At 72.6% G+C, this 48561-nt stretch carries 49 protein-coding genes (1 of these 49 running past the window's edge); 26 read left to right on the top strand and 23 right to left on the bottom strand.

Translation table 11 applies throughout. The annotated features are described in order from the left end of the window. Positions 1 to 89: 89 nt before the first annotated feature. From AB0958_RS15765 to AB0958_RS15745, 5 genes are all read right to left on the bottom strand, one after another. Positions 90 to 713, bottom strand: coding sequence for a flavin reductase family protein (locus tag AB0958_RS15765; protein ID WP_366890985.1), 624 nt, complete (start codon positions 711 to 713; stop codon positions 90 to 92). A 61-nt stretch (positions 714 to 774) separates the two neighbouring features. Continuing rightward, the gene (locus AB0958_RS15760; RefSeq protein ID WP_366890984.1) at positions 775 to 1557 is read right to left on the bottom strand and encodes an enoyl-CoA hydratase-related protein; all 783 of its coding nucleotides are present in this window, start codon (positions 1555 to 1557) and stop codon (positions 775 to 777) included. After that, positions 1557 to 3785 carry an acetate--CoA ligase family protein gene (locus AB0958_RS15755; protein WP_366890983.1) on the bottom strand — a complete coding sequence of 743 codons (2229 nt, stop codon included), beginning with the start codon at positions 3783 to 3785 and terminating at the stop codon, positions 1557 to 1559. The genes AB0958_RS15760 and AB0958_RS15755 overlap by 1 nt, the downstream gene beginning before the upstream one ends. A 117-nt stretch (positions 3786 to 3902) precedes the next feature. After that, on the bottom strand, positions 3903 to 5390 hold the full coding sequence (locus AB0958_RS15750; protein ID WP_366890982.1) for an FAD-dependent oxidoreductase: 1488 nt from the start codon (positions 5388 to 5390) through the stop codon (positions 3903 to 3905). 193 nt (positions 5391 to 5583) lie between these two features. Beyond that, entirely contained in the window at positions 5584 to 6741 is a 1158-nt protein-coding gene (locus AB0958_RS15745) for an NAD(P)/FAD-dependent oxidoreductase (protein WP_366890981.1), read from the bottom strand. A 211-nt stretch (positions 6742 to 6952) separates the two neighbouring features. On the opposite strand from AB0958_RS15745, the gene AB0958_RS15740 reads away from it, so the two are divergent. Genes AB0958_RS15740 through AB0958_RS15730 form a run of 3 tightly spaced genes read left to right on the top strand, consistent with a single transcriptional unit; the run spans position 6953 to position 8895 of the window. Then, the gene (locus AB0958_RS15740; RefSeq protein WP_366890980.1) at positions 6953 to 7330 is read left to right on the top strand and encodes a Zn-ribbon domain-containing OB-fold protein; all 378 of its coding nucleotides are present in this window, start codon (positions 6953 to 6955) and stop codon (positions 7328 to 7330) included. Between the two features lie 43 nt (positions 7331 to 7373). Beyond that, positions 7374 to 7979, top strand: coding sequence for a GNAT family N-acetyltransferase (locus AB0958_RS15735; protein ID WP_366890979.1), 606 nt, complete (start codon positions 7374 to 7376; stop codon positions 7977 to 7979). Between the two features lie 40 nt (positions 7980 to 8019). Further along, complete coding sequence (locus AB0958_RS15730; RefSeq protein WP_366890978.1) at positions 8020 to 8895, top strand: GNAT family N-acetyltransferase; 876 nt, start codon at positions 8020 to 8022, stop codon at positions 8893 to 8895. A gap of 18 nt (positions 8896 to 8913) precedes the next feature. Here AB0958_RS15730 and AB0958_RS15725 read toward each other — a convergent pair whose 3' ends face one another. Then, positions 8914 to 9585 carry a pyridoxal 5'-phosphate synthase gene (locus AB0958_RS15725; RefSeq protein ID WP_366890977.1) on the bottom strand — a complete coding sequence of 224 codons (672 nt, stop codon included), beginning with the start codon at positions 9583 to 9585 and terminating at the stop codon, positions 8914 to 8916. Positions 9586 to 9727: 142 nt separating this feature from the next. On the opposite strand from AB0958_RS15725, the gene AB0958_RS15720 reads away from it, so the two are divergent. Beyond that, entirely contained in the window at positions 9728 to 10192 is a 465-nt protein-coding gene (locus tag AB0958_RS15720; protein ID WP_366890976.1) for a hypothetical protein, read from the top strand. A 195-nt stretch (positions 10193 to 10387) separates the two neighbouring features. Here the strand turns inward: AB0958_RS15720 and AB0958_RS15715 are convergent, their stop codons facing one another. Both AB0958_RS15715 and AB0958_RS15710 read right to left on the bottom strand, forming a co-directional pair. Beyond that, positions 10388 to 11401 (bottom strand): expansin EXLX1 family cellulose-binding protein, encoded by a 1014-nt coding sequence (locus tag AB0958_RS15715; RefSeq protein ID WP_366890975.1) that lies wholly within the window; start codon positions 11399 to 11401, stop codon positions 10388 to 10390. 130 nt (positions 11402 to 11531) lie between these two features. Then, the gene (locus AB0958_RS15710) at positions 11532 to 12701 is read right to left on the bottom strand and encodes an acetyl-CoA acetyltransferase (protein ID WP_366890974.1); all 1170 of its coding nucleotides are present in this window, start codon (positions 12699 to 12701) and stop codon (positions 11532 to 11534) included. A 98-nt stretch (positions 12702 to 12799) separates the two neighbouring features. On the opposite strand from AB0958_RS15710, the gene AB0958_RS15705 reads away from it, so the two are divergent. Beyond that, positions 12800 to 13978 carry an acyl-CoA dehydrogenase family protein gene (locus tag AB0958_RS15705; RefSeq protein WP_366890973.1) on the top strand — a complete coding sequence of 393 codons (1179 nt, stop codon included), beginning with the start codon at positions 12800 to 12802 and terminating at the stop codon, positions 13976 to 13978. After that, a complete protein-coding gene (locus tag AB0958_RS15700) occupies positions 13975 to 14445 on the top strand; it encodes a nitroreductase family deazaflavin-dependent oxidoreductase (RefSeq protein ID WP_358974082.1) in 471 nt (156 codons plus the stop codon). Before AB0958_RS15705 ends, AB0958_RS15700 begins: the two co-directional genes overlap by 4 nt. A gap of 119 nt (positions 14446 to 14564) precedes the next feature. On the opposite strand, the gene AB0958_RS15695 is transcribed toward AB0958_RS15700, so the two are convergent. Then, complete coding sequence (locus AB0958_RS15695) at positions 14565 to 15185, bottom strand: LysE family translocator (RefSeq protein WP_366890972.1); 621 nt, start codon at positions 15183 to 15185, stop codon at positions 14565 to 14567. An 82-nt stretch (positions 15186 to 15267) separates the two neighbouring features. Here AB0958_RS15695 and AB0958_RS15690 point away from each other — a divergent pair, with 82 nt between their 5' ends. Continuing rightward, positions 15268 to 15720 (top strand): Lrp/AsnC family transcriptional regulator, encoded by a 453-nt coding sequence (locus AB0958_RS15690; RefSeq protein WP_366890971.1) that lies wholly within the window; start codon positions 15268 to 15270, stop codon positions 15718 to 15720. A 66-nt stretch (positions 15721 to 15786) separates the two neighbouring features. Here AB0958_RS15690 and AB0958_RS15685 read toward each other — a convergent pair whose 3' ends face one another. Continuing rightward, positions 15787 to 16434 carry a TetR family transcriptional regulator gene (locus AB0958_RS15685; protein WP_366890970.1) on the bottom strand — a complete coding sequence of 216 codons (648 nt, stop codon included), beginning with the start codon at positions 16432 to 16434 and terminating at the stop codon, positions 15787 to 15789. A gap of 167 nt (positions 16435 to 16601) precedes the next feature. Here AB0958_RS15685 and AB0958_RS15680 point away from each other — a divergent pair, with 167 nt between their 5' ends. Both AB0958_RS15680 and AB0958_RS15675 read left to right on the top strand, forming a co-directional pair. Next, on the top strand, positions 16602 to 17324 hold the full coding sequence (locus AB0958_RS15680; protein ID WP_366890969.1) for a VOC family protein: 723 nt from the start codon (positions 16602 to 16604) through the stop codon (positions 17322 to 17324). Between the two features lie 198 nt (positions 17325 to 17522). Beyond that, positions 17523 to 19865 carry a serine/threonine-protein kinase gene (locus tag AB0958_RS15675; protein WP_366890968.1) on the top strand — a complete coding sequence of 781 codons (2343 nt, stop codon included), beginning with the start codon at positions 17523 to 17525 and terminating at the stop codon, positions 19863 to 19865. A gap of 187 nt (positions 19866 to 20052) precedes the next feature. Here the strand turns inward: AB0958_RS15675 and AB0958_RS15670 are convergent, their stop codons facing one another. From AB0958_RS15670 to AB0958_RS15660, 3 genes are read right to left on the bottom strand one after another with little or no spacing between them, the layout of a single operon-like run. Next, positions 20053 to 20826, bottom strand: coding sequence for an enoyl-CoA hydratase/isomerase family protein (locus AB0958_RS15670; protein WP_366890967.1), 774 nt, complete (start codon positions 20824 to 20826; stop codon positions 20053 to 20055). Continuing rightward, entirely contained in the window at positions 20823 to 21236 is a 414-nt protein-coding gene (locus AB0958_RS15665) for an OB-fold domain-containing protein (RefSeq protein WP_366890966.1), read from the bottom strand. The genes AB0958_RS15670 and AB0958_RS15665 overlap by 4 nt, the downstream gene beginning before the upstream one ends. Before the next feature lies 1 nt (position 21237). Next, complete coding sequence (locus AB0958_RS15660) at positions 21238 to 22401, bottom strand: lipid-transfer protein (RefSeq protein ID WP_366890965.1); 1164 nt, start codon at positions 22399 to 22401, stop codon at positions 21238 to 21240. A gap of 75 nt (positions 22402 to 22476) precedes the next feature. Here AB0958_RS15660 and AB0958_RS15655 point away from each other — a divergent pair, with 75 nt between their 5' ends. The 3 genes from AB0958_RS15655 to AB0958_RS15645 all read left to right on the top strand — a co-directional run bounded on the left by AB0958_RS15655 (position 22477) and on the right by AB0958_RS15645 (position 24790). Continuing rightward, positions 22477 to 24084 carry a FadD3 family acyl-CoA ligase gene (locus AB0958_RS15655; protein ID WP_366890964.1) on the top strand — a complete coding sequence of 536 codons (1608 nt, stop codon included), beginning with the start codon at positions 22477 to 22479 and terminating at the stop codon, positions 24082 to 24084. A gap of 89 nt (positions 24085 to 24173) precedes the next feature. Then, positions 24174 to 24416: a type II toxin-antitoxin system prevent-host-death family antitoxin gene (locus AB0958_RS15650; protein WP_366890963.1), complete on the top strand. Its 243-nt coding sequence runs from the start codon at positions 24174 to 24176 to the stop codon at positions 24414 to 24416. Then, entirely contained in the window at positions 24416 to 24790 is a 375-nt protein-coding gene (locus tag AB0958_RS15645; protein ID WP_366890962.1) for a type II toxin-antitoxin system VapC family toxin, read from the top strand. The genes AB0958_RS15650 and AB0958_RS15645 overlap by 1 nt, the downstream gene beginning before the upstream one ends. 82 nt (positions 24791 to 24872) lie before the next feature. Here AB0958_RS15645 and AB0958_RS15640 read toward each other — a convergent pair whose 3' ends face one another. Together AB0958_RS15640 and AB0958_RS15635 are read right to left on the bottom strand one after the other, a co-directional pair. After that, positions 24873 to 25091 carry a hypothetical protein gene (locus AB0958_RS15640; RefSeq protein WP_366890961.1) on the bottom strand — a complete coding sequence of 73 codons (219 nt, stop codon included), beginning with the start codon at positions 25089 to 25091 and terminating at the stop codon, positions 24873 to 24875. Between the two features lie 194 nt (positions 25092 to 25285). Beyond that, a complete protein-coding gene (locus AB0958_RS15635) occupies positions 25286 to 28237 on the bottom strand; it encodes a BTAD domain-containing putative transcriptional regulator (protein WP_366890960.1) in 2952 nt (983 codons plus the stop codon). A gap of 254 nt (positions 28238 to 28491) precedes the next feature. Between AB0958_RS15635 and AB0958_RS15630 the strand changes: the two genes are divergently transcribed. The 7 genes from AB0958_RS15630 to AB0958_RS15600 all read left to right on the top strand — a co-directional run bounded on the left by AB0958_RS15630 (position 28492) and on the right by AB0958_RS15600 (position 36668). Further along, positions 28492 to 29736, top strand: a complete 1245-nt coding sequence (locus AB0958_RS15630) for an amidohydrolase family protein (protein ID WP_366890959.1) — start codon at positions 28492 to 28494, stop codon at positions 29734 to 29736. Then, a complete protein-coding gene (locus AB0958_RS15625; protein WP_366890958.1) occupies positions 29733 to 30653 on the top strand; it encodes an LLM class F420-dependent oxidoreductase in 921 nt (306 codons plus the stop codon). Before AB0958_RS15630 ends, AB0958_RS15625 begins: the two co-directional genes overlap by 4 nt. Positions 30654 to 30665: 12 nt before the next feature. Further along, complete coding sequence (locus AB0958_RS15620) at positions 30666 to 31436, top strand: SDR family oxidoreductase (protein WP_366890957.1); 771 nt, start codon at positions 30666 to 30668, stop codon at positions 31434 to 31436. 88 nt (positions 31437 to 31524) lie between these two features. Next, positions 31525 to 32643 carry an LLM class flavin-dependent oxidoreductase gene (locus AB0958_RS15615; protein WP_366890956.1) on the top strand — a complete coding sequence of 373 codons (1119 nt, stop codon included), beginning with the start codon at positions 31525 to 31527 and terminating at the stop codon, positions 32641 to 32643. An 86-nt stretch (positions 32644 to 32729) separates the two neighbouring features. Next, positions 32730 to 34460 (top strand): D-aminoacylase, encoded by a 1731-nt coding sequence (locus AB0958_RS15610; RefSeq protein ID WP_366890955.1) that lies wholly within the window; start codon positions 32730 to 32732, stop codon positions 34458 to 34460. Further along, positions 34457 to 35917: an aldehyde dehydrogenase family protein gene (locus tag AB0958_RS15605; RefSeq protein WP_366890954.1), complete on the top strand. Its 1461-nt coding sequence runs from the start codon at positions 34457 to 34459 to the stop codon at positions 35915 to 35917. Before AB0958_RS15610 ends, AB0958_RS15605 begins: the two co-directional genes overlap by 4 nt. Before the next feature lie 196 nt (positions 35918 to 36113). After that, complete coding sequence (locus AB0958_RS15600) at positions 36114 to 36668, top strand: DUF3455 domain-containing protein (protein WP_366890953.1); 555 nt, start codon at positions 36114 to 36116, stop codon at positions 36666 to 36668. 29 nt (positions 36669 to 36697) lie between these two features. Here the strand turns inward: AB0958_RS15600 and AB0958_RS15595 are convergent, their stop codons facing one another. After that, complete coding sequence (locus AB0958_RS15595) at positions 36698 to 37084, bottom strand: nitroreductase/quinone reductase family protein (protein ID WP_366890951.1); 387 nt, start codon at positions 37082 to 37084, stop codon at positions 36698 to 36700. A gap of 170 nt (positions 37085 to 37254) precedes the next feature. On the opposite strand from AB0958_RS15595, the gene AB0958_RS15590 reads away from it, so the two are divergent. Next, a complete protein-coding gene (locus tag AB0958_RS15590; RefSeq protein WP_366890950.1) occupies positions 37255 to 38904 on the top strand; it encodes an alkaline phosphatase family protein in 1650 nt (549 codons plus the stop codon). A gap of 148 nt (positions 38905 to 39052) precedes the next feature. Here AB0958_RS15590 and AB0958_RS15585 read toward each other — a convergent pair whose 3' ends face one another. The 3 genes from AB0958_RS15585 to AB0958_RS15575 form a co-directional block, all read right to left on the bottom strand. Further along, positions 39053 to 39907, bottom strand: a complete 855-nt coding sequence (locus AB0958_RS15585) for a serine hydrolase domain-containing protein (protein ID WP_366890949.1) — start codon at positions 39905 to 39907, stop codon at positions 39053 to 39055. 112 nt (positions 39908 to 40019) lie between these two features. Further along, positions 40020 to 40202 carry a DUF397 domain-containing protein gene (locus tag AB0958_RS15580; RefSeq protein ID WP_366890948.1) on the bottom strand — a complete coding sequence of 61 codons (183 nt, stop codon included), beginning with the start codon at positions 40200 to 40202 and terminating at the stop codon, positions 40020 to 40022. Between the two features lie 10 nt (positions 40203 to 40212). Continuing rightward, the gene (locus tag AB0958_RS15575; protein WP_366890947.1) at positions 40213 to 41064 is read right to left on the bottom strand and encodes a helix-turn-helix transcriptional regulator; all 852 of its coding nucleotides are present in this window, start codon (positions 41062 to 41064) and stop codon (positions 40213 to 40215) included. Between the two features lie 200 nt (positions 41065 to 41264). Between AB0958_RS15575 and AB0958_RS15570 the strand changes: the two genes are divergently transcribed. From AB0958_RS15570 to AB0958_RS15555, 4 genes are all read left to right on the top strand, one after another. Next, the gene (locus AB0958_RS15570; protein ID WP_366890946.1) at positions 41265 to 41705 is read left to right on the top strand and encodes an ATP-binding protein; all 441 of its coding nucleotides are present in this window, start codon (positions 41265 to 41267) and stop codon (positions 41703 to 41705) included. Between the two features lie 26 nt (positions 41706 to 41731). Then, positions 41732 to 42031: a hypothetical protein gene (locus AB0958_RS15565; RefSeq protein ID WP_366890944.1), complete on the top strand. Its 300-nt coding sequence runs from the start codon at positions 41732 to 41734 to the stop codon at positions 42029 to 42031. A 426-nt stretch (positions 42032 to 42457) separates the two neighbouring features. Continuing rightward, positions 42458 to 43291 (top strand): helix-turn-helix transcriptional regulator, encoded by an 834-nt coding sequence (locus AB0958_RS15560; RefSeq protein WP_366890943.1) that lies wholly within the window; start codon positions 42458 to 42460, stop codon positions 43289 to 43291. A gap of 151 nt (positions 43292 to 43442) precedes the next feature. After that, complete coding sequence (locus AB0958_RS15555; protein WP_366890942.1) at positions 43443 to 44135, top strand: SDR family NAD(P)-dependent oxidoreductase; 693 nt, start codon at positions 43443 to 43445, stop codon at positions 44133 to 44135. Between the two features lie 113 nt (positions 44136 to 44248). On the opposite strand, the gene AB0958_RS15550 is transcribed toward AB0958_RS15555, so the two are convergent. Next, positions 44249 to 44833, bottom strand: coding sequence for a 3'-5' exonuclease (locus tag AB0958_RS15550; RefSeq protein WP_366890941.1), 585 nt, complete (start codon positions 44831 to 44833; stop codon positions 44249 to 44251). A gap of 281 nt (positions 44834 to 45114) precedes the next feature. Between AB0958_RS15550 and thrS the strand changes: the two genes are divergently transcribed. Both thrS and AB0958_RS15540 read left to right on the top strand, forming a co-directional pair. Then, positions 45115 to 46341 carry a threonine--tRNA ligase gene (thrS, locus tag AB0958_RS15545; protein WP_366890988.1) on the top strand — a complete coding sequence of 409 codons (1227 nt, stop codon included), beginning with the start codon at positions 45115 to 45117 and terminating at the stop codon, positions 46339 to 46341. Positions 46342 to 46384: 43 nt separating this feature from the next. Next, entirely contained in the window at positions 46385 to 46987 is a 603-nt protein-coding gene (locus tag AB0958_RS15540) for a hypothetical protein (protein ID WP_366890940.1), read from the top strand. Positions 46988 to 47063: 76 nt separating this feature from the next. Here AB0958_RS15540 and AB0958_RS15535 read toward each other — a convergent pair whose 3' ends face one another. The 3 genes from AB0958_RS15535 to AB0958_RS15525 form a co-directional block, all read right to left on the bottom strand. Beyond that, entirely contained in the window at positions 47064 to 47720 is a 657-nt protein-coding gene (locus AB0958_RS15535; RefSeq protein WP_366890939.1) for a class I SAM-dependent methyltransferase, read from the bottom strand. Positions 47721 to 47793: 73 nt separating this feature from the next. Then, complete coding sequence (locus AB0958_RS15530; RefSeq protein ID WP_366890938.1) at positions 47794 to 48294, bottom strand: hypothetical protein; 501 nt, start codon at positions 48292 to 48294, stop codon at positions 47794 to 47796. Positions 48295 to 48418: 124 nt separating this feature from the next. Further along, positions 48419 to 48561, bottom strand: the 3' portion of a protein-coding gene (locus AB0958_RS15525) for a hypothetical protein (RefSeq protein ID WP_366890990.1). The gene runs 91 nt beyond the window's last position; only the last 143 of its 234 coding nucleotides appear in the window; its start codon lies off the right edge, out of view; it ends in the stop codon at positions 48419 to 48421.

Genomic DNA, 48561 nt, shown 5'->3' with positions numbered 1-48561 from the left:
GTGGCTCCGCCACATGACCCGCCACCCCGCACGCCGATCGCACGCACCGAACGCCGCTCCTTCTCCCACGGAGATCCATCAGAAGGGCCCTAGCCCTCCGGCTCCAGCCTGCCGAACCGCCCCCGGTGGAACAGCAGCGGCGCCTGGTCCGGGACGCTGCCGTCGGCCGTGCCCAGGGCCCGCACCCGGCCGACCACGATCAGGTGGTCGCCGCCCGTGTGGACGGCGTGGATCGCGCAGTCGATCCACGCCGTGGCGCCGGCCAGGCGGGGTGCGCCCGAGAACGGGGCCGCGTCGTACACCACGCCCGCGAACTTGTCCGTGCCGCTCCTCGCGAAGGCGCGGCACTGCTCGCCCTGGCCCGCGCCGAGCACGTTGACGCAGAAGACGCCCGCGCGGGCGATGCGCGGCCAGGTGGCCGAGGTGCGGGCGACCATGAAGCAGACCAGGGGCGGGTCGAGGGAGAGGGAGGAGAAGGACTGGCAGGCGAATCCGGCGGGGGAGGGCTCGCCTTCGGCGGCCGGTGCGGTGACGACGGTCACCCCGGTCGCGAAGTTCCCGAGCACCCGCCGGAACTCCACCGGGTCGACCGGCGCCCGCTCGTCCGCCCGCACACACCGCAACTCCGGGCGCGGCAACGCCTCCACGGGCCCCGGCGCGGGAACCGACCTGAGATAACGAACGGCAGCCGCGGCCGCCCCAGCGTGTCCCATCACCCTTCCATTGAAAGTGACGGATCGTCAGATGGGAAGGGATGTGGCCGCCCTGTCACCGTCACCGGCCCCGGAACTCGGGGCTTCTGCGCTCCGTGAAGGCGCGTAGGCCCTCCTGGGCGTCGTGGGTCGTCATGTTGAGCTCCTGGGCGGCGGCCTCGGCGGCGAAGGCGGACGTCCGGTCGCCGTCCAGGGACGCGTTGAGCAGCTGTTTTGTCAGGGCGAGCGTGCGGGTGGGCCCGGTGGCCAGGCGCTGTGCCCACTCCCGGGCCGTCTTCGCCAGCTCCTCGTCCGGTACGACCCGGTTGACCAGACCGAGACGCTCGGCCTCCGGCGCCGTGACCGCGTCGCCGAAGAACATCAGCTCCTTGGCGCGCTGCGGGCCGACCAGCCGGGGCAGCAGGTAGGCGCCGCCGCCGTCGGGGACCAGGGCGCGGCGGACGAACACCTCGATGAAACGGGCCGACTCGGCGGCCAGGACCAGGTCGCAGGCGAGCGCGAGGTGGGCGCCGAGGCCGGCGGCGGTGCCGTTGACGGCCGCGATCACCGGTTTCTCGCAGTCGAGGACGGCGGCGACCAGACGCTGGGCGCCGCGCCGGATGGTGCGGGCCACGTCACCGGGGAGCGGCGCGGCGGACCCGGCACCGCGCAGGTCGGCGCCCGCGCAGAAGCCCCGGCCGGTGCCGGTGAGCACCACCGCCCCCAGCTCCGGATCGGCGGAGGCGTCCGACAGCAGCCGGATGACCTCCTCCCGCTCGGCTGGGGTCACGGCGTTGAGGGTCTCGGGACGGTTGAGGGTGACGTACGCGACCCGCTCCGCCCGCGCGTACCGGACGGTGTCCATCAGCGGCACACCGCCAGCGCGTCCAGCGCCACCGCGCCCTGGCCCTGTTCCAGCACCATCAGCGGGTTGATGTCGAGCTCGGCGAGCCGGTCGCCCAGTTCCAGGGCCATGCGCTGGACGCGCAGGATCACCTCGACGAGCGCGTCGAGGTCGGCCGGGGGCCGCCCCCTGACCCCGTCCAGCAGGGGCCGCCCGCGCAGTTCGGCCAGCATGTCCCGGGCCTGGTCCTCGCCGAACGGCGGCACGCGCACGGCCGCGTCGTGCAGCACCTCCACCAGCACCCCGCCGAGCCCCACGGTCACGGTCGGCCCGAAGAGGTCGTCGTGGGTGACCCCGACGACCATCTCCACCCCCCGCTGCACCATCTGGCAGACCAGCACCCCGTCGAGGGCGACCCCCTCGTAGCGGGCGATGTCGGTCAGCTCCCGGTAGGCGTCCCGGACCTGGCTCGCCGAGGTCAGCCCGATCTTCACCAGGCCCAGCTCGGTCTTGTGCGCGAGCTGCCCGCCGGACGCCTTCATCACCACCGGGTAGCCGACCAGCCCGGCCGCGCGCACGGCCGCCGCCGCGCTGGTCACCAGCTGCTCGCGCGGCACCCGGATGCCGTACGCGCGCAGCAGCTGCTTCGCCGCGTGCTCGCTCAGCTGCTGTCCCGGCCGCATCAGCGCGAGCGCCTTGCGGTAGGAGGGCGACGGGGTGCGCGGGGCCTCGTCGAAGGGGGAGCGGTAGTCGCTCACGAAGCGGTGGTGGTCGAGGTGGGCGCGGACGGCGGTCAGGCAGTTGCCGACCGTGCGGAAGGTGGCCACCCGGGAGGAGCCGAGGAGGACGTCGCGGTAGGCGGCCTCGGTGCCGACCGGCGAGCCCCACACCACGCAGACCAGCTTGTCGGTCGCCTCCGCCGCGTCCACCAGGTCCTGGACCAGCTTGTCGCTGAGCGGCGGGAAGGGGCCGGTGATCGGGCAGATCAGCACCCCGACCTCGGGGTCGGCGAGGATCGAGTCGATGATCTTGCGGCCGCGCCAGTCGCCCACCGGATGGCCGCCGTTGTCCACCGGGTTGGCCACGCTCAGGTACTCCGGTATCCACTGGTGCAGCTCGGCCTGCCGGGCCTCGGACAGCTCCGGGAGCTTCAGCCCCAGCCCGGCGGCCAGGTCGGCGACGTGCGCGCCGGTGCCGCCGGAGATCGAGTAGACCACCACCCCGTCCGCGCGCGGCGCCCGCGCCCGCGCCAGCAGGGCCGCGGTGTCCTGGAGTTCGTCGAGACCGTCGACGCGGATCACGCCGTACTGTCGCAGCGCCGCGTCGACCACGTCGTCCGCGCCGGTCAGCTTGCCGGTGTGGGAGGCGGCGGTGCGGGCGCCGGCCTCGGTGCGGCCGACCTTCACCGCCACCACCGGCACCCGGCGGCGGGCCGCGCGGTCGGCGGCCAGCAGGAAGGCGCGGCCGTCCTTGAGGCCCTCGACGTAGCAGGCGATGGCGCCGACCTCGGGGCGCTCGGCGAAGTAGGAGATGAAGTCGGCGGTCTCCAGGTCGGCCTCGTTGCCGGTGGGCGCCCAGTGGGAGAGGCGGATGCCCAGCTCCTGCGCGGCGAAGACCGGTCGGCCCTGGTGGCCGGACTGGGTGATGAGGGCGATCGCGGGGCCCTCCAGGTCCTCGCGGAAGCGCTCGAAGGCGTTCAGGTTCGTGTTCGGGCCGAGCAGCCGCAGCCCGGACCGCCGTACGGCCGCCGCGAGGCGGGTCTGGGCGGCCGCGCCCGCCGCGCCGGTCTCCGCGAACCCGGAGGCGAAGGCGACCGCGAACCTGACCTTGGCCGCGGCCAGTTCCTCGATCACCGGGAGCGGGTCGGCGACCAGCAGGACGGCGAGATCGACCTGCTCGGGCAGGTCGGCGACGGACGGGACGCAGCCGATGCCGAAGACGGCCGGCCGGGTGGGGTGCACCGGGTGCACCCGGGCCCCGACCCGCCCGGCCCAGTCGAGGAGCTGCCGGGTGATACCGGTGTTGGGCCGGCCCTCGGTGTCCGAGGCGCCGATCACGGCGACCGACTCGGGCCGGAAGAACCGGTCGAGATCCGGTACGTCCGCGTACAGGGGCCGGCCGCTGACGTCCAGGTCGTCCTCGTCGGCGGTCCGGCCGTGGACGGCGGGCCCGGGACGCTGCTCACCGCATGCGATGGCCCGGGCCCGGCGGGAGTCGGTGGTGAGGGTGCCGTGGGTTGATCCAAGCATCGGTCCGCCCGCCTCTGTGTGACAGCACGATAAACTGACGCAGTGTCAGATTACTGAACTGACACTGCGTCAGGAACTGCTCTGCACGCAAAGTTGAGGCCGAAAACGCCCGCCCGGTCAGCCGAGGGCGGCCAGTACCTCCTTCGCCGCCCGCTCGCCCGACCGCACCGCTCCGTCCATGAAGCCCGTCCAGAACGTGGAGGTCTCCGTCCCGGCCCAGTGGATCCCGCCCACCGGCTCGCGCAGCGCGGCCCCGTACTCGGTCAGCACCCCTGGCGGTGCGTAGGCCACCGGGCCACCCCGGGAGAAGCCCTCATTGTCCCAGCGTTGGAGCACGAAGGAGGCGGGGTTTCCGGCCTTGTCGCCGAAGTAGTTGGCGTAGTCCGTCAGGACGGCGGCCTTGATCTCGGCCTCGCCCGCCGCGTCGTACGCCCGCATCTCATCGGCCTCGATGAAGCCCATCAGTGCACCGTAGGAGCCGTCCGGCGGGGAGTTGTCGAAGGTCGAGCGGACCACGCCGGAGTCGCTGACGGCCTGCCCGTTGAGGCCGTCCGCCCGCCAGAAGGGGGTGTCGTACACGGCGATGGCCTTGCCGATCGAGCCCATCGGCATCCGCTGGGTGAGCTGGTCGCGGGCGGCCGGCAGCAGCGGGTCGTAGGTGATGCGGGCGGCCAGCGGGGGCGGCAGGGCCACGACGACACGGGTCGCGGTGACCGTGATGCCGTCCGCCGTGACCACGTACGAGCCGCCCGACCTGGTGATCGAGCGGACCGGGGCGCTCAGCACCACCCGGTCGCCGAGGGCCGCCGCCAGCTTGATCGGGACCTGCTGGGAACCGCCGACGAAACGCGACTCCTGGGCGCCGCCCGCGGTGTCGGTGAGGCGCTCCAGGGTGCCGGCCGTGGACTCGTTGCCGGCGGCGGCGATGTAGTACAGGACGTAGAGGAGGGAGAGTTCGCGGGGCTGGGCCGAGAAGATCGACGTGCAGGCCAGGTCCAGCAGGAACTTGGCCGAGGGGATGACCGCCTTCGCGTTCAGCCAGCTCTCGAAGGTCTGCTTGTCCCACTCGGCGGCCTTGGGCGCGGTCCAGGGTGCGGCCACCGGCACCTGCGCGGCCATGCTGTCCAGTTCGGACTGCACGATGGCCGCGTTGGCGAGCCCGGCCGCGTCCACCGGCGGGACCGAACCGAGCAGTCCGCCGGTGTCGTACGGGGTGCGCTTGCCGTTCTTGTAGAGGAGGTTGGCGCCCGTGTTGTAGGTGGGGAAGGTCGCCACCCCCAGGGAGTCCGCGAGGGCCTTGATGCGGTCCTGGGTGGGGCCGATGAACTCGCCGCCGCCCTCGGTGTAACCGCCGTTGGCCAGCTTCAGGTTCACCACCCGGCCGCCGACCCGGTCCCGGGCCTCCAGGACGGCTGCCGTCCGGCCGCCGGCCACCAGGTCGCGGGCCGCGGTGAGTCCGGCGATGCCCCCGCCGACGATCGCGACGTCGACGGTCCGGGAGGCCGCCGCGGCGGCCGGGCCCGCGGAGAGCGCGGTGAGGCCGACCGCCCCGGCGGCGGCACCGCCGAGAAGGGAGCGGCGGGAGAGCTGTCTTTCGCGTGCCACGTGCGTCCTCCGTACGGAGCGAGAGGGGTGGAGCCGGAAAGTTGAGCAGGGCTCACATTCTGGTCTCGGGCACGGGCCTGGTGCTACCGCCGGTAACAAACAGCTCTCGTCGCCTGCGTCACATCGGTAACTCGGTCTGTACGTAAGGGGGTTGCGGCGTAAGGGGCTTGCGGCGTAAGGAGGGTGTGGCTCCCTACGCCGTGCGCAGGCGCTTGGCGAGCGCCTTCGCGATCTTCTCCGCGTCGATGGCCATCTCGCGGAACATGCCGCTGATCGGGTTGGTGTAGCCGGTGAAGTAGAGGCCGGGGGCGTTTTCGGGGGTGCGGGAGCCGTGGACGACCGGGCGGCCGCGGCCGTCGAGGACGTCGAGATGGCCGACCAGGCTCTCCAGGCCCCGGACGTACCCGGTCGCGGCGATCACCGCGTCGGGGGAGGTGCGGGTGCCGTCGGCGAGGACGACCTTCCCCTCCTCGAAACCGTCGACGGCGGCCACGATCTCGACCTGGCCCCGCCGCACCGCGTCGATGAGCCCGACGTCCAGAACCGGGATGGAGCCCTGCTTGACCCGGCTGTAGAGGCCGGTGTCGGGGCGGGGCAGGCCGTGGGCGGCCAGGTCGGGCACGCTCACCTTGGCCATGGTGCGGGCGAGCCGGTCGACGAGGCGGGTGGGCAGCCGCCGTACCAGGATCGAGTTGTACTGGGCGGCCCAGCCGGCCGTGGAGCGGCGCACGATGTGCGGGACCGTGCGGACGGCCAGCCGTACCCGGGCCGCGCCGCCCTCCACCAGGTCGACGGCGATCTCGGCGCCGGTGTTGCCGATGCCGACGACCAGCACGTCCTGACCGGCGAACGGCCCGGCGTCGCGGTACTCCCCGGCGTGCAGGAACCGCCCCTGGTAGCCGTCCAGGCCGGGCCAGTCGGGGATGCGCGGGGTGTGGTTGAAGCCGGTGGCGACCACCACCGCGGAGCCGGTCAGCTCCCGGCCGCCGGACGCGTGCAGCAGCCAGCCGTCCCCGGCGGGCGAGCGCTCCACACGGGAGACCTCGACACCGGTGACGATCTCCAGTTCGTGGTGCTCGGCGTACTTCTCCAGATAGCGCACCACGTCGTCGCGGGAGACCCAGCGGCCGAAGCGGCGCGGCATGGGCAGCCCCGGCAGGGCGGACAGCCGGCGGGTGGTGTGCAGGTGGAGCCGGTCGTAGTGGCGGCGCCAGGACGCGCCGACGCTGTCGGACTTCTCCAGGACGACGGCACGGATGCCCCGGGCCCGCAGCGCGTACGCGACGGCGAGACCTCCGGGGCCGGCGCCGATGACGTAGACGGGCGAAACTGTGGGGGGAAACACGGCCATGAGCGGGAGCGTAATCACGCTTCACGTTGATGGGTCTCGGTCAAGACCGGAATTGGTTGCGGATTGATCACACCCGTGGAGAAGCAGGGGGGATGTGTGGCGTAGCCCACTTGGTCCGAGCGGAAACGGATGAGATCGGCGCTCAAGGGGGCGCGGGCCGTTTCGCCCCCGGCTCTCGGCTTTCCGGGCGATCTGACGTACCGTCAGGTGCATGGACACCCCCGAGCCGGACGCCTTCACCCGCCCCTACTGGCAGGCGGCGGCCGAGGGCAGGCTCCTGCTGCGCCGCTGCCGTTCCTGCGGCCGGGCCCACCACTACCCCCGGGAGTTCTGCCCGCACTGCTGGAGCGAGGACGGCACCTGGGAGCCGGCCACGGGCCGCGCGACCCTCTACACCTGGTCCGTCGTCCACCGCAACGACCTCCCGCCCTTCGGTGACCGCGTCCCGTACGTGGCGGCCGTGGTCGACCTGGCGGAAGGGCCGCGCATGATGACCGAACTGGTCGACACCTCCGAGCCGCGCCCCGGTCTCCCCCTGGAGGTCGCCTTCCGGGACGGGGTACCGGTGTTCCGCCCGGCGGCGAGCTGAAACCGGCTGGGCCGCCACCTGCCCCACGGGTTTCAATGAGCGTATGGCCCTGATCGAGGAACAGCCCGCCGCCCGACGTCCCGGCCCCGCACCGCACGGTCACGGCCTGCGGCTCGACCGCTGGGACCCGGACGCCGACGCCCATGTGGAGAGCTGGCTGCGTGGCCGCACCGACCCGGACTTCCGGCGCTGGAACACCCCGCTCACGACGGAGAGCGACCTCGCCGGCGCCCGGGCCGCCATGGTCAGACAGCAGGCCCAGGCGGACGACGGGATCTGCGCGCCGTTCCGCGTCGCGGACGAGGCGAGCGGTGCGACCCTCGGCCACATCGGCATCAACCTGATCGACCGGGTGTTCCGGTCGGCCCGGGTCGGTTACTGGGTGCTCCCCGAGGCGCGCGGCCGCCGGGTCGCCACCCACGCCCTGTCCCTGGCCGCCCGCTGGGCCTTCACCGAACTGGACCTGCACCGGCTGGAACTGGGGCACGCCCTCGGTCATGAGGCGTCCTGCCGGATAGCGCGGACCTGCGGTTTCCGGCACGAGGGGACGCTGCGCGGCGCGATGTTCGAGTCGGGCAGGCAGGACGCCTTCCGGGACGTCCACCTGCACGCCCGCCTCGCGACGGACCCCGAAGCCGTCGGCATCTAATTCGGATGCCCCGCACGGCGGTCGGGCGGGATCATCGACCATGGAAGCCGAAACGCACGCACCCGCCTGGCACTTCACCTCCGACGTCGACGAATTCCTGCTCCACGCGCAGGACTTCCTCCACTCGCGGCCCGACCTGCACACAGTCCACCTGACGGTGACCGAGCAGCTGCGGCGGCGCGGACCGCGGGCCTACGGCGGCCGGCCGCCGCTCCTCGGCCGCCTGGTCCGGGCGGACGGCACCGTGGGCGCCGCACTGCTGCACACCCCGCCGTACGCCCTGCGCACCACCCGGCTCACGGCCGACGAGGCCGAGACGCTGGTCACCGCTCTCCTCGACCTCGGCCACCCCGTGACCGGCTTCGCCTCGGAGCGGGCCACGGCGGAGGCGTTCGCCGCGGCGTGGCAGCGCGGGACCGGGGTGTCCGGGCGCCTCAGCGGAAGCGAACGGCTCTACCGGCTGGCCGAGTTGACCGACCCGTCGCCGCTGCCCGAGGGGCGGGCGCGGGTCGCGGGCGAGGCGGACCGGGAGCTGCTGATCCGCTGGTACGACGGCTTCGTCGCCGACGCGGGCCTGCCCGGCGGCCGGGGCGGCGGGGACTGGGCCGACTTCCGGCTCTCGTACGGCGGTGTCACCCTCTGGGAGACCCCCGACGGCACCCCGGTCTCCATGGCCGGCGTCACCCCGACGGTCGCCGGACAGGCCCGGATCGGGCCCGTCTACACCCCGCCGGAGCTGCGCGGCCGAGGTTACGCCGGAGCGGTGACGGCGCGGGTCAGCCGGGCGGCGCTGGCCGCCGGAGTGGGTGAGCTCCTCCTCTTCACGGACCTGGCCAACCCGACGAGCAACGCCCTGTACCAGCGCATCGGCTACCGGCAGGTCGCCGACTGGGCGGAGTACGAGTTCGCGGAGTAGGCCGCGCCGCGCCCGTGCCTACGGCCAGAGCAGTTCCCTGCGCCAGCCGCCGTCGGCCTCGGTGACGTACCGCAGGCGTACGTGCCGCCGGTCCGGGGCGCCCTGGAAGAACTCGACCTCCTGGGGATGCAGCCGGTAGAGGGTCCAGGTCGGGGAGGGCGCGGACGGGTCGGCGCGGGCGCGTTCCCAGGCGGCCTCCGACTCCGTGCGGAGTTCCTCCAGCGAGGACAGGACACCGCTCTGGCGGCCGGTGAGCGCCGACGCGAGGGCGCCCGTCGAGCGGGCGTGCAGGTCCGCCTGGCTCTCCCTGGCCGGCGCCGCGGAGACCGGGCCCCGGAGCCGGACCTGGCGGCCCAGCACCGGCCAGTAGAAGGCGAGGGCCGCGTACGGGTGGACGCTCAGCTGGTGGCCCTTGCGGCTGGTGACGTGCGAGCCGAAGGACCAGCCGTGCGCGTCCGCGCCGTGCAGCATCACGATCCGTACGTCCGCCCGGCCCCGCTCGTCCGCCGTCGCCAGCGACACGGTGTGCGGCTCCGGCTGGCCGGCCGCCACCGCCTCCGCGAACCACGTGGTGAACAGCGGGAGCGGGGCGTCCGGCGCCGTCGCCGGGTCGAACGGCCGTAGCTCCGTGGTCTCGGGGGACCAGACGCGGAGCGACTTCAGGAGCGTGTGGAGATCCGTTGCTGCCATGTGCCGAGTATCACTCGGGAGCCTCCCGCGGCCGCGCCATCAGGGGCCGTACGGCCGGTGCGCGTTCCCCGGCGCAGCCCTTCCCGGACGCGACCGGGCAAACCCCTGCGCACGGCTGTGCCCCGGACGCACACTGTCCGGCATGAGGGGACCGAGGACCGTGAAAGTGGCCGTACGCCACGTACGCGGCGATGTCGGGCGGCGCGGGCGGCGGACGGCCACCTGGGCCGCCCGTGACTTCCAGCTGGTGCGGCCGGCCGACGGCAGGGAACGCGTCGAGCTGGAGTGTCCGGTGTGCGCGGCCCCGGTCCTGGCCGAGGTGCGCGACCACGCCCGCACCCGGCGCGTCCGCGCGGGCTGGGGGGCGGCCTGCCTCCTCGCGCTCCTGCTCTTCGCCGTCTCGCTCTCCTGCGCCGTCCACGAAGGGAACCTCCCCGCAGGGCAGTCGACGCCCGCCCTGGTCCCGCTGGGCGTGGCCGCGGCCGCCGTCTCCCTGGCCCTGGCCCTGACCGCGTTCACGGCCCGCCGCCTCCACACCGGCGTCACCCTCCTCCCCGACGACCCGGCCCCCCACCATGCCCACCGCATCGTCCGGTCACAGCGCTAGCTAGTGCTGCGACCGGAAAGGTTCACCGACTCGCGGCGTCCGGCACGGCACCTCGCCGCGTTGTCGCAACGCCCGAGTACATCCAGTACGCGGGCGATGCTCCGCCGTGCGATGCACCGCACCGGACGCCGCGAGCCTTCCGGCAAACCTTTCCGGTCACAGCACTGGCCTCCGCTCCTGCCCGGGGTCCCGCGCTCAGTGCCGGGCGAACTGGAGTCCCGTCCGCTGGACCGTGTTCGGGCGGACGGGCAGGGCGGGGACGACGAGTTGTTCGCCGTAGATGTCGGTGAGGCGGATGGCGCTCCCGCAGCCGGTGCCCTGCTCGGAGAGGAAGTAGTTGTACCCGGTGCGGGTCAGCGCCAGCCAGCCGCCGCCGGTGCGCACTTCGAGCCGGGCCAGCGGGTTGCGGTGGCCGATCGCCTGGATGCCGCACCAGTACTGGGTGGAGCCGGTCTTGTAGCGGATCGAGACGGTGTCGGAGGTGGCCGGGCTGAGCAGGCTCCAGGTGATCGCGATCCGGCCGGCCGTAAGGGGCGCGAGCTTCGCGAACGCCTGCCTGCTGAGGTCGAGCTGGCCCACCGCGCAGGGCGCCGGGCACTCGTTGGTGATCCGTACCGTGATCGACGTGCCGCTCGCCGCGCGGACGGACACGAACGCCCCGCACGCCTTCGCCGTCTCGTAGTCGGCGGTGTTCATCGCCGCGGTCATCACGTCGGAGGTGGGGCCGAACGAGCAGGCGCCGTCGCCGTTGCCGATGTCGTAGGAGGTGGCGACCCCGTCGTAGGTGGTCCCGGGGCGGATCCGGCCGGGCGCGGCGGCGGTGGTGGTGGACGGGGTGCGGGCGGTGCCGGTCGCCGCCCGCCGGGCCGGGGAGGCCGTCGACGGGGTCGCGGACGCCGACGCGGTCGGCGTGGCGGATCTGCTCGCCGTCGGCTTCGGCGTGGCCGACGCCGGTGCCGGTGACGTGGATGACGCCGGCACCGAGGCCGACGCCGGTTCCGGTGCGCCGGCCGCGGTGGCCGAGGAGGACGCGGCCCCGGCACGGTCCTGCCCGGTGCCGCCCGAGCCGCCGGGGCGGACGGCCGCGATCAGGGTCACCAGCAGGGCGAGGCCGGCGACGGCGGTCACCGCGAGCAACGGGGCGCGGACCGGGCGCCAGGCGAAGTTCCGGTCCGGCTGCGGACGACGGCGGTGCGAGGAGGAGGCCACGAGCGATCCTTACGCGGTCGGCGGTGCACGTTCTCCGAACGTGAGAGCTTCCGGTACGGCAGTGGCCGCCGGGGCCGGAAAGGTTGCCGCGGCACGCCGGATCTCCATACGGACGGCGGGCCGGTTCGGCTCACCGCCGCCCCAGCACCACCGTCCCCGAGGAGCAGAACCAGCCCCCCGTCCCCGACGCCACCCCCAGCTCCGGCAGCCCCCCGCCGGCCCGCCGCACCTGCCGGTCACCGGCCTCCCCGCGCAGCTGCCGCACCGCCTCCACCAGGAGGAACAGACCCCGCATGCCGGGGTGCTGGGCCGAGAGCCCGCCCCCGTCGGTGTTCACGGGAAGCTCCCCGCCCGCCACCCGCAGCCGCCCCTTCGCCACGAACGCCCCGCCCTCGCCCTTCGCGCAGAACCCCAGGTCCTCCAGTGTCACCAGCGTCATGTAGGTGAACGCGTCGTAGATCTCCGCGAAGTCGACGTCGGCGGGCGTCACGCCCGCCCGCCGAAAGGCCAGTTCGCCGCTGACCGCCGCCGGGGACACGGTGAAGTCGGGCCACTCCGACATCGTCGCGTGGGACACGCTCTCGCCCGTGCCGAGCACCCACACCGGCGCCGTCCGGCAGTCCGCTACGTACTCCTCGGCCGCCAGCAGCACCGCCGCGCCGCCGTCCGAGCGGATGCAGCAGTGCAGCTTGGTGAAGGGGTCGGCGATCATCGGTCCGGACAGGACGTCGTCGACCGTGATCGGGTCGCGGAACATGGCCTCCGGGTTCAGCGCCGCGTTCGCCCGCGCCTGGACCGCCACCTCGGCCAACTGCTCGATGGTCGTACCGTGTTCGATCATGTGGCGGCGGGCGGCCATCGCGTACTTGGCGATGAGGGTGTGGCCGTAGGGGACCTCGAACTGGAGCGGGCCGCGGGCGCCGAAGGACAGGTCGCCGGTCCGGCGCCCCGCCCTGATGTCGGCACGGGCCGTCGAGCCGTACACGAGCAGGACCGCGTTCGCGTGGCCCGCGGCGATCGCGTCCGCCGCGTGCGCCGCCATGACCTCCCAGGTGGAGCCCCCGACGGAGGTGGAGTCGGCCCAGGTGGGGCGCAGGCCCAGGTACTCGGCCACCTCCACCGGCGCGAGCGTGCCGAGTCCGGCGGACGCGAAGCCGTCCACCACCTCCCGGCCGAGCCCCGCGTCGGCCAGCGCCCGGCGGGCCGCCTGGGCGTGCAGGGCGTAGGGGGTGGCCTCGTCCACCCGGCCGCAGTCGGACAGGGCCACACCGACGACGGCGACCTTGCGGGGTCCAGTCATGGATCTGACGGTACATCAGATCCGCCCGACTCCGCCCCTGTGCATCTGCGTTCGCCGCCCCTAGCATGACGGGCCGTCAGATCGTCAGGAGGTCCGTGATGGACGCCCGCTTCACCGACGAGCAGGACGAGATCCGGCGCGCCCTGCGGGAACTGCTCCACAAGCGCTGCGGAACGGAGGACGTACGGGCCGCCGTCGACCGGGCGCCCGGCCATGACCCCGGCCTGTGGACCGCCCTCGCCGAACAGCTCGGCCTGGCCGGGCTCGCGCTGCCCGAGGCGTACGGCGGTGTCGGCTGCACCCTCAGGGAGGTCGCGCCGGCCGCCGAGGAGCTGGGGCGCGCCCTGGCGCCCTCCCCGTTCCTCGCCACCGCCGTCCTCGCGGCCCCGCTGCTCCTCGCCCTCGGCACCGGGGCCCAGCGCGCCGAGCTGCTCCCGAGGATCGCCGGCGGCGGCCTCACCGCCGCCCTCGCCGTCCCCGGCACCCGGCTGGCCGCCGCCCTCGCGCTCACCGGGCCGCTCGACGCGGACTGGGCCGGCGGCGGACGGGCCGGCGGGGTACAGGCGCGGCGCACCGACGGGGGCTGGCGGCTGTACGGGGAGGCCGACCAGGTGCTGGACGGGCACAGCGCGGGCCTCCTGCTCGTCCCGGCGCACGCCGGGGGGTACGCCCGGTCACGGGTCCTGCTCTTCCTGGTGGCCGGGGACGCCTCCGGGGTCGTCCGGGCCCGGCGCACCGCCCTCGACCCGACCCGCGCCCAGGCGCGCGTCCAGCTACGGGACGTGGCGGCGGAGGTGCTGGGCGACGAGGACACCGACGTCCACCCCGCCCTCGCCGCCGTCGGGGCCGCGGCCGCCACCGTGCTCGCGTGCGAGGCCGTGGGGGCGGCCGACCGGATACTGGAGCGGACCGTGGAGTACGTGAAGCAGCGGGAGCAGTTCGGGCGGCCCGTCGGCTCCTTCCAGGCCGTCAAGCACCGGCTGGCCGACGTGTACGTGGCGGTGCGCGCGGCCGGGTCGGCGGCCTCCTACGCGGCCTGGGCGACGGGGGAGCGGGTGGGCGGGCTCGCGCTCGCGCAGGCGCTGGAGGCGCTGCGGATCGCCGCGGGGGAAGGGATCCAGCTGCACGGCGGGATCGGTTTCACCTGGGAGCACGAGGCGCACATGTACTTCAAGCGGGCCGCCGGGGACGAGCTGCTCTTCGGGCCCGTGCACCGGCTGCGCGACCACGCGGCCGGGCGGGCCGGACTGTTCGAGGGAGCGGGGGTGGCGATGTGATCGGGGAACGGCTGGTGCAGAAGGTGTCCGCCACGCGGGGGTTCGCGAAGGTGGCGCCGCATGTCGTCCCGGCGCTGGACCGCGCCGTGCACCGGCTCAGCCGGGGTCGGGTGCTGCTCAGCGCGCAGATGCTGCCCGGGGTGATCCTCACCTCCACCGGGGCGCGCAGCGGACAGCCCCGCCGCACGCCGCTGGCGTGCATGCCCGACGGCGACGGCTGGTACCTGGTCGGGTCCAACTTCGGGCGGACCGGTCACCCGGCCTGGACGCACAACCTGCTCCGGCACCCCGAAGCCGAGATCAGCTGGAAGGGACGGGACATCCCCGTCACCGCCCGGCTGCTGACCGGACAGGAGCGGGCGACGGCCTGGCAGGCACTGCTGGCGTTCTGGCCCCCGTACGCCGCCTACCAGGCCCGGGTGGACCGCGAGATCAGAGTCTTCCGACTCACCCGGAGAACGCCCTAGCGGACGCGGGGCGGCAGGGACGAGAGCACCGGGACGGCAGGGCGCGCCGGACGGCGGACGGCACACCGTGTGCCCCGGTTGCCACGGCCGGACGCCGGACCGCAGGCGGACGCCGGGTTTCACAGGGCGTGCTGGACGAGGAGCAGGGCGCCGATGCCCAGCATCGCCGCGCCCGAGGTGCGGGTGACCGCGCGGGCCGCTTTGGGGCGGCCGGTGAGCAGGCGGTGGGCCAGGGTGCCGACGGTCAGGTAGACGGCGGCGCAGCAGGCCATGTGCAGGGTGCCGAGCACGGCCGTCTGCGCGGCGACCGGGGCGTGCGCCCCCTCGGTCACCAGGAACTGCGGGAGCACGGAGAGGTAGAGCAGCAGCCCCTTGGGGTTCAGCCCGCTGATCGCGGCCCCCCGCCAGAAGCCCCCGGGGTCCCGCTCGCCGTCCGCCCCGCCCCCCGCCTCCCGCGGCACCGTCGGGTGGCGCAGGACGCCCCAGCCCAGCCACAGCAGGTAGCCGGCGCCCGCCGCCGTGAGCGCGGTCAGGAGCCGCGGTGAACCCGCCACCAGCACCGCGAGCCCCGCGACCGCCAGCACCGTGTGCAGCGCGTATCCCGCCACCAGCCCCGCCACCGCCCGGCCGACCGAGCGCCCGCGCACGCCCGCGGCGATCACGTACGCCCAGTCGGCGCCCGGGACGCAGACCAGCAGCAGGTCGACGGCGAGGAAGGAGAGCAAGGGTGCGGTGTCCATGCAGGGGACATTAGGAGCGTTCGGTCCGAAAGTGTTGTCGAAATTTGCGCGTGACCAGCGGTTCTCGGGGAGAATCTGCCCCATGGACGACGTGGACCGGAACATCCTTGCCGAGCTCCAGCAGGACGGCCGGCTGACCGTGACCGAGCTGGCCGGGCGGGTGCGGCTGAGTGTCTCGCCCTGCCACCGCCGGCTGCGCGAGCTGGAGCGGTCGGGGGCGATCAGCGGCTACCGGGCGGTGGTGGACCCGGCCGCGGTGGGGCTGACCTTCGAGGCACTGGTCTTCGTGTCGATGCGGCAGGAGGACCGGGACACGGTCGCCGACTTCGAGCGGGCGCTCGCCGAGATCCCCCAGGTACTGGACGCGCAGCGGCTGTTCGGCGAACCGGACTACCTGCTGCGGGTGGCCACCGCCGACCTCGCCGCCTTCCAGCGGCTCTACGACGAACGGCTCGCGACCCTGCCGGGGGTGCAGCGCCTCACCTCGACCCTGGTGATGAAGCACGTGGTACGGGACCGGCCGCTGCCCGCGTAGGGCGACAGGCGGTGGTTCACCGCTGTGTGTGAACCACCGCCTGCCAGACAGGACTCCGCGCGTGCGCTACTTCGTGGGCTTCTTCCCGGTCACGCCCAGGTGCACCAACAGAGCCAGGTTCGGCTTGAGTTCGGCCTGCTTCACACCCCAGCTCTGGAAACCCTTCTGGTGCGAGGCGACGGCCGCGAGCATCGCGACCAGCGAACCGGCCACCGCGGCCGGGTTCACGTCCTTGTCGACCCGCCCCTTGGACTGCAACTCCGCGACGGAGTCGGCCAGGGAGTTGTTCACCGAGTTCAGGATCTTCATACGGATCTTGTAGAACCGTTTGTCCCCTTCGGCGGCCCCGAGGTCGACCACGCGCAGGATCGCCTCGTTCTTGCGCCAGAACTCCAGGAATCCGTCGACGAGTTCCTGCGCGGTGGCCCAGCCGGCCTTGCCGACCCAGGAGCGCCCCGCCAGCAGTTCCGTCAACTGGCCTCCCTCGGCGGCCATGTGCTCGGCGATCTCCAGGACGGCGCCTTCGACGTCCGGGAAGTACTGGTAAAAGGTCGCGGGCGAAGTCCCCGCCCTCCGGGCGACATCGATGACCTTGACGTCCCGGTAAGGGGAGGAGCTGAGCATCTCGCTGAGGCAGTCGAGCAGCTTCTGCCGGGTCGCCTGCCCACGCCGGCCGGCCACGCGGCCGTCGACGGTACGCACTTGTCCTGTCATGTCGTCAGCTTACCGAGGGGTGATCGGAGCGCGATTCGGCCGACTGCAAATGGGGTGCGCGGGTGTATGCGGGCCTGGCCGGAAGGAAAACGGACGGGAATGCCCCGGTCACTCCGGGTGGGTGCGGCTGGTCTGCGCGGCGCGGGCCGGACGGTTACTTTGACGGCATGGCCGAAAACAGGGCAGCCGAGTACGCGGAGGGCGTCCCGTGCTGGGTGGACGTGCAGCTTCCCGACGTCGAGGCGGGCAAGCGGTTCTACGGTGACCTCTTCGGGTGGACGTTCGCGGACGCCGGGAACGGTTCCGCCTGGGCCCGGCTGGCCGGTGCGGACGTCGCGCGGCTCGCGCGGAAGAGGGACGGCCGGATGCCCACCGTCTGGACGGTCTACTTCGCCACCCCCGACGCGGCGGATCTGTGCCGGCGCATCCTGGCGGCCGGCGGCCAGGTCGTGACGGCCCCGGCCCCTGTCCGCGAACTCGGCACCGCCGCGCTGGTCACCGATGCGCAGGGGGCCGTCTTCGGCGTCTGGCAGGCCGCCGCCCACGCCGGTTTCGGCCTGCGGCACGCCCCGGGCAGCTTCGCCTGGGCGCAGCTCTACACCACCGACACCGGCGCCGCCGACACCTTCTACGCCCAGGTCTTCCACGACGCCCTCTTCGGTGCGGGCGCCGACCCGGACTTCGGCCGCGCCCCGGTGACCGAGGTGTTCGCGGCCGGGATGCCGGCCCACTTCGTCGTGCACTTCCGCACCGGGGACGTGGAGGCCGCGGCCGAGGCGGTGCGGCGGCTCGGCGGCCGGGTCCAGGCGCCGCCCTTCGAGACGTCGTACGGAAAAGTGGCCGTCGTGACCGACAATCAGGGGGCGTCCTTCGCGCTGCTGCAACGCTGAGGCCACCGGAAGGCGGCTTTCGGTGGGTAAATGTCTCACTTTGTCATGAGACACCCCGACTGGTCACCGGGTTCGCAACCTGTGGCCGGGCCAGGAAGAATCGGGGTGCGTGCCGCCATGGCGGTGCGGTGGTGAGACGCTGCACGGGGTCGCGTACATATGTGGGTGACGGGGCCCGTACGGGGAGGTGGCAGGCAAGTGGTGGATCAGCTGACGCAGCACGATCCGCGGCGGATCGGGCCGTTCGAGGTGCTGGGACGGCTGGGGGCCGGCGGCATGGGGCTGGTCTATCTGGCGCGCTCGGCGTCCGGCCGGCGCGTGGCGATCAAGACGGTCCGGACCGAGCTCGCCGAGGACCAGCTGTTCCGGGTCCGCTTCACCCGCGAGGTGGAGGCGGCCCGCGCGGTCTCCGGTTTCTACACGGCGGCCGTCGTCGACGCCGATCCGCGCGCCGCCGTGCCGTGGCTCGCCACCGCCTACGTGCCGGCGCCCTCGCTCGAAGAGATAGTGAACGACTGCGGGCCGCTGCCGGCCCAGGCCGTGCGCTGGCTCGCCGCGGGCGTCGCCGAGGCCCTCCAGTCGATCCACGGCGCGGGACTGGTCCACCGCGACCTCAAGCCGTCCAACGTCCTCGTGGTGGAGGACGGCCCGCGAGTGATCGACTTCGGTATCGCCTCCGGTGTCTCCAACACCCGACTGACCATGACGAACGTCGCCGTCGGCACCCCCGCCTACATGTCCCCGGAGCAGGCCAAGGACTCCCGCAGCGTCACCGGCGCCAGCGACGTCTTCTCGCTCGGCTCCATGCTGGTCTTCGCCGCCACCGGCCACCCGCCCTTCCACGGCGCCAACCCGGTCGAGACCGTCTTCATGCTGCTGCGCGAGGGCCCGGACCTCGAAGGCCTCCCGGACGAGCTGCGCCCGCTCATCGAGTCCTGCATGCAGATGGAGGCCGCAGCCCGCCCCAACCCGGCCGACCTCCAGGCCCAGCTGGCGCCCCATCTGTTCGGCTCCGGCTCCGACGACAGCGGTACGGCGTCGGCCTGGCTGCCCGAGAAGGCGGTCGGGCTGATCGAGTCCCGCCGCGGCGGCCGCCCCGCCGTGAAGCCCTCCGCGCACCCGTCCGGCGCCCGCAGCGGCGGCCGCCCGGTCCTTCCGCCGCCACCGTCGTACGACCCCGCGGTCCCCGCGCCCGTCCCGGTCGGCGCCCCCGACACCGGCCCGGTCCGGCTGGCCGGCGCCCAGGTCCCCATCGGACCGGGCCCGCGCGTCGCCGACGCCCGCGCCGCCGCCGTCAAGGCGCCCCCGCCCGAGGCCGGCCTGGTGGCCAGCTGGTCCCGCCCCAGCCCCGGCGTCAACGGCGCCGACCCCGCCGTACCGCCGGTGCCCGTCCAGCCCGCGGAGACGGCGTCCGGCTGGCGCCCCTGGCGGTTCCGGATGTCCAACGACGTCTGGGGCACCCCCTCCGTCGACGGCGACCTCGTCTACGTCACCTCCTTCGAGGTGCACGCCCTCGACGTCGCCACCGGCCGCCGCCGCTTCAAGACCCGGGACGTCGCCTGGTCCATGGCGGTCGCCGACGGCCGCATCCACGCCTCCGACGGTCCCACCCTGTTCGCCCTGGAGGCCCGCGAGGGCGGCGACCTGTGGCGGCTGTCCACCGACGCCTGGGTGTACTCCCTCAAGGCCGACCGCGGCACCCTGGTCACCGGCACCCGGGGCGGCGGGGTGCAGGCCTGGGAGGCCTCCAACGGGCAGAAGCTCTGGGAGCTGTCCGGCGCCCAGACCGACTTCGAGGCCCCCGAGTCCGGGCCCTCCCTGTACGACGGCACGGTCTTCGTCTGGCAGGACGCGAGGCTGCGCGCGCTGGACGCCCGTACCGGTGACGAACGCTGGTCGTACCCCATCGGCGACGCGGCCTCCTGCGGCGGCGTCCCGGTCCGCCTCACCCACGCCGACGACGGCTTCGTGTACGCCTGCGCGGGCACCCGTGTCATCGCCGTCGACATCGCGACGGGGCGGGTGCGCTGGCACTTCGAGGCACCGGCGGTGTTCCTCTCCCCGCCGGCGTTCGTGCCGGGCCCCGCGGTCACCGGCGGCGGCGTCTACCTCGCCGACTACCTCGGCACCGTCTACGCCCTCGACGCCACCGACGGGCGGGACCGCTGGCGCATCGCCACCGAGGCCCGTGCGTCGATCGAGCCGGTGCTGGTGGCCGGCGGCCACGTGCACGTCGGCAGCGGCAAGGGGCTGTACACGCTGGACGCGGTCACCGGGACGCCCAAGTGGCGCTTCCAGGCGGGCGGCGACGTGGTGGGTGCCCCGGCGGTGGCCGAGGGCCGGATCCACTTCGGCTCCACCGACCACCTCCTGTACACCCTGAAGGCCGACGACGGGCGGTTGCGCTGGAAGCTGGCGACCGGGGGTGAGATCACCGGGTCACCGGTGGTGCGCGACGGGGTCGTGTACGCGTGCAGCAAGGACAGGTGCGTGTACGCCCTGGACGCGGAAAAGGGCACGGGGACGGCGCGCACGGCGTGACGGGCGGGTCCGGTTGAGGGGCGGCTGCGGGCGCGTCGTGGCCGATCGCGCAGTTCCCCGCGCCCCTAAAGGGGCGCACTTGCAGCGCCCCTTCTTTTAGGGGCGCGGGGAACTGCGCGCCCAGCCCCCACCCGCCCGCAGCCGCCCTGCGACGCAGAGCCGCTACCCCTTGGGCGGCCCTGCCCCCTCACCGGACACGAGGGGGCGTGCGCGGACGGTCGGCGAACAGCTCCGCCTGCCGCTCGTCCGCCAGGTTCCCCAGCGTGATGAGGTGCGGCGCCGTCGCGAACCCCCGCTCCCGGGCCGCCCCCTTCGCCGCCCACAGCGCCCGCACGCTCCCCTGCACCCCTTCCGTCGGATACCCGGCGATCACGGTCGCGCACCGCACGGCGGCATCCAACGCCCCTCCGGGAGCCGTCACTTCGGACACCAGCCCCACCTCGTACGCCCGCCGCGCGGAGACCCGCTCGGCGTTGCCCATCAGCACCATCCGCGCCACCTCCCCGTACGGCATCCGCTGGGCCATCAGCACCGACTCGTACGCGCTGACCATGCCGTAGGAGGTGTGCGGGTCGAAGAAGGTCGCGGTTTCGTCGGCGATCACGAAGTCGCACTCGCCCAGCAGGTAGAAGGCGCCCCCGCAGGCCATCCCGGGGACCGCCGCGACCACCGGCTTCCACAGGTCGTTCGTCTTGGGTCCGATCGCGAGCAGCGGATCGTCCTGGCTGTACGGCGACGAGGGCTGCGGCACCACCGCGTCCCGGTCGAGACCGGTGCTGAAGGCCCGTCCGCCCGCCCCGGTGAGGACGACGGCCCGTACCGCGTCGTCGAAGCGCAACGCCCGCCAGGTCGCCGAGAGTTCGGCGGCCGTCGGCAGGTCGACGGCGTTGAGCTTCCCGGGGCGGTCCAGGGTGACGACGGCGACCCCGGTCTCCTTGTCGGTCGCGACGCGCAGGGTCACGGCCGCTCCAGGACCCACTGCGGCAGACCGTCCGCGAAGACCGCCTGCACCCGGGCGCCGATCCGGATCCGGTCCGGGGAGAGGGAGTTGAGAGGCGCCCCGGCCTCGCTGACCACGTTGCCCACCAGCCGCACCCGGGGCGCGTCGTCCAGTTCGACCACCACGACGTTGTACGGGGCCTGCGCGGCGTAGTCCGGCAGCAGCGGCGGGTGCGGGACGACGTACGACCAGATCCGGCCGCGTCCGCTCGTCGGCCGCCACTCGCTCGCGAAGGACCGGCAGTGCGGGCAGCACGGGCGGGGCGGGAACCGGGGTTCGTGGCAGTCGGCACAGGTCTGGACGCGCAGTTCGCCGCGCGCCGCGTACTCCCAGAAGGGGGCGCCGTCGGTGTCGGTGACCGGTCGCAGCATCTCAGCTCCGGTTGGTGAGGAGGAGGGCGGAGGTCGGGACCCCTTCACCGGCGGTGACCAGGCAGCTGACGGCGCCGGGGACCTGCGCGGTACTGGTGCCGCGCAGCTGCTTCACGCCCTCGGTGATGAGGTTGAAGCCGTGCACGTAGGCCTCGCTGAGCCCGCCGCCGCCGGTGTTGAGCGGCAGCCGCCCGCCGATCTCCAGCGCGCCCCCCTCCGTGAACGCCCCGCCCTCGCCCCGCCCGCAGAACCCGTACCCCTCCAGGGAGAGCGGGACGAGGGCGGTGAACGCGTCGTAGATCTGGGCGACGTCCACGTCCTCGGGGGTGAGGTCGGCGTGCTTCCACAGGTGCCGGGCGGCGGTCCAGGCGGGTCCGGTGAGGGGGTCGTCGTTCCAGTAGTTGACCATGCCGTGGTGCTGGGCGGGCAGGCCCTGGGCGGCTGCGTGGACGTAGACGGGGGCCTTGGCGCAGTCCCGGGCCCGCTCCCGGGAGACGACCACGCAGGCCAGCGCGCCGTCCGTCTCCAGGCAGTTGTCGAAGAGGCACAGGGGCTCGCTGATCCAGCGGGAGGTCATGTACATCTCGCGGGTGAGCGGGCGGTCGTACATGATCGCGGCGGGGTTCTGGTTCGCGCGGTTGCGGCAGGCGAGGGCGACGTTGAAGAGGTGGTCGCGGGTGGCGCCGTACTCGTGCAGGTAGCGGCGGGTGAGCATGGCTATCTCGTCGGCGGGCCGGAGCAGGCCGAAGGGCCGGGTCCACTGGGCTGGGGTGGGCAGTTGGACGGTGGTGTTGGTCCAGGGCCGGGGGCCGCTGCCCCGTTTCCGGGACCGCCAGGCGATCCCGACCGTCGCCTGCCCGCTCGCTATCGCGGCGGCGAGGTGCGCGACCGTGGCGCAGGAGCCGCCGCCCCCGTATCCCACCTTGCCGAAGTAGGTCAGGTCGCCGAACCCGACCGCCTTCGCCAGCTCCACCTCGTCCGTCTCCTCCATGGTGAAGGAGGCGAGTGCGTCGACCTCGCCGGGGTCGATGCCGGCGTCGTCGAGGGCGGCGAGGACGGCCCGGCAGGCGAGGGTCCGCTCGTCCTCGTCGAGCCGTTTGGCGAAGCGGGTCTGCCCGATCCCGACGATGGCGGTGGCGTCCTTGATGTCCCTGAGACCGGCCATGTGCCCGCACCTCCACGGCTGTCGCGCTTTGCTGACAGGCCGTCAGGCTACAGCTAATCTGACGGGCAGTCAGCTATGCGTCCGGGGAGGCCGGTAGTGCGCGGTGACAGGGAGTGGGAGACCGTTCCGGAACTGGTGCGGTCGGCGGCGCGGCGGTACGGGGACGCCGAGGCGGTGGTGGACGGCCGGACCCGGATCGGCTACGCCGAGCTGGGCGCCCGGGTGGAACGGGCGGCGGCCGCCTGCATGGCCGCGGGCGTCGGGACGGGCGACCGGGTGGGCATCTGGGCGCCGAACTCCCTGGAGTGGATCGTCGCGGCGCTGGGCGCGGTGTCGGCGGGCGGGGTGCTGGTCCCGCTGAACACCCGCTTCAAGGGCGCCGAGGCGGCGGACGTGCTGCGCAGGAGCGGGGCCCGGCTGCTGTTCGTGACGGGCACCTTCCTCGGCACCTCGTACGTGGCGTCGCTGCGCAGGGCGGCCGGGGACGGGCCCGGTCCCGGTCCGCTGCCCGGCCTGCCGGACCTGCGGGACGTGGTGGTGCTGGCGCAGGACGCGCCCGCCGACTTCCGCACCTGGAAGGACTTCCTGGCGGCCGGCGAGGGCGTCGGGGCCGACGAGGTGGCGGCCAGGTCGGCCGGGCTGGACGGCGACTGTCTCTCCGACATCGTCTTCACCTCGGGCACCACCGGCCGTCCCAAGGGCGCGATGATCACGCATGCGCAGACCCTGCGCGCCTACGAGGTGTGGGCGGACCTGGCGGGTCTGCGCACCGACGACCGCTACCTCATCGTCAACCCCTTCTTCCACACCTTCGGCTACAAGGCCGGCGTGATCGCCTGCCTGATGCGGGGCGCCACGATGATCCCGCAGCCGGTGTTCGACGTGGCGGCGGTCCTGGCGAACGTGGCGACGGAGCGGGTCTCGGTGCTCCCCGGGCCGCCGACCCTCCACCAGTCCCTGCTGGACCACCCGGCACGCGACACCCACGACCTGTCCGCGCTGCGGCTGGTGGTGACGGGAGCGGCCGTCGTACCCCTGCGGCTCGTCGAGCGCCTGCGCGGGGAACTCGGCGTCGAGACGGTCCTCACCGCCTACGGCCTCTCGGAGGCGAGCGGGATCGTCACGATGTGCCGCCGGGGTGACGACCCGACGGTGATCGCGTCGACCTCCGGCCGGGCGATACCCGGGACCGAGGTGCGGGTGGACGAGGCCGGGGAGGTGCTGGTCCGCGGCTTCAACGTGATGCGCGGCTACTACGAGGACCCGGCGGCGACGGCCGCCGCCCTCACCCCGGACGGCTGGCTGCGCACGGGGGACGTCGGGGTCCTGGACGCGGCGGGCAACCTCCGCATCACCGACCGCCTGAAGGACATGTTCATCGTCGGCGGCTTCAACGCCTACCCGGCGGAGATAGAGCAACTGCTCGGCCTGCACCCGGACGTCGCCGACGTGGCCGTGATCGGCGTACCGGACGGCCGCCTCGGCGAGGTCGGCAAGGCCTTCGTGGTCCGCCGCCCGGGCGCACCCCTGACCGGCGACGACCTGATCGCCTGGGCCCGCCGCGAGATGGCGAACTACAAGGTGCCGCGCACGGTGGACTTCGTGACGGAACTACCGAGGAACGCGAGCGGGAAGGTGCTCAAGGGGGCGCTGCGGGGCCGGCCCGTCACCGGTACCGGATGACGCCCCCGGCCTCGCCGGTTAGAGTTAGTCCAGTGGTTGGTCCACTGACAGGATCCCCGACTGGATTCACCGACCGGAGGGAGGCCACCGTGGATGCGGTTCGCCAGTACAACGTGCACGAGGCAAAGACCCACTTCTCCCGCATCCTGGAACAGGTCGCCACGGGCGAGGAGGTCGTGATCAGCAAGGCCGGGGAGCCGGTCGCCAAGGTGGTTCCGCTCCGGCCCAAGGTGAGACGGACGGGCCGGGGATCCCTCCGGGGGCGGATCCACATCCCCGAGGACTTCGACGAGCTGCCGGACGACATCGCCGACGCCTTCGGGATGCGCTGATGCGGCTCCTGCTCGACACCCATGTGGTGCTCTGGTGGCTGGACGACTCCCCGGAGCTGTCCGGCGAGGTCAAGGACCTGCTCGACACCGAGCCCGGTGTCTACGTGAGCGCGGTGACCCCTTGGGAGATCGCCATCAAGCAGTCGCTCGGGAAGCTCGACGCGCCGGAGGACCTGGCCGAGCGGGTGCGGGACAGCCAGTTCACCGGGCTGCCCATCACGGCGGGGCACGGTGTGCGGGCCGGGCGGCTGCCCGCGCATCACCGTGATCCGTTCGACCGGATACTGGTCGCGCAGGCGCAGATCGAGGGGATGACCCTGGTGACGCGGGACAAGTGGATCCCGCAGTACGACGTACGCGTCATGGAGGTGTGACCCCGGCCGCCGCCACGACACACCTCGGCCGCGGCGGCTCCCCCTCCGCGCCGCCGCGGCCGGTGCTCCCCCGGACCTTGGTTCAGCCTGCGGCTTCCGTGGTGGCGTGGTTCTCCAGCAGCGCCTTCTCCGCGCCGGTCGCGTGGTTCTCCAGCGCCACGACCTTGGTGTCGGCGGTGCCGTTCTCCAGGATCGCCTTCTCGGCGCCGGTCGCGTGGTTCTCCAGCGCCACGACCTTGGTGTCGGTCGCGTGGTTCTCGTCGGGCGTGACGACCGGCTGGCTCGTCTTCTCGTCGCTCATCGGTTGTGCTCCTCTGCGTAAAAGTAGGCAAGGCCTGTCCGGCGGCTCCCCCGGGTGCCGCCGGACAGGCGCGGCGGCCGTCACCCTAATGGGTGGGCCTACCGTGTCGATCCGCCTGCCCCCCGACGCGCCGGACCGATGGATTGAGGATGACGCGTGGCGATAAACGAACGATGAACGGGTCGCGGCGCAGGTCAGGCGGCTGCCGTCGGTGCGAGAAGGGCGCGAACCTCGGCGGCCTCGTGGGCGCCCAACTTCTCGAACACCACCAGCGCTTCGCGCCAGCAGGCGCAAGCCCGGTCCGATTGCCCGACGTCGCGCAGGCTGCGGCCCAGGACGGTGAGCACGTTCGCGTGCCGCCACTCACCGCCGATGCCACGCAGGAGGGACAATGACTGCTCCGCCATCGCGGCGGCCTGGGCAGGGCGGCGTGCCGACAGGTGCACCTCCGCCATACGGAAGATGGTCATGCCCTCCCAGAGACGCTGACGGCTCTCCCTGAAGACGCTCAAGGCGTCGTCCAGGCAGCTCAGGGCCTGGTCCGGCTGCCCGGACTGGGTCAGGGCGAGTCCCAGGGCGTATCGGGCGTTCGCGCCCCTGAGGGTGTGTCCCAGGGTGTCGTATATCGCCACGCCCTCGCCGGCGAGCCGCACCGCCTCGGCGACGCGGCCGGTGGCCAGCTGGATGCGGGACAGGTTGCACAGCGCGCTGGCCTCGCCGGGCCGGTTGCCGTCGGCGCGGTAGTTGGCGAGCGCCACGTTCAGGTGAGCCTCGCCGTCGTGATGGCGCCCTTGATACAGGGCGATGATTCCCCGGTCGTTCGGTGTTACGCCGCTGGGCAGCGGATCCCTGGTCGCTCCGGCCAACTCCATGGCCTGCGCGGCCTCCTCGTCGGCCAGGTCGAATCGGCCGGCGACGATGTGGACGTTGGTGATCGCCATCCGGGCCCGGCCCTCGGCCAACGGGTCGGCCTGCTGCTGTGCGGCGTCGCGGGCCGCTGTGGCCGCAACCTCGTAGTCGCGTGCGTTGGCGCCGGACTCGGCGAGGTCCTTGACCACCCACAGCAGGTCGATCGCGGCGCGCAGCCTGCCGGCACGGACGGACTGCCGCGCACAGGCCAGCAGGCAGTCGGCCTCGGCGTACAACCAGTCCAGCGCCGCGCGGTGGCCGGTGAAGGAGAGCCCGGGGTATCCGGTCGGCTCCAGGTGCTCCACCGTCCGGTCGCCCGGACGCTCGATCGCGTACACCCCCGCCGCAGTGGCCAGGTAGAAGTCCAGCAGCCGCGACATCGCCGCCTCGCGCTCACCCGGTGGCTGCTCGTCCCGTTCCGCGCACGCGCGTGCGTAGAGCCGGACCAGGTCGTGGAAGCGGTAGCGGCCCGGTGCCGCCGACTCCAGCAGGGAGGTGTCGACCAGGGCCTCCAGGAGGTCCTCGGTGTCCTCCGCCGGGAGGTCGAGGACCGCCGCGGCCGCGGCCAGGGAGATGTCCGGGCCGTCGGCGAGGCCCAGCAGCCGGAAGGCGCGGGCCTGGGCCGGTTCCAGCTGGCCGTAGCCCAGCTCGAAGGTCGCCTTCACCGCGAGGTCACCGGCCTGGAGTTCGTCGAGGCGGCGGCGTTCGTCGGCGAGCTTCGCCGCCAGCACCGACACCGTCCAGGTGCGGCGCGACGCGAGACGCGACGCCGCGATCCGGATCGCGAGCGGGAGGAAACCGCAGGCCGCGACGACGTCCAGGGCCGCCTCGCGCTCCGCGGCCACCCGCTCCTCGCCGACGATTTTCGTGAAGAGCTGGAGTGCCTCCTCGGGGGACATCACGTCCAGGTCGACCAGGTGCGCCCCGGCCAGGTCGACCATCCGGACCCGGGAGGTGACCAGGGCCGCGCAGCCCTCCGTGCCGGGCAGCAGCGGTCGTACCTGGGCCGCGTCCTTCGCGTTGTCCAGCAGGACGAGCACCCGGCGGCCGTCCAGGACCGAGCGGTACAGGGCCGCCCGGTCGTCGAGGGAGTCGGGGATGGCGGAGCCCGGCGTGCCGAGGGCGCGCAGGAAGGAGCCGAGGACCGTCTCCGGGTCCGCCGCCTGTGCCCCGGCGCCCTGGAGGTCGACGTACAGCTGGCCGTCCGGGAAGGCCGCCCGCGCCTGGTGGGCCACGTGCACGGCGAGGGTGGTCTTGCCGACGCCCCCGATGCCCGCCAGCGCGGACACGGCCATCACCCGGCCCTCCGCCGAGGCCAGCACCTCGCTCAGCTCGGCGACGAAGGCGGAACGCCCGGTGAAGTCGGGCACGGTCGCCGGGAGTTGGGCGGGGCGCACCGCGGCGGCGGGCGGCTCGGCCGCGGGGGCGGAGGGCTCCGCGAGGGCCGGGTCGGCCTGGAGGATCCGCTGCTGCAGCTCGCGCAGGCCGGGACGCGGGTCCACGCCGAGTTCCTCGGCGAGCAGCCGGCGGGTGTCGGCGTACACGGCGAGGGCCTCGGCCTGCCGGCCGCTGCGGTACAGGGCCAGCATGAGGAGTTCACGGAGTCGCTCGCGGAGCGGGTGCGCGGCGGTCAGTGCCGTCAGCTCCGACACCGCCTCCGCGTGGCAGCCCTGTTCCAGGTCCATCTCCAGCCGCGACTCCAGCAGTTGCAGACGCCACTCCTCCAGGCGGGCCCGCTGGGCGTCGGCGTACGGGCCGGGGACGCCCGCCAGCGGTTCACCGTCCCACCGGGCCAGCGCCCGGTTCAGGACGTCCCGGGCCCGGTGCAGGTCCCCGGCGCTCCTCGCCTTCTCCGCCTCCGCCGCCAGGTCCTGCACGGCGGTCAGGTCCAGGGCGCCCTCGCCGAGCCCGCGTACCGCGTAGCCGCCGGACTCGCTGACCAGGACCCCGGGGTCCAGGATCTTGCGCAGCCGGGAGGCGTACGTGCGGACCGCCGCCAGCGCCTGCGAGGGCGGCTCGGGACCCCACAGCGCGTCGATCAGCTCGGCCGCGGTCGCCGTCCGGCCCTCGCGCAGCAACAACGCGGCGAGCAGCGCGCGTTGCTGCGGAGAGCCGGTGTTGAGCGGCTCCTCCGCGCGCCAGGCGCGCACCGGACCGAGCACGCTGAAGCGCAACGCCGCCGCCTCCGCCGCGGAGGAGGGGCGCCGCTGCTCCGGTACCCGCGGTCCACCGTCCATGCCCGTCCCCCTAGACACCCGACTCACCCCGTCAGTTTGCCTTGTTCGGCCGGTTGCGTCAGCCGGGCGAGACGCCGATCACAGGGTGACACGCGGTGGTCCACAGGGTCTTCACGTGACGACGGCCCCCGTGAGCGGGCCGGTTCCCTGACGGAACGATTCCTCCTGGAGCGGCCGCCGCGTCGCCGCGCGTACCTGACGAACCGTCACCACATGAGCTGACGGTTCGTCAGATCGGCGCTACCGTGAACGCCATGGACAGTGACGACATCCAGGACGGCACCCTCCCGCTGATCATCTCCGTCGACGACCACACCGTGGAGCCGCCGGACGTCTGGCAGTCCCGCCTCCCGAAGAAGTACCTGGACACCGGGCCGCGCATCGTCCGCGCCCCGCTGCGGGAGATGAGCTTCCTCGGCGGCCGGTTCAAGCCCGTGATGGGCGCGCCGGGCGAGGACGGCCCCGTCGGCGACTGGTGGGTCTACGAGGACCTGCACCGCCCCCTCACCCGCCTCGACACCGCCGTCGGCTACTCCCGCGACGAGATCAAGCTCGAAGTGATCACGTACGAGCAGATGCGCCCGGGCTCCTACGACGTGCCGCAGCGGCTCGCCGACATGGACGTCAACCACGTCCAGTCCGCCCTCTGCTTCCCCACCTTCCCGCGGTTCTGCGGGCAGACCTTCACCGAGGCCGCCGACCGCGAGCTGGCCCTGCTCTGCGTGCGGGCCTACAACGACTGGATGGTGGAGGAGTGGTGCGGCCCGCTCGCCCAGGGCCGCCTGATACCCCTGACCCTCATCCCCCTCTGGGACGCCGAACTGGCCGCCGCCGAGGTCCGCCGCAACGCGGCCCGCGGGGTCCGTGCCGTCGCCTTCTCCGAGATACCCCCGCACCTCGGGCTGCCCTCCGTCCACACCGACGCCTGGGACCCCTTCCTCGCCGCCTGCGACGAGACCGGCACGGTCGTCGCCATGCACATCGGCTCCAGCAGCAGGATGCCGTCCACCTCCGAGGACGCCCCGCCCGCCGTCGGCTCCACCATCACCTTCGCCAACTGCTGCTTCTCGATGGTCGACTGGCTGATGAGCGGCAAGTTCGAACGCTTCCCCCACCTGAAGGTGATGTACGCCGAGGGCCAGATCGGCTGGATCCCCTACATCCTGGAACGCGCCGACGTCGTCTGGGAGGAGAACCGGGCCTGGGGCGGGGTCGCCGACAAGGTCACCCGGCCGCCCTCCGAACTCTTCGCCGACCACGTCTACGGCTGCTTCTTCGACGACGCCTTCGGCCTGAAGAACCTCGACTCCATCGGCCTCGGCAACGTCCTCTACGAGACCGACTACCCGCACTCCGACTCCACCTGGCCGAAGTCGAGGGAGGTCGGCGAGGCCCAGATGGGCCACCTCGCACCGGACGTGACCGAGCGGATCGTCCGCGGCAACGCCATCGACCTGCTGGGACTCACCCCGGAGGGGCTGTGGGGCGGTCCGCGGTGACCGACTACGGCATCCAGCTCCCGGTCCAGTCCCAGTCCACGATGTACGCGGAGCGCTGGGAGGCCGGGGCGGGCGCCGCCGACCTCGTCGAGATCGCGCGGGCCGTGGACCGGGCCGGCTTCGCCTACCTCGCCGTCTGCGACCACGTGGCGATCCCGCGCCGGCTGGCCCCCGCGATGAGCACGGTCTGGTACGACCCCGTCGCCACCCTCGCCCACCTCGCCGCCGTGACCGAGCGGGTCCGCCTGCTCAGCCATGTCGCCGTCGTCGCACTGCGCCACCCCCTGCTCTCCGCCAAGCAGTACGCGACCCTCGACCACCTCTCCGGCGGGCGGCTGATCCTCGGGGTCGGGGCCGGGCACGTACGGGAGGAGTTCGAGGTGCTCGGGGTGGACTTCCAGCGGCGGGGCGCGGTGCTCGACGAGACGATCGACGCGCTGCGGGCGACGCTCGGGGCGGACGAGTTCCCGGCCCACCACGGGAAGTTCTACGACTTCGAGGAACTCGGCCAGCGACCCCGCCCCGCCCAGCGCCGGATACCGGTGTGGGTCGGCGGGTCCTCGCCGGCGGCCGTGCGGCGGGCCGCGCTCAAGGGCGACGGCTGGCTGCCGCAGGGCGACCCGAGGGACCGGCTACCGGCCCAGATCGACCGGCTGCGGCGGCTGCGCGAGGAGGCCGGTGCGACAGGACCGCTGACGGTCGGCGCGATCACCGAACCGCTGTACGTCGGCACGCCCGGCTGGGACGTCGGCCGCCGCACCCTCAGCGGCGCCCCCGAGTCCCTCGCCGAGTCGCTGCGGGCGTACGGCGCGATGGGCGTGGACCAGATCCAGGTGCGGTTCCGCAGCCGGGGCCGCACCGAACTCATCGACCAGATCACCGCGTTCGGGGCCGAGGTCGCCCCCCATCTGACCTGAGGAGTGCGTGGCATGGGCAAGCTGGACGGGCGGGTCGTCATCGTCACCGGGGCGGCGCGCGGGCAGGGCGAGCAGGAGGCGCGGCTCTTCGTGGCGGAGGGTGCGAGGGTCGTCGTGGCCGACGTGCTGGACGACCAGGGCGAGGCGCTCGCGAAGGAGATCGGGGCGGCCTACGTCCACCTCGACGTGGGCGTGGAGGAGGAGTGGCAGGCCGCCGTGGCTGCCGCGAAGAAGGCGTACGGCCGGGTCGACGGGCTGGTGAACAACGCGGGCATCCTGCGCTTCAACGCCCTCGTGGACACGCCCCTGGCCGAGTTCATGCAGGTCGTGCAGGTCAACCAGGTCGGCTGCTTCCTCGGCATGAAGACGGTGGCGCCGGAACTGCCCGACGGCGGGACCATCGTCAACACCGCGTCCTACACCGCGCTGACCGGGATGGCGGCGGTGGGCACGTACGCGGCGACCAAGCACGCGGTGCTCGGGCTCACCCGGGTCGCAGCCCTGGAACTCGCCGGCCGGGGCATCCGCGTCAACGCGATCTGCCCCGGCGCCGTCGACACCCCGATGTCCAACCCGGCGCGGCTGGACCCGGACGCGGACCCGACGGAGATGAGCCGCGCCCTGGACGAGCTGTACCGCAAGCTCGTGCCGCTGGGGCGGATCGGGCGCGCCGAGGAGGTGGCCCGGCTGGCGCTGTTCCTGACCTCGGACGACTCGTCGTACATCACCGGGCAGCCGTTCGTGATCGACGGGGGATGGCTGGCCGGGGTCAGCGTCATCTGACGCACCGTCAGCTATTGACCTTTCTGACGCGACGTCAGAAAGTCGTAGGACTCATAGGGACCACCTGGACTGGGGACGGTGAACCGCCTTGGAATTCGGGCTCTTTGTACAGGGATATGTGGGCAAGCGAGCCGAGACCGACCCGCTGGCCGAGCACAAGGCACTGATGGAGGAGACCGAGTACGTCATCCAGGCGGACAAGTCCGGCTTCAAGTACGCCTGGGCCTCCGAACACCACTTCCTGGAGGAGTACTCGCACCTGTCCGCGAACGACGTGTACCTGGGCTACCTGGCCCACGCCACCGAGCGGATCCACCTCGGCTCCGGGATCTTCAACCCCCTCGCCCAGGTCAACCACCCCGTGAAGGTGGCCGAGAAGGTCGCCATGCTCGACCACCTCACCGGCAACCGCTTCGAGTTCGGCAGCGGGCGCGGCGCCGGCTCCCACGAGATCCTCGGATTCATACCGGGCGTCACCGACATGAACTACACCAAGGAGATCTGGGAGGAGACGATCGCCGAGTTCCCCAAGATGTGGCTCCAGGACGAGTACCCCGGCTTCCAGGGCAAGCACTGGCAGCTGCCGCCGCGGAAGGTGCTGCCCAAGCCGTACGGGAAGTCCCACCCGGCGATGTGGTACGCGGCCGGGTCTCCGCCGTCGTACGCCATGGCTGCGAAGAAGGGGCTGGGCGTGCTCGGGTTCAGCATCCAGAAGGTCTCGGACATGGAGTGGGTGCTGGAGCAGTACAAGACGGCGATCGTGAACGCCGAGCCGGTGGGGGACTTCGTCAACGACAACGTGATGGTGACGACGACCGCGATCTGCGCGCCCACGCACGACGAGGCGATCCGGATCGCGGCGTCCGGAGGGCTGCACTACCTGCCCTCGCTGGTCTTCCGGTATCACGACACGTTCCCGCGGCCCGAGGGGTTCCCGGAGTGGCCGGAGACGCTGCCCGAGTACACCCCGGAGTTCGTGGAGCTGCTGGTCGAGGAGGAGTTGCTGATCTGCGGCGACCCCGACGAGGTGCTGCGGCAGTGCAAGCGGTGGGAGCAGGCCGGGGCCGATCAGCTGAGCTTCGGGCTGCCGGTGGGGGTGCCGAAGGAGGAGACGTTGCAGACGATCCGGCTGATCGGGGAGCACGTGATTCCGAAGATCGACACGGATCCGGTGCACCGGACGACCCGATTCCGGGGTGCCGCGTAGTCGCCGCTGCGGGGTGCGGGTGCGTTGTGGCTGGTCGCGCAGTTCCCCGCGCCCCTTTTCAGTACCGGAGTTTCAAAGGGAGCCCCATGCTTGATCACGTCATCAAGGGCGCGTCTGTTGTCGATGGGACCGGCGCTCCCGGCTTCACCGCCGACGTCGGCATACGCGACGGTCGGATCGCCGTCGTCGGAACCGTCACCGAGGAATCCCGGACGGTCGAGGACGCCACGGGGCTCGTCCTCGCCCCCGGGTTCGTCGATCCGCACACGCACTACGACGCGCAGCTCTTCTGGGACCCGTACGCCACCCCCTCCCTCAACCACGGGGTGACCACCGTCGCCGCCGGGAACTGCGGCTTCACCCTCGCGCCCCTCAACCCCGCCCGCCCCGGTGACGCCGACTACACCCGGCGCATGATGTCCAAGGTCGAGGGCATGTCCCTGGTCGCGCTGGAGGAAGGGGCGCCCTGGAGCTGGAACTCCTTCGGGGAGTACCTGGACGCGCTCGAAGGGCGGATCGCCGTCAACGCCGGCTTCATGGTGGGGCACTGTGCGCTGCGGCGGTACGTGATGGGCCCCGAGGCGGTCGGCGGGCAGCCCAGTGCGGAGCAACTGGCGGCGATCGTACGGCTGTCGCACGAGGCGATGGACGCGGGGGCGTGGGGTTTCTCCACCACCCAGTCCAGCACCCACTCCGACGGCGACGGGCAGCCCGTCGCCTCCCGGCACGCCCGCCCCGCCGAGCTGCTGGCCCTCGCCAAGGCGGTGGGGGAGCACGAGGGGACGCAGATCGAGGCGATCGTCGCCGGGTGCCTGGACCAGTTCAGCGACGCCGAGATCGAGTTGTTCGCCGAGATGAGCGCGGTCGCCGGGCGGCCGCTGAACTGGAACGTGCTGACGGTGGACGCGTCCGTACCGGAACGGGTGCCGCGGCAGCTCCAGGCCAGTGAGCGGGCACGGAAGGCGGGCGGGAGGGTGGTGGCGCTGACCATGCCCATCCTCACGCCGATGAACATGTCGCTGGGGACCTTCTGCGCGCTGAACCTCATCCCCGGCTGGGGACCGGTCCTGGGGCTGCCGGTCCCGGAACGGATCGAGAGGCTGCGGGATCCCGCGGTGCGCTCGGAGATGCTGGAGCGGGCCAGGTCCAAGGAGGCCGGGGTGTTCCGGCGGCTCGCGAACTTCGGGCGGTACGTCATCGGGGACACCTACAGCGAGGCGAACGCCGGGCTCACCGGCCGGGTGGTGGGGGACATCGCGCGGGAGCGCGGCCAGGAACCCTTCCACACCCTGGTGGAGATCTGCGCTGCCGACGACCTGCGGACCGTCCTGTGGCCCATGCCCACCGACAACGACCCCGCCTCCTGGGCGCTGCGCGCCGAGACCTGGCAGCACGAGGACGTGCTGCTCGGCGGGTCCGACGCCGGGGCCCATCTGGACCGGATGTGCGGGGCGCCGTACACCACCCGGTTCCTCGGGGACTGTCTGCGCGGCCGGAAGCTGCTCGGTCTCGAACAGGCCGTCAAGATGCTGACCGACGACCCTGCCCGGCTCTTCGGGCTGCGGGAGCGCGGGCGGATCGCGGAGGGCTGGCACGCGGACCTGGTGCTCTTCGACCCGGAGCGGATCGCCGCGGGACAGGCCACCCTGGTGCACGACCTGCCGGGGGACAGCCCGCGCCTGGACTCCCAGGCGATCGGGGTGCGGGCGGTCTGGGTCAACGGCGTCGAGGCCATCCGGGACGACGTGGTGAGCGGGGCCGTACCGGGGAAGGTGCTGCGGTCCGGGCGGGACACCAGGACGGTGAGCACCCGGTGAGCCCGTCGGCCGAGGGGCAGCGGCTGTTCGTCGGGGGTGCCTGGGTCGAGCCGGACGCCGGGCACTACGCGGTCGTCGACCCGGCGACCGAGGAGACCGTCGGCTGGGCTCCCGAGGCCTCCGAGGAGCAGGTGCTGGCCGCCTGCGCCGCCGCCCGGGAGGCGTTCGCGGCCTGGTCGCGGACGCCGGCGGGGGAACGGGCCGCGGTGCTCGGCCGGGCCGCCGCCCTCGTCCGGGAGCGGATGGGGCCGTACGCGGAGCTGGCGCGGGCGGAGACCGGGGCGACCACCGGGACCGCGCGGGCGATGCAGGTGGGCGTGGCCGCGGCCCGGTTTCGGCGGTACGCGACCGTCGAGCCCGCCGAGTGGGCGATCCCGCCGCAGATCAACGAGGCCGGCCCGATGGGCAGGGCCGGGGTGATGGGCGCGCTGGCCGTACGGCAGCCGGTCGGCGTGGTCAGCTGCATCACGTCGTACAACAACCCGTGGGCCAATCCGGCGGGGAAGGTCGCGCCGGCACTGGCGATGGGCAACACGGTGGTGGTGAAGCCGGCCCCGCAGGACCCCCTGTCCGTCTACCGGATGGCGGAGGCGCTGGAGGCGGCGGGCGCCCCGCCGGGCGTGCTGAACGTGGTCTCCGGGCGGTCCACCGGGGTCGGCGAGGCGGCCGTCGCCTCCCCGGACGTCGACATGGTCAGCTTCACCGGGTCCACGGCCGTCGGGCAGCGCATCGCCGAGGTGTGCGGGCGGGACATGAAACGGCAGCTGATGGAGCTGGGCGGCAAGGGCGCGGCGGTGGTCTTCGACGACGCGGACGTCGGCTCGGCCGTCGCCGGGATCGGCACCACCTACTCCTTCTACAGCGGGCAGATCTGCACGGCGCCGACGCGGGTGCTGGTGCAACGCGGGCTGTACGACCGGCTGGTGACGGAACTGGCGGCGTACGCGCGCCGGTTGCCGGTCGGGGATCCCGCGCGACCCGGCACCGTGGTGGGACCGGTGATCACCGCCGAGCACCGGGCGCGCGTCGAGTCGTACGTCGAACTCGCCCGCAAGGAGGGGGCGACGGTGCTGGCCGGTGGCGAACGTCCCTCGCTGGAGCGCGGGTTCTACGTCGCCCCCACCCTCCTCGCCGACTGCACCAACGACATGCGGGCGGCCCGTGAGGAGATCTTCGGCCCGGTCGTCTCCGTGGTCCCCTTCGACGACGAGGAGGAGGGCATCGCGCTCGCCAACGACTCCGACTACGGCCTCATCGACTACGTCTGGTCGGGGGACGTGGCGCGGGCCTTCCGGGTGGCGCGGCGGCTGCGGGCCGGCGGGGTCGGGATCAACACGGTGGGCCGGAACATGGAGGCGCCGTTCGGCGGGTTCAAGAAGAGCGGGGTGGGCCGGGACGTGGGTTCGTACGCGCTGCACGCCTACAGCGAGGTGCAGGCGATCGTCTGGCCCGGATGAGGTGCTACCGGCCGGTCACCTGCCCTTTCGGGCTCGGGGAGGTGTCCTCGGCGGGCAGAGATCGTGAAAGTGGCCGCGCGGGAGGGAGCGGGTCCGTAGCGTCCGGGGCACAAGGGGGGACGGCCGGTTTCCGGTTGATCGACGTCCGGCCGCTCCCCCTCCTCGAACACGCACGGAATCCTCCGGAGACCACTCCATGAAGCTCGCCAAGAGAATCGCCCTGACCACCACGGCCGTCGCCGCCATCGCGGCCGCCACCGCGCTGGGCACGACCGCCGTCCAGGCCTACTCCGCCCGGCCCGCCCACCTCCCGGCCGTCCACGCCCCCGCCGCCCTCGCGGTGCCCGACGGCAACAAGCTGACCGGCGTCTACTCCGCGCACGGCGTGCAGACCTACACCTGCACCGACGGCGCCTGGAAGCTCCTGGAGCCCGCCGCCACCCTCTCCGACAAGCGCGACCGCGCCCACCGCCCGGTCGCCCTGCACTCCCGTGGCCCGGTCTGGGTCTCCACCGTCGACGGCAGCGCGGTCAACGCCTCGGCGATCGCCAACTCCCCCAAGGACGGCGCCGTCCCCGAGCTGCTCCTGAAGGCCACGGCCACCCGCGGCGCCGGCACGTTCGAGGGCGTCACCTACGTGCAGCGCCTCGACACGGAGGGCGGCGTGGCCCCGGCCGCGGCCTGCACCGGCACGGACCAGATCTCCGTGCCGTACGCGGCGACGTACGCGTTCTACAAGGCCGCCAGCTGAACCAGGGGCCGTCCTGACCAGGGGCCGTCCTAGTCGGTGAGATCGACCCGGATCGTCAGGAGCTGCGTGCCCAGCGCCTTCACCGCGGCGCTGTTGCCCCGGGGCAGGGTGCGCAGCCGGGCGACCGGGTCGTCGTCGGGCAGCAGGTGGGCGGTGCCGTGGTGCCACCGCCCGCCGATCCGCACCCGTACCCGTGGATCGGCCTGGATGTTCCGCACGTACTGCGACTTCGTCCCGAACTCCGACACCAGCCAGAACGAGTCCCCGACCCGCCGCCCGCCGAGCGGCGTCCGCCGGGCCCGCCCGGACACCCGTCCGGTGGTCTCCAACAGGGTCTGGAAGGGCATGAGCCGGGTCAGCGGGTTGGCGACGTGCCGCTGGAAGGCGGTGGTGATCCGGAATCTGCGGTCGGACATCGTTCCTCTGTCTCCGAGGTGGGCTACAGGGCGGTGGGCTTTGCGCGCCGACATGACGTTCTTTGACAGAATCGGGCACGCAGGCCCGGTTCCGTACACGTTCTCCTTCTCGAATGTCGGTGCGTCACCCGCAGGGGCACAAGCTCCGCACAGTCTCGAGGAGAACCACCGTGTTCCGACACCCCCTCCGTCCTGTCGCGGCCGCCGCCGCCGCGCTCGCCGCCGTCGGCGGCCTGACCGCCGCGACAGCAGGTCCCGCCTCGGCCTCCCCGGCGCCCCGCTCCCGGCACGTCCTGCTGCTGTCGGTCGACGGCCTGCACCAGTCCGACCTGGCCTGGTACGCGGCCCGGCACCCGCGTTCCGCGCTCGCCCGGCTGGCCGCCGGCGGGGTGGAGTACACCCACGCGAGAACCACCGTCCCCTCCGACTCCTTCCCCGGCCTGGTGGGCCAGCTGACCGGCGGGGACCCGGGCGTCACGGGCGTCTACTACGACGACACCTACAGCAACGCCCTGCTCCCGGCCGGCACCACCCACTGCACGGGCGCCAAGCCGGGCGCCGAGGTCGACCTCACCGAGGACCTCGACAAGAACCAGCAGTCCCTCGACGCGGGCCAGGGTCTGTCGAACCTGCCCGGCAGCATCCTGAACATGACCGGCGACGCCGCCCGCCTCATCGACCCGGCGAAGCTGCCCGTCGACCCGAAGACCTGCAAGCCGGTCTACCCGCACTCCTACCTCAGGGTGAACACGGTCTTCGACGTGGCCCGCGAGGCGGGGCTGCGCACCGCGTGGTCGGACAAGCACGTCGCCTACGAGATCCTCGACGGGCCGTCCGGCAAGGGCGTCCAGGACCTGTTCGCCCCCGAGATCAACAGCCAGGCCATCGGCTACCCGGCCGGCCAGGACTGGACGAAGGACAACGCGGCCACCGAGCAGTACGACGCGTACAAGGTGAAGGCCGTCCTCAACGAGATCGACGGCCACGACCACAGCGGCGCCCACCGCACCGGTGTCCCGGCGGTCTTCGGGATGAACTTCCAGTCCGTCTCCACCGCCCAGAAGCTGCCGGTCTCCGACGGCCTGACGGGCGGTTACGCCACGCCCGGCACCCCCGGCCCGCTGCTCGCGAAGAACCTCGCCTTCGTCGACCGGGAGGTCGGAGCGTTCCTCGCCGAGATCCACAAGCGGGGCCTCGACGGCAGCACGACCGTCATCCTGTCCTCGAAGCACGGCCAGTCGCCCACCGACCCGAAGGCGCTGACCCGCATCGACGAGGGGCCGCTGCTCGACGGGCTCGACGCCGCCTGGAAGGCCGCCCACCCCGGCGCCGGTGACCTGGTCGCCCACGCCGTGGACGACGACGCCATGCTGCTGTGGCTCAACGACCGTTCCCCGGCGGCCACCGCGTTCGCCAAGGCCTACCTGCTCGCCCGGTCCGGCACCGGCAACGGCATCGACGGAGCCGCCAAGCCGTTCACGGCGAGCGGCCTGAGGACCGTGTACGCCGGTGCGGCCGCCGCCCGTTACTTCCACGCCCGGCCCGGCGACTCGCGCGTGCCCGACCTGTTCGGCATCAGCCGGTACGGCGTGGTCTACACCGGCGGCAAGGGCAAGATCGCGGAGCACGGCGGAGCGGCCGCCGACGACCGCGACGTGCCGCTCGTCGTCTACGGCGCCGGCACCCCGCACGCCGTCCGCGTCGACGCGCCGGTGCGGACCACGCAGATCGCGCCGACGATGCTGCGGTTGCTCGGCCTGGACCCGCGCGCCCTGGACGCCGTCCGCATCGAGCACACCCAGTCGCTGCCGGTGCGCTGACCAGGCCCGGGGCCGCACCGTCGGCCGCGGCCCCGGCGGACGCCGCGGCCCCGGCGGACGGTCCGGGGGGTGTGCCGGGATGTACGCCGAAGGGGCTTCCGTTCTGCTCCCCGAACCGCGCTGAGCATCCGCCGGCGGCGCGTAGGACTCAACCGTCCTGAAGTTCGACGGTGTTGCCGGGTGCGGTCTGCTGCAGGACCTCGACGCCCAGTTCGTCGGTGCGTTCTGCTTGCCCGGTGAGCCGGTGCACCACGACCCATCTGCCGTCCGGCACGGCGCCGGCGAAGACGGAGGCGCCACCGGTGGCGCCGTTGTGCCAGAGCACGGGGCCGGATCTCTGCCAGGACAGGGCGGGCTCTCCCAGTTTCCGGTCGACGAGGAGGGCGACCACCAGATCGGCGGCGGCCCGCGGGGTGGCCCAGAGGCCTCCCGCGGGCAGGATGGCGCCGGTCATGGTCCAGGGGCGACGCGGGCGGCCGAACAGCCCGCGGCTGTGCAGGCGTCTGTCCGGCGGAGGAGTGCCGGTCACCTCCGTGATGTCCAGGGGGCCGAGCACGTGATGGTTCAGGAGGTCCTGGTAGGACATCCCCGTGGCGGAGGTGAGTGCGGCTCCGAGGATGGCGTACCCGAGGTTGGAGTACTCCTCGGTGTGGCCGGGGGCGGTGGTGGTGAGGGTGTCCAGTCCGTGCAGTACGGCGTGCAGGGCGGCGTCGTCGAAGGCGGCGTACGGGTCGCGCCGGTTCAGGTGCGGGGGCAGCCGTGGCAGACCGGAGGTGTGCTGGGCGAGATGCCTCAGGGTGATGCCGGTACCCCGGGGCACCGGGAGGAACTCCTCCAACGGGGCATCCAACCGAAGCACCCCCGTCGCAGCCAGCCGGGCCAGCACGGTTCCGGTGAGCGTCTTGCTCAGAGAGCCGATCTGGACGTACGAGTCCAGGGCGTGTCCATGCTGGACCCGGGGGGCTTGGCCGCTGCTGAGGACGCAGGTGGGAACGGGGCGCACGGCATGCTCTCCGTAGGGATCGTCTGAGGGTGGGTGGGGAGGAGCCCGGCGCCGACTCCCGTTGCTCCTTCGGCACGCGTCTCGGTCACATCCCGGCAGCTGCCCGACACGGTCACCGTCCGCCGGACGTCTTCACCATGTCGAGCAGACCGCCGAAGGCCTTGACGCCGACGGTGAGGACGTTCCTGGGCGGATCGTCGTCGGCTATGCGGACGAGGGTGGGGGCGCTGGATATGTGGACGCAGGCGTCGCCTTCCTGGCAGTAGGACGACTTCTGCCAGCGGTGCGGGGACATGTCGGCTCCTTCACAGGTTCTGGGCGATCGAGTGGATCAGATCCCGGGACTTCGCGGTGCTGAGAGCGGTGGCTTCGACCACGTCGAGCAAGTTGCGGTACTTGTCCAGGAGGGCCTCGGCGTCGAGCATGACCGGGCCGTGGAACTGGTCGAGTTGGGCCGTGTCGAGCTGCGGTACCGGGCCGTACAGGTAGTTGATGGACTGGCCCGATCCAGGGAACGCGCCGACGTCGAAGGGGAGCACCCGGATGGTGACGTGCTCCAGCTCGCTCATGTCGAGCAGGTGCCGCAGCTGCGCGCGGGCCACGGTCCGACCGCCGACGCGCATGTGCAGGGCGGCCTCGTGCACGGTGGTGCGGTACGGCGTCGGGTCGGCCCCGTACAGCACGCCCTGACGTTTGACGCGGTGCGAGACGCGGTGCTCGACCTCGGGTGGGGTGGGCGCCGGGATGACGTGCCGGAAGATCTCACGGGCGTGCTCGGCGGTCTGGAGCAGGCCCGGCATGTGGGAGGTGTACGCGGTTCGTACGGCCACGGCGTGGTGTTCCAGCTCCGCCAGGTCGAGGAGCCCCGAGGGCAGGATTCCGCGATAGGTCTCCCACCAGCCGAGCGTCCTGTCCGTCGCCAGGTCGACGAGGGCTTCCACGAACGCCTGGTCCGCGCAGGAGTAAATAGAGGCCAGGGCTCTGATCCGCTCGGGACTCACGCCGAACCGGCCTGACTCCACGCTGCTGAGCTGTCCCTGGCCCGTACCCAGTTCCCGGGCCGCCTCGGTGGCCGTTATGCCCGCGCGCTCGCGCATCTTGCGCAGTTCGGCGGCGACCCGGAGTCGACGGGACGTCAGCGGCGATCTTGCGGACATGTGCGCTCCTCCTGGACGTCTGTTCCGTCGTGAGTCACTCACACGGGGGAAAGCCGCCCGAAGTATCCCCATGCATCGCAAATGACATTTGCTCAGCCCCTATCGTCGTTGCGGGCGCCACTCCCGGAAGCGCACCGTGGGACGCCATGGCAGAGACACCGGGCACCTGTCCAACTCTCCTCACAGATCGGAGACTTCCCATGGCCACCGTATCCCCGTCCTGGGCGTACACCCTGCACCTTCCGCACGATCCACGCGCACCGGGTATCGCTCGGGGCACCCTGAGACTGGTCCTCGCCGCGCACAGGCTCCCGGAGCTGGCCCCGACCGCGGAGCTGGTGGCGGCGGAGCTCCTGGCCAACGCGCACTGTCATACGAAGGGGCCGTACGCGCTCCGGCTCCGCTCGGCCGACAGCGGCCGCCTCCGCGTGACCGTATGGGACACGGACCCGCACGTCCCGCCCGGCTTCTCGACCGCCCCCGCCCCACCACCTCCACCCGACGCCGAGCACGGCCGCGGCCTGCCCCTGGTGCGGGCCTGCGCGGACAGGTGGGGCGCGTCGGTACTCCGTGAACTGGGCACGTCGAAGGGCGGCAAGGTGATGTGGGCGGAGTGCGGAGCCGGGGCGGCGACGTGGTGACCAGGGCCATACTGGGAGCTGGAGCGATGTCCGTCCCTCAGGAGCTGATCACGAGCGCACAGCCCGAGCACGGCTGGGGAGCGATGCCCCTCCCGGAGATCCGGACCGTGGACGACCTGCGCAGCGCGCTCAGCCGCTACGGCTTCCCAGGCGATCGCGAGCGCTTCGAAGCGGAGCTGGCGGCCGCCACAGGAGCCTCCCCGACCAATGATTTCGCAGGCGCGGCCGCGGTGGTCCGCGCCTATAGGCACCGCGTCCTGATCAGGAACTCGGCCGAGATCATGACGGCTCTCGAAGGCGCGCGAGTTGAAGGCGGCGGCGGGTGAACGAAGTCCCGTTGGAGGAGGCCGAGCCCGCGAGGAAGGCGTTCGGTGACCTGACGGAGGGGGAGCGGGAAGTGGTCCGGGAGGCGCTCGCCGCCATCGCCCGGGACCCGGCGACCGGCCGCGAGATCCCCGGGTGGCGACCTCCGTCCGTGGAGTACACGTTCACCACCCCGCTTGCCCGGGATCGGCGGAGGCGATCACGGTCGTGTACACGCACACACCGGGCATGGGCGTGACCGTCGTGTACTGCTTCCGTGATCCGCACGTCGTGGACTGACCTGTTTCTCTCAGCTTCTCGTTCAACGGCCAGGGGCGAACTCCTGGCCGGGCCTTACCGAGCCCACGGAAGCGTCGGCCGTAGGCACGGGGCTTCGTGGTACAGCGCGTACCACCCAGCGCGGCGGGGGGTGCGGGAGGATGGTGTGCATGAACCAACTCGGTGCCGCGCTGCGGGCATGGCGGGACCGGCTGGACCCTGCGGCGGTGGGCTTCACGCACGGCTCACCGCGTCGGGTCCCCGGTCTGCGACGCGCGGAGCTGGCGACGCTGGCCGGCATCTCGGTCGAGTACGTGGTCAGGCTGGAGCAGGGACGGGTGGCGACCCCCTCGGCGCAGGTCTGCTCGGCCCTGGCTCGCGCCCTGCAGCTGTCCGACGACGAGCATGCGCACCTGTTGCGCATGGCCGGTCATGCGGCGGATCCGAGCCGGGTGCCCCGCATGATTCCAGGGAGCCTGTACCGCATCGTGGACCAGCTCGCCGGCAACCCGTTGGCGGTGTACGACGCCACCTGGCAGTTGCTGCACTGGAATCCGCTGTTCGCGGCCACGTTCGGCGATCCCACGGTCCACGGCGTGGGAGACCGCAACGTCCTGGTCTGGCAGCTCCTGGGTGAGCTGCCCCGGGTCCGGCAGACGGCGGTCGAACGGGCGGCGTTCGAGGAGTCCCTGGTCGCCGACCTGCGCGCGACGACGAGCCGGTACCCCGACGATCCCGACCTCGCGGCATTGGTGTCGAGGCTGAACCTCAGCCCGCGGTTCCGCGAGTTGTGGAGCCGCCGGGCGGTGGGCGGTCACACGAGTGCGCACAAAACCGTCCAGCACCCGGATGTCGGCGAGATCACCATGAACTCCGACATCCTCAACACCCAGGACACGAACCTCCGTCTGGTGGTGTACACGCCGCAACCAGGCACCGACGCCCGCAGCAAACTCGAACTCCTCGCCGCCATCGGGGTCCAGAGGATGTCTCCTCGGGGATGAGGAGCCGTATTCCACCTCGTCCGTGGACCGGGCCGGTGGGTGGTACGCGCTGTACCAGGAAGTGCCGTAGCTCCCGGCAACCCTCCCCGGCACCCAGCATGGAGTGCGTGAACGGCGCACCACCGCGTTGTTCGGGCCAGGAGGAGCCAGCATGACCACCACATTCATCACCGGAGCCAACAAGTCCCTCGGTTTTGAGACCGCTCGGCGCCTCATCGAGGCGGGGCACACCGTCCTCCTCGGTGCCCGCGACCGTGAGCGCGGCCGGGCAGCGGCCCAGTCGCTCGGCGCCCGGTTCGTGCAGATCGACGTGACCGACGACGCCTCGGTCCGGGCCGCGGCCGCGGATGTCGCCGCTCATGAGGGAACGATCGACGTCCTGGTCAACAACGCCGGCGTCCTCGGCAAGATCGGTCCCGTCGAGGAGTTCACCGCGGCCGACATGAGCGCCGTGCTCGACGTGAACGTCGTCGGGCTCGTACGCGTCACGCACGCTTTTCTCCCGCTGCTGCGCAAGTCGCCGAACCCTGTCATCGTCAACGTGTCCAGCGGGATGGGCTCCTTCGGCATGACCCAGGACCCGGCGCGGATCGAGTCGCAGTACGCCCTGCCCCTCTACTCCGCCTCGAAGGCCGCGGTCACCATGCTCACGACCCAGTACGCCAAGGAACTGAAGGACGTGAAGGTCAACGCCGCGGACCCTGGGCAGACCGCGACCGACTTCACCGGCGGCCTCGGACACAGCATCGCCGACGGTGCCCAGGCCATCGTGACCCTCGCGACGATCGGCCCCGACGGACCGACGGGACAGTTCATCGACCGGTCCGGGAACCTCCCGTGGTGAACCTGACCTGAGCGCAAGGACAGGCAGGCGCTGCACATGGCGTCGGTGACGTCCTCCACCGATCCGGATCGGCCACCCGCACCTGGTGTGCGGACGACGAGGAAGACCTGGCGTCAGGCGCGGTGTTCCACCGGAGCCGGCCATTCGCCCCGTGCGGAGAGGAGGAGCACGAGGGACGCGATGTTCCAGGCGTCGTCCTCGCCGCGGTGGTGCCGTCCTTCGAGCGGCAGCCCGGCGATCTCCAGGGCCCGTGCCATACCGGGGCGTTTGCGCAGGCCGTACGCCTCGGTGAAGGCGGCCTTGGCATTGGTGTGGCGGCGGTTGAAGGGGTAGGGCGTCCCGGTCGCCCCGCACTGCCGGGTGAACTGGTGGCGGTCGTAGTCGCCCCAGCTGGCCCAGGGCCGGGCGCCCGCGCGGTGCTCGGCCGCCAGCAGCCGGCACGCCTCGGCGAAGCTGACTCCCCTGTCGACCTCGGGTTGGGTGAGGCCGGTCAGCTCCGTGCAGAACGCGCTGACCGCCGACCGGGCGGGCCGCACCAGGATCCGGTGCCGGGCCAGCCGCTCACCGGCCGTCAGATCGACGACGGTCAGCCCGACCTCGATGATCTCGCTGACCTCGCCGGGCGGCGGAGCACCGGCCCAGCAGGTCGCCTCGACATCGACGACGTTGACGATCCCCTCGGCCCAGGCGCTGTCCATGACGGGCAGCGTAGGGAGGCGCGGCGGCGGGGGCACGCGGTTTTCGCGGCGGTTCGCCCGTGCCGTCGACAGTGGGCACGGCTCCGAAAATGACCGGCGGGTGCCCGGGGCCCTTGCTACGGTGACCGGCATGAAGCGCGCTGCCATGACGACGACGCCGGAGAGTGTCCCGGCGCGCTGACAGACGACCTGATGCGAAGCCCCGGGGCAGGTGCCCCGGGGCTTCGTCGTAGGCCCGGTCTCCTGCCCCGCAACCAGCGAGGGAGACCGCGATGACCACTGTGCACGACCACCGCAGACTCGGCCGGGAACTCGACCTGTTCGACACCGACCCGCTGATCGGCGCCGGCCTGCCCTACTGGCTGCCCGACGGCGCGACCGTACGGCACGCCCTGGAGGAGTACATCCGCGCCGCCGAGCGGCGAGCCGGCTACCAGCACGTGTACTCGCCGGTGCTCGGCAAACGGGAGCTGTACGAGATCTCCGGGCACTGGGCGCACTACAGCGACGACATGTTCCCGCCGATGGAACTGGGCGGCGAGCAGGTCGTCCTGCGGCCGAGCCTGTGTCCGCACCACGCGGTCATCTACCGTTCCCGGTCCCACAGCTACCGCGAACTGCCGCTGCGGATGGCCGAACTAGGCGGCATGTACCGCGCCGAACTCTCCGGGGTGCTCGGCGGGCTGACCCGCGTCCGGGCCATCCAGCTCAACGACGCGCACATCTTCTGCACCCTGAACCAGGTGGCCGAAGAGGCGCGTGCGGCGCTGGAGATGATCCGTCGGGCGTACCAGGCGCTCGGCATCACCGCGACCCGCTACCGGCTCTCCCTTCCGGGGCCCGGCGGCAAGTACGTGGCCGCACCCGAGAAGTGGCGGCGATCCACCGCCCTGCTGACCGACGTCCTCGACCAGTCCGGCCTGGCCTACGAGGCGGCCGAGGGGGAGGCCGCGTTCTACGGCCCCAAGATCGACGTCCAGGTCACCGACGCGGCCGGCCGGGAGTCCACCCTGTCCACCGTCCAGGTCGACTTCCACCAGCCCGAGCAGTTCGACCTGCACTACATCGGCGCGGACGGCGCCAGACACCGCCCGGTCATGGTCCACCGCAGCATCATCGGCAGCGTGGAGCGAGCCGTCGCCCATCTCGTAGAACACCATGGCGGGGCCTTCCCCGCCTGGCTCGCCCCCACCCAACTGGTGATCCTCCCCGTCTCCGACACCGAACTGCCGCAGGCCGAAGCGCTCGCCCGTCGCTGCGTCGGCCTCGGGCTGCGGGCCGAGATCGCGGGCCCGGAGCGCGGCACTCTGGGCGCACGCGTCCGGGCGGCGCGCCTGGTTCCCTACCAGGCCGTGATCGGCGCCAGGGAAGCCGCCGACGATCTCGTCGCAGTGCGCCTGCGTGACGGTCGCCGGCTCGGCCCGCGGCCCGTCGGCGACGTCCTGACCGGTATCAGCGCCCTCGTCGACGCGCACAGCGTCGACCTGTGGTACGACGCCGGTTCATAGCGGGCGAAGACGACCAGGACAGCGCGGATGGCACGATGCCCCGGTGAGCTACTTCTCGTATCACCGCATCGGTCCTGGTCACGACCGCCCGCGGCTCCCGGAGCCCCGGCCGGTCGAGCCCGGTGAGTGGCCGAAGCTGGAGGCCGCGCTCGCCGTGGTCAACCGTGACGTGACGGCGACCCTGCCGGGGCAGGACCCGTTGGTGCTGATGGTCGACCCATGGGAGACCGACAGGGGGCGGGTCCACGTGGCGATGCCCGACGGCCGTTGGCAGGGCAACCAGGTGAACGCGTACGACCCCGAGGAGGGCGACCCGCTGGAGCCGGACGACGAGGCGACGGTGCTGCTTGTGGTAGCGGACGCGGCGCAGGAGACCCTGGTGGAGCTGCTCTGGCAGGTCTGGCCGGTCTGCGGCGAGCACAAGCTCGGCATGCACCCGCGTCCCGCGGGGACCGGCGCCGACTGGTACCCGGGGGCGACGGACGCGGCGGGGCCGCCGGTGTGGTGGTGCCGGGGCCGCCGGAACGGCGAAGGTCACGACGTCGCCCCGGTGGGCGAGCTGGCCGCCACCCTGCCGGGAAAGCAACGACGCGCGCTGCGGCGCGAACTGCGGCGCAGCGCGAGCGGACGGGACGGCCGCCGCTGAGCGCTTCGCGGGAAGTGCCGCTGCAGTCCGCTTGTACGACAGCCCCTGGGGCGACCGTGTAGGGGTCCACCGTGGTTCACATCGCGACAGCGCGGACCAAAAGGGTCCCGATGTGCCCTGGGTGAGGCGCGTCAAGGACCTCTGCGTGGGCCGTGGCGAATCCGGCCCGGGTGAGCAGGCGCTCCCAGACGGCCGGACGGTAGCTGTAGCGGTAGGTGAACATCGCTTTGCCTGCGAAGCCCCCCTTGTACATGCCCTGCGGTCCGTAAGCGCCGGGGATGGCCGGAGGCTGTGAGAAGACGAAGACGCCACCCGGGTTGAGCCGTCGGCGGACGAGGGGGAAGAGGCGGCCCGGATCGGTGAACCAGGCTGCTCCGAAGATCGAGTAGACGGCGTCGTACGTGTCCTCGTGTGTGCTCAGGTACTCCAGCACCTCGGAGCACACGAACTCCGCGCCTGTGCGCCCCCACTTGGTGGTGGTCTTCTCGACCATGACGGGAGAAAGGTCGACACCGCGAGCGCAGATTCCGCGCTGGGCGAGGTGGGCGAGGGCTCGGCCGGTGCCGCAGCCGATCTCCAGGACGGCGCGCGGGTCGCCGAGCAGTTCGGGGCCGGGGCCGTGGCCGGCGTACTGGGTCCAGCAGAAGTCCGGCTCCGCGTCGTCCTTGAAAGCGGAAGTGGCGAAGGTGTCCCACAGCTCCGTCTCGGCGGCGATGTCGTGTTGTGCGGGCAAGGCAAGTCCTTCGTCGAAAAGGCTGGGCCCGTGTCCGCCGGAGACCGGGGACAGAGGCCCAGCGTAGAACCGTTCAGTGGCTGTCGGGGACCTTGTTGTCGCACGGTGAGCAGTCCGTGCCGTCGACCGCCCACAGGTCGTCGTCGACCTCGAAGCCGATGGACTTCAGGAAGTCCGCCGTGCGCAGGCACAGACCGTCGCGTCGGCGCTCGATGAACGGGGCGTGGTGCTTGAAGCGGCCCTCGTTGTACACGTCACAGAGGGCCCACCACACCGGTGTGTCGAGGATGAGCTGGTGGTCGCCGATGTCGACGAGCTTGCCCACACCGAGGTGGACCTCCGGGTGCTCCATGCAGCCGATGGTGTACATGACGGCGTTGCCGAGAATGCGCTCGGCCATGTCGCGGACCATCGTGTGGTCGCGGAGCAGGAGCGAGACCTCACCGTCCCACAGCGACATGCCGCCGTTCAGCACGTTGATCGTCAGGTGTTTGATGTGGGGCTGGACGGCGCTGAGGAGTTCCTTCGGGTCGCGGGTGCGGGTGCTTGCAGGTCGGTCGAGCGTGACGGTCATCGACTACTCCTTCGATCCTTCGGAGAGGGGTCGTGTCCGGCGGTCTTCCTCGGTCGGCTGGGTTACCGGAAGATGCCGCCGCTGCTGAACGAGTTCATGGCGCGGGTGCGTTCGGTCACTGCTCTCAGTCGCTCTTCGTCTGTGGCCCGCCGGACCTGACCGGGGTCGGCGTCCCATTCCCGGCCACCGGGCGCAGTTGGACGTAGGGGCCTTCCTGGCCCATCACGTAGCCGAGCAGGTCGCGGGCGGTGTCGACGACCAGGGAGC

Origin of the sequence: Streptomyces sp. NPDC006655 (genome assembly GCF_040703965.1) — a bacterium.
Taxonomy (GTDB): domain Bacteria; phylum Actinomycetota; class Actinomycetes; order Streptomycetales; family Streptomycetaceae; genus Streptomyces.
The sequence above is the reverse complement of the archived record's forward strand: the minus strand, read 5'-3'. Positions and strand labels throughout refer to the sequence as shown.

Excerpts from the sequence above, each read along its gene's own strand:
- AB0958_RS15570 (WP_366890946.1), top strand. The coding sequence starts at position 41,265 with ATGGCCACCGTATCCCCGTCCTGGGCGTACACCCTGCACCTTCCGCAC.
- AB0958_RS15555 (WP_366890942.1), top strand. The coding sequence starts at position 43,443 with ATGACCACCACATTCATCACCGGAGCCAACAAGTCCCTCGGTTTTGAG.
- AB0958_RS15730 (WP_366890978.1), top strand. The coding sequence starts at position 8,020 with ATGGAAGCCGAAACGCACGCACCCGCCTGGCACTTCACCTCCGACGTC.
- AB0958_RS15685 (WP_366890970.1), bottom strand. The coding sequence starts at position 16,434 with ATGACAGGACAAGTGCGTACCGTCGACGGCCGCGTGGCCGGCCGGCGT.
- AB0958_RS15645 (WP_366890962.1), top strand. The coding sequence starts at position 24,416 with ATGCGGCTCCTGCTCGACACCCATGTGGTGCTCTGGTGGCTGGACGAC.
- AB0958_RS15565 (WP_366890944.1), top strand. The coding sequence starts at position 41,732 with ATGTCCGTCCCTCAGGAGCTGATCACGAGCGCACAGCCCGAGCACGGC.
- AB0958_RS15580 (WP_366890948.1), bottom strand. The coding sequence starts at position 40,202 with ATGTCCCCGCACCGCTGGCAGAAGTCGTCCTACTGCCAGGAAGGCGAC.
- AB0958_RS15710 (WP_366890974.1), bottom strand. The coding sequence starts at position 12,701 with ATGACTGGACCCCGCAAGGTCGCCGTCGTCGGTGTGGCCCTGTCCGAC.
- AB0958_RS15655 (WP_366890964.1), top strand. The coding sequence starts at position 22,477 with ATGCGTCCGGGGAGGCCGGTAGTGCGCGGTGACAGGGAGTGGGAGACC.
- AB0958_RS15550 (WP_366890941.1), bottom strand. The coding sequence starts at position 44,833 with ATGGACAGCGCCTGGGCCGAGGGGATCGTCAACGTCGTCGATGTCGAG.
- AB0958_RS15725 (WP_366890977.1), bottom strand. The coding sequence starts at position 9,585 with ATGGCAGCAACGGATCTCCACACGCTCCTGAAGTCGCTCCGCGTCTGG.
- AB0958_RS15740 (WP_366890980.1), top strand. The coding sequence starts at position 6,953 with ATGGACACCCCCGAGCCGGACGCCTTCACCCGCCCCTACTGGCAGGCG.
- AB0958_RS15695 (WP_366890972.1), bottom strand. The coding sequence starts at position 15,185 with ATGGACACCGCACCCTTGCTCTCCTTCCTCGCCGTCGACCTGCTGCTG.
- AB0958_RS15690 (WP_366890971.1), top strand. The coding sequence starts at position 15,268 with ATGGACGACGTGGACCGGAACATCCTTGCCGAGCTCCAGCAGGACGGC.
- AB0958_RS15610 (WP_366890955.1), top strand. The coding sequence starts at position 32,730 with ATGCTTGATCACGTCATCAAGGGCGCGTCTGTTGTCGATGGGACCGGC.
- AB0958_RS15530 (WP_366890938.1), bottom strand. The coding sequence starts at position 48,294 with ATGACCGTCACGCTCGACCGACCTGCAAGCACCCGCACCCGCGACCCG.
- AB0958_RS15620 (WP_366890957.1), top strand. The coding sequence starts at position 30,666 with ATGGGCAAGCTGGACGGGCGGGTCGTCATCGTCACCGGGGCGGCGCGC.
- AB0958_RS15640 (WP_366890961.1), bottom strand. The coding sequence starts at position 25,091 with ATGAGCGACGAGAAGACGAGCCAGCCGGTCGTCACGCCCGACGAGAAC.
- AB0958_RS15745 (WP_366890981.1), bottom strand. The coding sequence starts at position 6,741 with ATGGCCGTGTTTCCCCCCACAGTTTCGCCCGTCTACGTCATCGGCGCC.
- AB0958_RS15705 (WP_366890973.1), top strand. The coding sequence starts at position 12,800 with ATGGACGCCCGCTTCACCGACGAGCAGGACGAGATCCGGCGCGCCCTG.
- AB0958_RS15680 (WP_366890969.1), top strand. The coding sequence starts at position 16,602 with ATGGCCGAAAACAGGGCAGCCGAGTACGCGGAGGGCGTCCCGTGCTGG.
- AB0958_RS15665 (WP_366890966.1), bottom strand. The coding sequence starts at position 21,236 with ATGCTGCGACCGGTCACCGACACCGACGGCGCCCCCTTCTGGGAGTAC.
- AB0958_RS15630 (WP_366890959.1), top strand. The coding sequence starts at position 28,492 with ATGGACAGTGACGACATCCAGGACGGCACCCTCCCGCTGATCATCTCC.
- AB0958_RS15575 (WP_366890947.1), bottom strand. The coding sequence starts at position 41,064 with ATGTCCGCAAGATCGCCGCTGACGTCCCGTCGACTCCGGGTCGCCGCC.
- AB0958_RS15635 (WP_366890960.1), bottom strand. The coding sequence starts at position 28,237 with ATGGACGGTGGACCGCGGGTACCGGAGCAGCGGCGCCCCTCCTCCGCG.
- AB0958_RS15735 (WP_366890979.1), top strand. The coding sequence starts at position 7,374 with ATGGCCCTGATCGAGGAACAGCCCGCCGCCCGACGTCCCGGCCCCGCA.
- AB0958_RS15755 (WP_366890983.1), bottom strand. The coding sequence starts at position 3,785 with ATGCTTGGATCAACCCACGGCACCCTCACCACCGACTCCCGCCGGGCC.
- AB0958_RS15660 (WP_366890965.1), bottom strand. The coding sequence starts at position 22,401 with ATGGCCGGTCTCAGGGACATCAAGGACGCCACCGCCATCGTCGGGATC.
- AB0958_RS15560 (WP_366890943.1), top strand. The coding sequence starts at position 42,458 with ATGAACCAACTCGGTGCCGCGCTGCGGGCATGGCGGGACCGGCTGGAC.
- AB0958_RS15765 (WP_366890985.1), bottom strand. The coding sequence starts at position 713 with ATGGGACACGCTGGGGCGGCCGCGGCTGCCGTTCGTTATCTCAGGTCG.
- AB0958_RS15760 (WP_366890984.1), bottom strand. The coding sequence starts at position 1,557 with ATGGACACCGTCCGGTACGCGCGGGCGGAGCGGGTCGCGTACGTCACC.
- AB0958_RS15600 (WP_366890953.1), top strand. The coding sequence starts at position 36,114 with ATGAAGCTCGCCAAGAGAATCGCCCTGACCACCACGGCCGTCGCCGCC.
- AB0958_RS15595 (WP_366890951.1), bottom strand. The coding sequence starts at position 37,084 with ATGTCCGACCGCAGATTCCGGATCACCACCGCCTTCCAGCGGCACGTC.
- AB0958_RS15720 (WP_366890976.1), top strand. The coding sequence starts at position 9,728 with ATGAGGGGACCGAGGACCGTGAAAGTGGCCGTACGCCACGTACGCGGC.